The 57671-nt window shown below is 72.2% G+C and carries 43 protein-coding genes (1 of these 43 only partly in view); 29 read left to right on the forward strand and 14 right to left on the reverse strand.

The window, feature by feature from the left end; translation table 11 throughout:
* Together IH09_RS17350 and IH09_RS17355 are read left to right on the forward strand one after the other, a co-directional pair.
* Window positions 1-376 carry the final stretch of an alpha/beta fold hydrolase gene (locus tag IH09_RS17350; RefSeq protein ID WP_110952375.1) on the forward strand. Its footprint begins 482 nt before the window's first position, so 376 of the gene's 858 nt are visible here — the last part of the coding sequence; its start codon lies beyond the left edge, outside the window; its stop codon occupies window positions 374-376.
* Between the two features lie 378 nt (window positions 377-754).
* Complete coding sequence (locus IH09_RS17355; RefSeq protein ID WP_052857193.1) at window positions 755-1939, forward strand: Gfo/Idh/MocA family protein; 1185 nt, start codon at window positions 755-757, stop codon at window positions 1937-1939.
* A 22-nt stretch (window positions 1940-1961) separates the two neighbouring features.
* Here IH09_RS17355 and IH09_RS17360 read toward each other — a convergent pair whose 3' ends face one another.
* Window positions 1962-3155 (reverse strand): cytochrome P450, encoded by a 1194-nt coding sequence (locus tag IH09_RS17360; protein WP_052857194.1) that lies wholly within the window; start codon window positions 3153-3155, stop codon window positions 1962-1964.
* 801 nt (window positions 3156-3956) lie between these two features.
* Here IH09_RS17360 and IH09_RS17365 point away from each other — a divergent pair.
* From IH09_RS17365 to IH09_RS17375, 3 genes are all read left to right on the forward strand, one after another.
* The gene (locus tag IH09_RS17365) at window positions 3957-4682 is read left to right on the forward strand and encodes a DUF4232 domain-containing protein (protein WP_052857195.1); all 726 of its coding nucleotides are present in this window, start codon (window positions 3957-3959) and stop codon (window positions 4680-4682) included.
* A gap of 947 nt (window positions 4683-5629) precedes the next feature.
* On the forward strand, window positions 5630-6835 hold the full coding sequence (locus tag IH09_RS17370) for a cytochrome P450 (RefSeq protein ID WP_318279478.1): 1206 nt from the start codon (window positions 5630-5632) through the stop codon (window positions 6833-6835).
* Between the two features lie 52 nt (window positions 6836-6887).
* Window positions 6888-8054 carry a type III polyketide synthase gene (locus IH09_RS17375; protein WP_094790851.1) on the forward strand — a complete coding sequence of 389 codons (1167 nt, stop codon included), beginning with the start codon at window positions 6888-6890 and terminating at the stop codon, window positions 8052-8054.
* 113 nt (window positions 8055-8167) lie between these two features.
* Here IH09_RS17375 and IH09_RS17380 read toward each other — a convergent pair whose 3' ends face one another.
* Complete coding sequence (locus IH09_RS17380; protein ID WP_094790850.1) at window positions 8168-9430, reverse strand: Dyp-type peroxidase; 1263 nt, start codon at window positions 9428-9430, stop codon at window positions 8168-8170.
* A gap of 352 nt (window positions 9431-9782) precedes the next feature.
* On the opposite strand from IH09_RS17380, the gene IH09_RS17385 reads away from it, so the two are divergent.
* Entirely contained in the window at window positions 9783-9980 is a 198-nt protein-coding gene (locus IH09_RS17385) for an acyl-CoA carboxylase subunit epsilon (RefSeq protein ID WP_052857198.1), read from the forward strand.
* Between the two features lie 423 nt (window positions 9981-10403).
* Here the strand turns inward: IH09_RS17385 and IH09_RS17390 are convergent, their stop codons facing one another.
* Complete coding sequence (locus IH09_RS17390; RefSeq protein WP_052857199.1) at window positions 10404-11414, reverse strand: amidohydrolase family protein; 1011 nt, start codon at window positions 11412-11414, stop codon at window positions 10404-10406.
* Between the two features lie 205 nt (window positions 11415-11619).
* Between IH09_RS17390 and IH09_RS17395 the strand changes: the two genes are divergently transcribed.
* The 4 genes from IH09_RS17395 to IH09_RS17410 all read left to right on the forward strand — a co-directional run bounded on the left by IH09_RS17395 (window position 11620) and on the right by IH09_RS17410 (window position 16908).
* Complete coding sequence (locus IH09_RS17395) at window positions 11620-12429, forward strand: FadR/GntR family transcriptional regulator (protein WP_240150836.1); 810 nt, start codon at window positions 11620-11622, stop codon at window positions 12427-12429.
* A 547-nt stretch (window positions 12430-12976) separates the two neighbouring features.
* Window positions 12977-14545 (forward strand): APC family permease, encoded by a 1569-nt coding sequence (locus tag IH09_RS17400; protein WP_110952376.1) that lies wholly within the window; start codon window positions 12977-12979, stop codon window positions 14543-14545.
* Window positions 14546-15021: 476 nt separating this feature from the next.
* Window positions 15022-15855, forward strand: a complete 834-nt coding sequence (locus tag IH09_RS17405) for a PP2C family protein-serine/threonine phosphatase (RefSeq protein ID WP_052857201.1) — start codon at window positions 15022-15024, stop codon at window positions 15853-15855.
* Between the two features lie 63 nt (window positions 15856-15918).
* Window positions 15919-16908 (forward strand): MASE1 domain-containing protein, encoded by a 990-nt coding sequence (locus IH09_RS17410; protein ID WP_052857202.1) that lies wholly within the window; start codon window positions 15919-15921, stop codon window positions 16906-16908.
* Window positions 16909-16992: 84 nt separating this feature from the next.
* Here the strand turns inward: IH09_RS17410 and IH09_RS17415 are convergent, their stop codons facing one another.
* On the reverse strand, window positions 16993-18054 hold the full coding sequence (locus IH09_RS17415; RefSeq protein WP_052857203.1) for an ATP-dependent DNA ligase: 1062 nt from the start codon (window positions 18052-18054) through the stop codon (window positions 16993-16995).
* A 121-nt stretch (window positions 18055-18175) separates the two neighbouring features.
* On the opposite strand from IH09_RS17415, the gene ligD reads away from it, so the two are divergent.
* From ligD to IH09_RS17440, 5 genes are all read left to right on the forward strand, one after another.
* Entirely contained in the window at window positions 18176-19222 is a 1047-nt protein-coding gene (gene ligD, locus IH09_RS17420) for a non-homologous end-joining DNA ligase (protein WP_052857204.1), read from the forward strand.
* Between the two features lie 200 nt (window positions 19223-19422).
* Window positions 19423-20283 carry a hypothetical protein gene (locus IH09_RS17425; RefSeq protein ID WP_240150837.1) on the forward strand — a complete coding sequence of 287 codons (861 nt, stop codon included), beginning with the start codon at window positions 19423-19425 and terminating at the stop codon, window positions 20281-20283.
* A gap of 112 nt (window positions 20284-20395) precedes the next feature.
* Window positions 20396-21286, forward strand: coding sequence for a class I SAM-dependent methyltransferase (locus IH09_RS17430; protein WP_052857205.1), 891 nt, complete (start codon window positions 20396-20398; stop codon window positions 21284-21286).
* A gap of 269 nt (window positions 21287-21555) precedes the next feature.
* Window positions 21556-23331 carry an FG-GAP-like repeat-containing protein gene (locus IH09_RS17435; protein WP_052857206.1) on the forward strand — a complete coding sequence of 592 codons (1776 nt, stop codon included), beginning with the start codon at window positions 21556-21558 and terminating at the stop codon, window positions 23329-23331.
* A gap of 290 nt (window positions 23332-23621) precedes the next feature.
* On the forward strand, window positions 23622-23951 hold the full coding sequence (locus tag IH09_RS17440; protein WP_052857207.1) for a putative quinol monooxygenase: 330 nt from the start codon (window positions 23622-23624) through the stop codon (window positions 23949-23951).
* 96 nt (window positions 23952-24047) lie between these two features.
* Here IH09_RS17440 and IH09_RS17445 read toward each other — a convergent pair whose 3' ends face one another.
* Window positions 24048-24545, reverse strand: coding sequence for a MarR family winged helix-turn-helix transcriptional regulator (locus tag IH09_RS17445; RefSeq protein WP_052857208.1), 498 nt, complete (start codon window positions 24543-24545; stop codon window positions 24048-24050).
* A 403-nt stretch (window positions 24546-24948) separates the two neighbouring features.
* On the opposite strand from IH09_RS17445, the gene IH09_RS17450 reads away from it, so the two are divergent.
* The 3 genes from IH09_RS17450 to IH09_RS17460 all read left to right on the forward strand — a co-directional run bounded on the left by IH09_RS17450 (window position 24949) and on the right by IH09_RS17460 (window position 30821).
* Window positions 24949-26295, forward strand: coding sequence for an amidohydrolase family protein (locus IH09_RS17450; RefSeq protein ID WP_052857209.1), 1347 nt, complete (start codon window positions 24949-24951; stop codon window positions 26293-26295).
* A complete protein-coding gene (locus tag IH09_RS17455) occupies window positions 26292-27809 on the forward strand; it encodes a DHA2 family efflux MFS transporter permease subunit (protein ID WP_110952379.1) in 1518 nt (505 codons plus the stop codon). Before IH09_RS17450 ends, IH09_RS17455 begins: the two co-directional genes overlap by 4 nt.
* A 96-nt stretch (window positions 27810-27905) precedes the next feature.
* The gene (locus IH09_RS17460) at window positions 27906-30821 is read left to right on the forward strand and encodes an ATP-binding protein (RefSeq protein WP_052857211.1); all 2916 of its coding nucleotides are present in this window, start codon (window positions 27906-27908) and stop codon (window positions 30819-30821) included.
* Window positions 30822-30847: 26 nt separating this feature from the next.
* On the opposite strand, the gene IH09_RS17465 is transcribed toward IH09_RS17460, so the two are convergent.
* From IH09_RS17465 to IH09_RS17480, 4 genes are read right to left on the reverse strand one after another with little or no spacing between them, the layout of a single operon-like run.
* Window positions 30848-32164: a cytochrome P450 gene (locus IH09_RS17465; protein ID WP_052857212.1), complete on the reverse strand. Its 1317-nt coding sequence runs from the start codon at window positions 32162-32164 to the stop codon at window positions 30848-30850.
* A gap of 44 nt (window positions 32165-32208) precedes the next feature.
* Entirely contained in the window at window positions 32209-33831 is a 1623-nt protein-coding gene (locus tag IH09_RS17470) for an FAD-dependent monooxygenase (protein WP_052857213.1), read from the reverse strand.
* A 43-nt stretch (window positions 33832-33874) separates the two neighbouring features.
* Window positions 33875-37102 carry a ferritin-like domain-containing protein gene (locus tag IH09_RS17475; protein ID WP_052857214.1) on the reverse strand — a complete coding sequence of 1076 codons (3228 nt, stop codon included), beginning with the start codon at window positions 37100-37102 and terminating at the stop codon, window positions 33875-33877.
* The gene (locus IH09_RS17480) at window positions 37099-38616 is read right to left on the reverse strand and encodes a flavin monoamine oxidase family protein (protein ID WP_052857250.1); all 1518 of its coding nucleotides are present in this window, start codon (window positions 38614-38616) and stop codon (window positions 37099-37101) included. Before IH09_RS17480 ends, IH09_RS17475 begins: the two co-directional genes overlap by 4 nt.
* Window positions 38617-38941: 325 nt before the next feature.
* Here IH09_RS17480 and IH09_RS17485 point away from each other — a divergent pair, with 325 nt between their 5' ends.
* From IH09_RS17485 to IH09_RS17515, 7 genes are all read left to right on the forward strand, one after another.
* Entirely contained in the window at window positions 38942-40054 is a 1113-nt protein-coding gene (locus tag IH09_RS17485; protein WP_318279479.1) for a methyltransferase, read from the forward strand.
* Window positions 40055-40057: 3 nt separating this feature from the next.
* Complete coding sequence (locus IH09_RS17490) at window positions 40058-41221, forward strand: tryptophan 2,3-dioxygenase family protein (protein WP_052857215.1); 1164 nt, start codon at window positions 40058-40060, stop codon at window positions 41219-41221.
* Window positions 41222-41280: 59 nt separating this feature from the next.
* Window positions 41281-41694, forward strand: coding sequence for a GlcG/HbpS family heme-binding protein (locus IH09_RS39110; protein ID WP_052857216.1), 414 nt, complete (start codon window positions 41281-41283; stop codon window positions 41692-41694).
* A gap of 253 nt (window positions 41695-41947) precedes the next feature.
* Entirely contained in the window at window positions 41948-42370 is a 423-nt protein-coding gene (locus IH09_RS17500; protein ID WP_052857217.1) for a hypothetical protein, read from the forward strand.
* Between the two features lie 488 nt (window positions 42371-42858).
* The gene (locus IH09_RS17505) at window positions 42859-44262 is read left to right on the forward strand and encodes a cytochrome P450 (RefSeq protein ID WP_052857218.1); all 1404 of its coding nucleotides are present in this window, start codon (window positions 42859-42861) and stop codon (window positions 44260-44262) included.
* 399 nt (window positions 44263-44661) lie between these two features.
* Window positions 44662-45786 (forward strand): selina-4(15),7(11)-diene synthase, encoded by a 1125-nt coding sequence (locus IH09_RS17510; RefSeq protein ID WP_242640847.1) that lies wholly within the window; start codon window positions 44662-44664, stop codon window positions 45784-45786.
* 15 nt (window positions 45787-45801) lie between these two features.
* Window positions 45802-47145, forward strand: a complete 1344-nt coding sequence (locus IH09_RS17515; protein WP_242640846.1) for a cytochrome P450 — start codon at window positions 45802-45804, stop codon at window positions 47143-47145.
* A 91-nt stretch (window positions 47146-47236) separates the two neighbouring features.
* On the opposite strand, the gene IH09_RS17520 is transcribed toward IH09_RS17515, so the two are convergent.
* Window positions 47237-48181, reverse strand: coding sequence for a LysR family transcriptional regulator (locus IH09_RS17520; protein WP_052857219.1), 945 nt, complete (start codon window positions 48179-48181; stop codon window positions 47237-47239).
* Window positions 48182-48281: 100 nt separating this feature from the next.
* On the opposite strand from IH09_RS17520, the gene IH09_RS17525 reads away from it, so the two are divergent.
* From IH09_RS17525 to IH09_RS17535, 3 genes are all read left to right on the forward strand, one after another.
* Window positions 48282-49397 carry a diaminopropionate ammonia-lyase gene (locus IH09_RS17525; RefSeq protein ID WP_052857220.1) on the forward strand — a complete coding sequence of 372 codons (1116 nt, stop codon included), beginning with the start codon at window positions 48282-48284 and terminating at the stop codon, window positions 49395-49397.
* Window positions 49398-49557: 160 nt separating this feature from the next.
* Window positions 49558-51069: an APC family permease gene (locus tag IH09_RS17530; protein ID WP_110952382.1), complete on the forward strand. Its 1512-nt coding sequence runs from the start codon at window positions 49558-49560 to the stop codon at window positions 51067-51069.
* On the forward strand, window positions 51066-52088 hold the full coding sequence (locus IH09_RS17535; protein WP_052857221.1) for an acetamidase/formamidase family protein: 1023 nt from the start codon (window positions 51066-51068) through the stop codon (window positions 52086-52088). Before IH09_RS17530 ends, IH09_RS17535 begins: the two co-directional genes overlap by 4 nt.
* Before the next feature lie 62 nt (window positions 52089-52150).
* Here IH09_RS17535 and IH09_RS17540 read toward each other — a convergent pair whose 3' ends face one another.
* From IH09_RS17540 to IH09_RS17555, 4 genes are all read right to left on the reverse strand, one after another.
* On the reverse strand, window positions 52151-52723 hold the full coding sequence (locus IH09_RS17540) for a phosphatase PAP2 family protein (protein WP_052857222.1): 573 nt from the start codon (window positions 52721-52723) through the stop codon (window positions 52151-52153).
* A complete protein-coding gene (locus IH09_RS17545; protein ID WP_052857223.1) occupies window positions 52720-53967 on the reverse strand; it encodes an MAB_1171c family putative transporter in 1248 nt (415 codons plus the stop codon). Before IH09_RS17545 ends, IH09_RS17540 begins: the two co-directional genes overlap by 4 nt.
* Before the next feature lie 29 nt (window positions 53968-53996).
* Window positions 53997-54623, reverse strand: a complete 627-nt coding sequence (locus tag IH09_RS17550; RefSeq protein WP_052857224.1) for a hypothetical protein — start codon at window positions 54621-54623, stop codon at window positions 53997-53999.
* 77 nt (window positions 54624-54700) lie between these two features.
* Window positions 54701-55147: a helix-turn-helix domain-containing protein gene (locus IH09_RS17555; protein ID WP_052857225.1), complete on the reverse strand. Its 447-nt coding sequence runs from the start codon at window positions 55145-55147 to the stop codon at window positions 54701-54703.
* Between the two features lie 753 nt (window positions 55148-55900).
* Between IH09_RS17555 and IH09_RS17560 the strand changes: the two genes are divergently transcribed.
* Window positions 55901-57367, forward strand: a complete 1467-nt coding sequence (locus tag IH09_RS17560) for a prealbumin-like fold domain-containing protein (protein ID WP_190233324.1) — start codon at window positions 55901-55903, stop codon at window positions 57365-57367.
* Window positions 57368-57671 lie beyond the last annotated feature (304 nt).

Genomic DNA, 57671 nt, shown 5'->3' on the forward strand with positions numbered 1-57671 from the left:
TGCCCCGAGCATCCCGGACGGCGTCACGCCGGAGCAGTATCTGCGTGCGTCCACCGAGGGGTTGGGCATGGCTGTGCCCGAGCCCACGTCGCGCCGGCTCCGTGCCGTTGCCACCTCCATGAGGGAGCGGCCCATCTGGGAGGCGGAGATCCCGTTGGAGGTGGTCCGGGGCGCCGCCCTGCCGACTCTGGTGATCTGCGGAACCTGGGAGCGCGCGCCGGCCGCGTACCGCGAGCACGTGGGGCTCCCCCTCATGGCCGTGGCCGAGTCCCTCACGGACTCCCTCGGGGGCCTCCTCCTGCGGGTGCCCGGTTACTACCCGCACACCCAGGAGCCCGCCGCCGTCAACGCCGCCCTGCGGGAGTTCTGGGACTGACCCGGTTCCGCATCGGCTGCCAGTCCCGCGCGGCCCACCCTTGCCTGGCGATCCCGTGGCGCGAACCGGGCCGGGCGGACCTGTCACCGGCTCTGCTCGACGACAGACCGGAGGAGTATCTCCGCGAACTCCATTGTTGCTACGGGTGAGTTGAGTGGCTACGGGTGGGGCCCATCGCCCTGCCACAGGTGCCCCCCCGCCACCGCGCCGGCCGATGTGGCCACTCCGCCCGCCTCCTGGGTAGGTAGGAGCCACCGGAACACACGGGCGGTACCCCGACGGCACATCAGCAGCACGTCGTCGCTATGTCGTCGGTACGTCACCACTACGCCGGGGACGTACCGGCACCATGTGAGCAGCGGGAGAGGCGGTTACCTCATGGGAGAAGAAGACCTCAGCATCGGTGTCATCGGGCTGGGGCTGCGCCGCAACCTGGCGGCCGCGGCGCACCGGCCCGGCCGTGGCTCCCGGGTCGGGGCGGTGGCCGATCTCGACCCAGGGGTACGCCACCGGGAAGCCGAGCGGTTCGGCGCCCGGCTCGCCACCGGCATCTACCAGGAGCTGCTCGACGACGACACCGTCGACGCGGTCATCATCGCCACCCCCGACGACACCCACGAACGGATCGCCTGTGATGCCCTGAGCGCGGGCAAGCCCGTCTACCTCGAAAAGCCCCTCGGGATCACGGCCGAGAGCTGCGACACCATCCTGCGCACCGCCCACCGGACCGGCACACGCCTCTACGTAGGCCACAACATGCGGCACATGGGCGTTGTCCGGCTGATGCACGACATCATCGTCCGCGGTGACATCGGCGAGCCCAAAACGGTGTGGACCCGGCACTTCGTCTCGTACGGAGGCGACTACTACTTCAAGGACTGGCACGCGGACCGCCGCCGCACCACCGGTCTGCTCCTTCAGAAGGCCGCGCACGACCTCGATGTGATCCACCTGCTGGCCGGCGGCTACGCCCGGCGGGTCAACGCGTTCGGCGACCTCCTTGTCTACGGTGATCTGCCCCGCCGCGGCCCCGGCACCCCCCGCCCGGACGGCTGGCTGCGCGAGTTCGACTGGCCGCCGACCGCCCGCCGCGATCTGCACGACGTGGTGGACGTCGAGGACGTGTCCGTGCTGAACATGCAGCTCGACAACGGCGTCATCGCCGCGTACCAGCAATGCCACTTCACCCCCGACTACTGGCGCAACTACACCGTGATCGGCACCGAAGGGCGGCTGGAGAACTTCGGTGACGGCCCCGGCGACACCGTCCGGGTGTGGAACACCGGCCCGTCCGGCTACCGCCCCGACGGTGATGCGCACCACCAAGTGCCGGAAGCGGACGGCTCGCACGGTGGTGCCGACGCCCGGATCATCGAGGAATTCGTCCGGTTCGTACGCGAGGGCGGTGCCACCGACACCTCCCCGGTCTCGGCCCGGATGAGCGTGGCCGCGGGCGAGGCCGCCACCCGCTCGCTGCGCGCCGGCGGCCGGCCGTACGACGTACCACCGCTGGACGACGAGCTGCGGGCGTATTTCGAGCGGGGGCAGCGGCCGGGGGAGTAGCCCGGGGAGCGGCCGGCGGGTGTCATCCCGTCCGGAGCGGCAGTGCGCCGAGGCCGGTCAGGTCCGGCGACGGCAGGAAGACCGGCGGATCGTCGGGGTGCGTGCGCAGCTCGGGAAAGCGGTCCAGCAGGATGTTCAGCGCGATCCGGCCCTCCAGCCGGGCCAGCGGTGCGCCCAGGCAGAAGTGGATGCCGCGGCCGAACGCGAGGTGCGGATTGGGGTTCCGGGCCGGGTCGAACACCTCGGGGCGGGCGAACTGGCGCCCGTCCCGGTTCGCCGCCGCGGCCCATACCGCGAGCATGCGGTCCGCGGGGATCCGCTGTCCGGCGATCTCCACCTCGGTGGTGGTGGCCCGGTGGGTCAGCGCGAACGGGGTGAAGAACCGCAGCGACTCCTCGATCGCGGTCGGCACCATCGAACGGTCGGCGCGCACCCGAGCCGCCTCGTCGGGGTGGAGGTCCAGGCAGAGCACCGTGTTGCCGAGCAGCATGGTGGTGGTGATGTGCCCGGCGAGCAGCAGGAGGCTCGCGAAGTTCACCGCCTCGATGTCGGTGAGCCGTTCGCCGTCGACCTCCGCCTCGACGAGCTGGGTCAGCAGGTCCTGCCGCGGCTTCCGCCTGCGTTCGGCGGTGTGCTCACGGAGGTATGCGAGCAGGACTCCGGTCTGATCCATCTGGGCCTGGAAGTCGCGTTCCTGTTCTTCGCTGTGGTCGGTCAGCGAGAACTGGTTCGTGCTCTCGAAGAATGTGGTCGCCCATTCCTTGAACAGATCGCGGTCACTGCTCGGTACACCCAGCAGTTCGGCGATGACGATCACCGGCAGCGGATACGCGAGATCGGCGACCAGCTCGATGCGGTCCCGGTCCGCCACCGCATCGAGCAGTTCGTGGGTGAGCCTGCTGATCCGCGGCGCGAGGTCGGCGACGGTCTTCGGGGTGAACGCGTGGCTGACGAGCTTGCGCAGTTTGCCGTGCTGCGGCGGATCCATCTGCACCAGATTGCCCTCGAAGACCGACTGGTCGATCTCGACGGGGAACAGCCGTGCGGTCTCGGACGAGAAGGTCTTCGGATCGCTGAGGACCGCGAGCGCCTCCGGATAACCGTAGACGTGCCACATGCCCAGTTTCTCGTCGAAATGTATGGGCTGTTCCGGCCGGCGCCCGCGCAGCCAGAAGTGTTGCGGATGGATGCCCCACTGGTCAGCGAGGATGGTCATCGAACTTCCCCTTCCGTACGGGTGATGCGGTGACGCCACTATGGCGCCGATGTGGCACCATTGCAACCCTGATGGCTCGGCGAGTGTGGCATCCGCGGGTGAGGTGAGATGGGGTGACGGGTCGTCAGGCCGCCGGATTCAGTGGCGGTGCTCGATCGTCGGAAGGCCGGTTTGGCTCGTCGGCATCGCGGATCGCCGCATGCTCAAGTCGCCCTGAACGGCTGGTGGGAGGGCGCGGGCGGGCCTTGGTCGCACGAGGTGCCGGACGTGATGTCGTCTGGTGCGCCCGATGGTGGCGGTGTGTCCGACGGTGCTCCTGGTTGTGCGGTCGCCGGTGGCGCCGGTCCGGAGGTGATGCCCGGTGTGCGCCTGGCGGGGCGATGAGGATGCTGAGAGTCCGTATCGATCCTTGAGTGCGCCACGCCGATGCCGCGTAGGTGTCACGTAGGCGCCATCTCGGCGCTTCATGGTGTCGCTTGGGTATCGCGCCGTGGCCAGGGTGGCTGCATCGGCTTGGTGCCGGGCCCGGTCGGCATAGGCTTGCGTGCGTGTTCGCCCCGGCTTCGCCGACTTCGGTGTGGCGCCGCCGCGTGCCGCCCCGGCCATCCGGAACGGTGGCGGAGAGAGCGGCGCCCAGGCCCCGCCGAGCGGCGCGGAGGCCGGGCCGGGGCGCTTCGTTAGTGGTGCGTTAGCGCCTCGTTAGCGGACCGGCAGTACTCGGGGTCACTCTGGAAGAGCGGCGGTAAGACCGTCCGCACCCACAGCACGAGGGTAAGCACTCACCTGACGAGGGGGAGACCCATGTCGCTCACGTTCAAGACCTTCGGCCACGGCCGTCGTGTCGCCGCTGGATCGCTGATCGCCGTCGCCGCGCTCACGCTGACCGCCTGCCAGGACGGGACGGGCAGCGCGTCCGGCCCCTCGTCGGCCGCCACGCACGTCACGACCGGAGCGGGAGACACCGGCAACGGCTCGCAGTCGACCGGCGGCACGGCGCAATCTCCAGCCGCATCGGGCACTTCCGGCACCTCCGACGGCAAGGCGCGGCCCGCCAACGGTGCGCCCGGTGGAAAGGCCGTGAGCGCCGGACAGGCGAACACCTCGCCGATGTCGGCGTCGGACCGCTGTACCGCCGCCAACATGTCGCTGCGCCTCGGCGCTTCCGACATCGGCGCGGGCAACATCCACTACCCCCTCGTGTTCACCAACAAGGGGAAGACGGCGTGTTCGCTGCGCGGCTACCCCGGCGTCTCGCTGATGTTGCGTGACGGCTCGACCATAGGGGTGCCCGCCTCCCGGGAGGGCGCCGCCGGCCAGGTCGTGCGGCTGAAGCCGGGGCAGAGCGCGCACGTCCTGCTGCACACGCTCAACGAGGGTGTCACCGACACTCCGTGCTGGTCCGGCTCGCAGCTCGTCTACGTCTACCCGCCCGGCTCGAAGGAGTCGATGACCACGCAGAGCGGCGGACTGCGGGTGTGCGGCGGCCGGTTCACGGTGACCACGGTGGAGGCGGGCTCGCTGGGCTGACATCGCCGTCGAAACGGGCCGGTTGGGCCGGCCGACCGCCCTCAAGGTGGTGACGGTGCGGTGCGCGCAACTGCCGTGTGGATGGGACGAGTTGGGGTACGTGAGCGTTCGTGGTCCGTAGCTGTACGGCCGCAGTCTGCCGGGCCCGGCGAGGGACGACGTACGAGTCCGGCACCTGAGGGCACACACCACCGGACTCACCTCCTGGAAACACGATCTGACGGCCGATAACCGTCTACGACCGGGAGACGACCCCCGTGGCTGGCGCCGCCCAGCCGCGTGGCGGAAGCCCGGCATGGAGCGGCTGCGGCTCCGTCGCATCCGGTCTCCTCGTCGGCGTGGTCGTACGGCGTGGACGCAACGGCGAGGCCGCACGCCGTAGCACCGGCCAGTCGCTCGGCACCCCCTTCCGTTCCCTCTTCATCCGTACGGTTTCTTCCGTACGGAGCTGGCCGGGCCCCTCGGCGCCGACTTCCCCTGGCCCTTCCCCGAGGGCGCCGGACGCCTGTCCCGGTACGGCGCCGAGCTCGCGCATACGGGGGCCTGAAGACCGGCGGGACCACCAGCGAAACCCGCGGCCGGCGACTCGCCACCGCCGCGTACGAGGATCTCGCCACGCGGTGAGTTCCCTGGTGAGGGCTCCTTCGCCGAGGCGTCCCGGCCGGCGTCACGGGCGGTGCCGGAGGCGGCGGAAGGCGCACCCGTGGACCGCTCCGCCCGTCTCCCGCACCGCGGGGACAGCGGCGCGCCGGACCCGTGTGCGCCCCCCTGCAGGGACTCCGGAAACGTTCACACGGCCTCAGAAATACCTCCTCGGATTCCGCACGTGGAACTGACCCGTGTGGGGCGGATGCTTACGCCATTCGGGCGATCTTGCGGCGCGCCGGGCATGCGACCCCTGCCATGGGGTCTACATCTCCATGTCCCCATGAGCTTGGAGTATTCCCGTGAGTCCCGACACCAAGGTCTGGCACTGCCCCTTCGCCCACACCAACGGCCTGGAATTCGACCCGCTGCTGGCGCAGCTGCTGAACGAGGCGCCGATCGCCCGTATCCGCATGCCGCACGGTGAGGGCGAGGCATGGCTGGTGACCAGATACGAAGACGTCCGCTTCGTCACCACCGACCGCCGGTTCAGCCGAGCCGCGGGCATCGGGCGTGATCTGCCCCGTATGACACCCGCCCCGATCGCCCAGGTGGAGGCGATCAACCTCATGGATCCGCCGGAACACAACCGACTGCGGCGCCTGGTGGCCATGGGCTTCACCAATCGCCAGGTCGAACGGCAGCGATCCACCACGCGGCGCGTCGTGGACGGGTTCCTCGACGAGATGACGGAGCACGGCGCCCCCGCCGACCTCGTCCAGTTCCTCTCCTCGCGGCTGCCCCTCAGGACCATCAGCGAACTGCTGGACATCCCCGCGGACGACCGCGCCCAACTGCGCAGCTGGGCCATCGCCATGATGGCCGTCGGCGTCCCCGACCGGGACGCGGCCAACGCGGCCAAGAAGGGGCTGCGCGAATATTTCAGCGAGCTCACCGCCCAGCGGCGGCGCGATCCAGGCGACGACCTGCTCAGCGGTCTGGCCACCGCGCGAGACGGCGATGAACTCCTCGACGAGAAGGAACTGGCCGTCCTCGGCATGGTGCTCCTCGTCACCGGACACGACACCACCACCTACCAGCTCAGCAACATCACCCACACGCTGCTGACCCACCCGGAACAGCTCGCGAAGCTCCGCAACGAGCCCGACCTGCTCCCGCGCGCCCTCGAAGAGCTGCTGCGCTTCATCCCCTTCCGCCAGGGAGTGGGCATCGCCCGCGTGGCCACCGAGGACGTCGACATCGACGGGGTGCCCATCCGGGCCGGCGACGTGGTCCATGTGTCCTACCTCGCCGCCAACCGCGACCCCCAGATGTACGAGCGGCCCAACGAACTGGACCTCGAACGCGGCACCCCCAACCACATGGCATTCGGCTACGGCACGCACCACTGCCTCGGCTCGCACCTGGCGCGGATGGAACTCCAGGTCGCCATCGGAACGCTCCTCAACCGCTTCCCGGATCTGCGGCTGGCGGTTCCCGAGGACGAGATCGACTGGAACACCGGGTCGATCTGGCGTTATCCGACGGCCCTGCCGGTCGCATGGTGACCCCGGCCCATCCGACGACGTACACCGACTGGATCCTTGGAGGGAGCCAGCCATGACCACGTTGTGCAGACCGGCCATCGCCGTGCCCGAACACATCATCACGCTCGACGAGACCCTGGAGCTCGCCCGTACGCTGCACGCCGACCACGAGCAGCTCGGCCTGGTGCTGCGGCTGATCGAGAACACCGGGGTGAAGACCCGCCATCTCGTCCAGCCCATCGACGAGACACTGCGCCACCCGGGCTTCGAAAAGCGCAATGACCTGTACACCCTGGAGGCCAAGGAGCGGGTACCCGAAGTGGTCCGACGGGCCCTGGAGCACGCCGAGGTCACGGCCCAGGAGATCGATCTGCTGATCTACGTCTCCTGTACGGGTTTCATGATGCCGTCGATGACGGCATGGATGATCAACTCGCTGGGATTCCGCACCGACACCCGGCAGCTGCCGATCGCGCAGCTCGGTTGCGCCGCCGGCGGTGCGGCGATCAACCGGGCGCACGACTTCTGCCGGGCCTACCCGGAGGCCAACGCCCTCATCGTGGCGTGCGAGTTCTGCTCCCTGCTGTACCAGCCGACCGACCTGGGAGTGGGGTCACTGCTCTCCAACGGCCTGTTCGGCGACGCCATCGCCGCCGCCGTCGTACGCGGCAAGGGCGGTACGGGCATGGAGCTGGAGCGCAACGGCTCGCACCTGGTGCCGGACACGGAGGACTGGATCTCCTACAGCGTGCGGGACACCGGCTTCCACTTCCTGCTGGACAAGCGGGTGCCCGGCACGATGGCCATGCTGGCACCCGCGCTCCGCACGCTGGCCGAAGAACACCGCTGGGACGTCACCGACCTGGACTTCTACATCGTGCACGCCGGCGGTCCACGGATCCTGGACGACCTCTCCCGGTACCTGTCCCTCCCACCGGAGACCTTCAGGTTCAGCCGGGCGACCCTGACCGAACGCGGCAATATCGCCAGTGCCGTGGTGTTCGACGCACTGGCCCGGCTCTTCGAGGAGGGCCAGGTGCCCGCTCCCGGTACCGGTCTGATCGCGGGATTCGGTCCGGGGATCACCGCGGAGATGGTGCTGGGCCGCTGGACGGGGGCGCCGCCGTCGCACGACAGGGCGCGCGAGTCCGTCGGGTTCGCCCCCGCCGGCCTGTCGTCCTCCGGTGCCCCGGACGCCGGCCGGCCCACCGCCGAACCGGCGGCCGCACCGGCCGGGTGAGGCCCGGCCGCGGCGCCGCCCTCGGATGACGGCGCCGGGTGCAGCTCCGGCCGGTGGCGTGTGGCTCTGCTACACGCCACCGGCCGCCGCCGTGGTGCGGCGGGCGAGAGGGATCAGTACCGGCGGTACAGCAGCCCGGAACCCAGCCAGTCGGAGCTGTCCCGCACCCCGGGCAGCACGAAGAAGTAGCCCCCGCCGACCGGCGTGACGTAATCGGACAGCGGCTCGTCCACCAGTCTCCACTGCACGGCGGCGAACTGCCGATGCACGTCCTGCTGGTAGGCGCAGAAGAGCAGCCCGACGTCCAGCGTGCCGTCCGGGTTGAACCCGCCGTCGTAGTTGTAACTCCGGCGCAGGAAATGGGAGTCCGCCGTCTCCGGGGTCTGCGGGTTGGCGAGCCGGATGTGGGCGCCGAGCGGGATCTTCTTGCCGTCCGGGTCGGCGTCGTAGTCCGGCTTGTCCAGTTCGTTCTTGCCGTCCAGGGGCGCTCCGGTGCCCTTGCGGCGGCCGAAGATCTTTTCCTGGTCGGCGGTGTCCACCTGGTCCCAGGAGTCGAGGTCGAAGAGGATGAGGCGCACCACCTGATAGCAGCCGCCCACCGCCCAGTCGGGCTCATCGCACTCCGGTGTGACCCACATCAGCCGGTTCATCACGTCGGCGGACTTGATGTTGGGATTGCTGATGCCGTCCTTGAAACCGACGAAGGTGCGCGGCGCACCCGTGGGCCGCGACGGGTTGAGGAACCCGTCCATGCGCCAGCGCGGTCGCAGCATGCCGTCGGTGTGCTGGGCCAGGTCGTGCAGGACGTGCACGATGACGTCGTGGTGCTGCGAGCCGATCTGGAGTGACAGATCGCCGTGACAGCGCTCCGGATCCAGGTCGTCGTTGGGGAACGACGGCATCTCGCGCAGGTGTCTGGGCAGCCGCGGGGCGAGGCCGTACCGGTCGTCGAAGAGCGATGCCCCGACGCCCAGTGTGAGGGTGAGCGAGTTGGCCGTGGCCGGCAGCGCGGCGACCGTCTTGTCCTTCGGCGTCAGCCCGTGGACGAGCACGCGGGCCCGCTCGGTGATTGTTCTGAACAGATCGATGAGTTCTCTGCGGTCATCCGCCAGTACGTCGAAGGAGACGATCCCGGCGCGGACCTGCTGCTCGGTCACGATGCCGGACTGATGGCGGCCGTGGAACGGGATGTGGTCCGGCGGGATCGCTCTGCCCCCGGGGTTCGAGCCGCCGGTCAGCGCCGGCCCTGCCGCGTACGCCGGTGTCTGTCCGGCGACGCCTCCGGCGGCCGCGACCCCGGCCAGCCCCGCCGCGCACTTGAGAAACCCGCGGCGTCCGCCCTCCGACCGGCCGTCGCCGGTTCGATCACTTGTCATTCGTCCTGCCATCCTTAGCGTTCGTGTCGTCCGGCACCCGTCTGCCTGTGCATGGCTGTGCGATGGTCTCCGGCGGGGGCGCGATGGCCGGGATCAACACGGTCCGGCGCCCGACTATCACGCGTGGGCGCGTCAACCGCTCGCCCGATCGGCCCCTTGACGTGATGCGCCGGGCGCACGACGGGGCGCACACCGGGCCTGGTCACGGATGGCCCAATGGGACGGGCTTCCGGCGCGACACCGCCGTACCGCGCGACTAGCTTGATGTGGTGAACGGCCCGAGCGCGCCGCAGTGCGGTGCTCGGGCGCCCGCCACACACGGTGGCGGGCCGTCAAGCACCTGGAATCCCAAATGAGCACCCCCGGTGACGTCCAACTGCGCGTCGAAAAGGGCCATGCCGAGCCCGAGGAACTCGCCGCGATCACGGTCATCCTCTGCGCCCACTTCGCCCCCGCCCCTGAGGTGGCCCCTCACCACACCGCCAACCGGGGCCGGATCCGCCACGTCGCCCGCTGCGCCTGCTGGTCGGGCTGCTGGTCCTGCCGCTGACGCCGCCACCGGACCGGCCGGTGCGACGCCGCCTTGTGCGTCCGGGGCGCGGCCGTCTACGGGGGCATTGGCAGGGACACCTGACGGCTGCCGGGTACGGTCGCGTCGCCGGTCTCTGGTATCCGGCCCCGGCCGATAAGTGGCAGGCGGCTCCGGTGCGGCGCGCGGGGACGGATCGTGGCGCGCGTACGGCTTGCACGGCGATGCACGGGCCTGCCGTGGGACGCCGGCGGCCGCGTGTCACCCCGGGAAGCGGCCGGGCGACATCAGTTGCCCGCCGCTGACGCCGCCGCCGGCCTGGTCGACACCGCCGGCCTCGTCAGCGCCTCCGGCAGGGATGTCCTTCGGGGGTGTTCCCCGTCCGACAGGCCCTTCGTCGACGGCGTGCCCCGGTCCCGCTCTCCTGCGTCCCGCCGTCGCCGCTCACTCCGTATCCGGGGCGTTGCCGCCTCCCGCGCGGAGCCGGGGGAGCAGCCGGCCGGCGTTGCGCGTGGTCAGGGCGCGCCAGGTGTCGCCGATGGGCTGTTCGGCGGCGTCCACGGAGGCGACCTGCGCGGTGGCCGCGGCGGCCGGGGTCCAGCAGTAGTCGCTGCCGTACAGCAGCCTCCCGGTGTCGAACGCCCGGTCCAGAGCCGGGATTTGACGGGGGAACGGAGTCCCGGCCATGTCGAACCAGAGCCGGCTCAGCTGCTCGGGGACCGTCGGGCTCGCGGGATCTTCGCCGAAGAGGGGATCGCGGAACAGTTCCATGCGATCGGCGAGCAGGGGGAGGGCGCCGCCGCCGTGGGTGAAGATCCATTCGATTCCGGGGAAGCGCGTCAGCATCCCGGAGAAGACCAGGTCGCCGGCGGCGCGGGCGGAATCGAAGATGAACTCCAGCATGGGCCGCGGCCGGCCGAGCGAGACGGCTTCGTAGCACGGTGGTGAGGTGGGGTGGACGAAGACGACGGTGCGGCGGCGGTCGAGTTCGGCGTAGAGCGGTGCGAAGCGCTCGTCGCCGAGGTAGACGCCGCCGGCGTTGGTCTCGATCGCCGCGCCGTCGCTGCCGAGATCGTCCAGCGCGTACGCGAGCTCCTGGAGCGAACCGTCGACGTCGGGCAGCGGTAGGGCGGCGAAATGACCGAACCTGCCGGGGTGCGCCCGTACCACCTCCGCGGCCGCCTCGTTGACGCGTCTGCTCAGGTGCCGCGCGGCCGCGTCGTCGCCGAAGTGCGTACCGGGGGAGGAGACCGAGAGGAAGGAGGTGGCCACACCCCAGCGGTCCATCAGCTCCAAGTGGGCGGCGGCGCTCCAGGTGGGCCAAGCGGCCATACCGTCCGGCTGTCGGTGCCCGGCGGCCCGTGCCGTGTCGACGTAGTCGGGCGTCACGAAATGCGCGTGCACATCGACCAGTGGTGCCGATGGGGCAGCGGTGGTGGTGCTGTTGCTGGTCATCTGCGGTTCCCTAGGTGGTTCTCGGATTCCCGGGCGATCGCGCGGCGGTACGGCTCGTCCGGTGCGGGCGGCAGCGGAGTGCCGGGATCGGCCGCGCTCTCGAACCATCATGATGATTATGGTGATGTCGCTTCCTCGTCCGCCGCGCCGTCAAGAAGCTCTCGCTGATATCATCATGATGAATTCACGGAGATCGGAGCGCGCATTGGCCACCGCACAGGGCGACGGAACCGCACCGCGGCAGGCGGGGATCCGTGAGGGCCGTGCCGCGTCCGCGATCCGGCGCGCGCGAGTCCCGGCCGATGCCGAGCGGTCCACCGCTCCCCGCCGCGCAGAAGCGGCGGCCGACCGGATCGCCGCCCTGGCCGGCGCGGCCGAGGCCGGCGCCCGCCTCGGCACCAAGGACGAGCTGCGGACCATGTGCCAGGTCTCGGTCGGTACGTTCAACGAGGCGCTGCGCCTGCTCCAGTCCCGCGGCGTGGTGACCGTCCGGCCCGGACCGGGCGGCGGCCTCTTCGCCGCCGAGCAGTCCCCGATGGTCCGGCTCGGCAACTCCGTCCTCGCACTCGACGCCCGGCAGACCGACGTCGCCGACGCGGTCCGTATCCGCGACGCCATCGACCCCCTGCTGATCGAGGACGCCCTGTGGCACGCCTCGCCCGCGGACATCGCCGACCTCCGCCGGCAACTGGGCGTCATGCGGGCGGCGGCCGATGCGGCGGATCCCGACGCCTTCGTGCGCGCCAACTGGGGACTGCACGCCCGCATAGCCGCGATCAGCCCCAACCCCCTGCTGCGCTCGCTCTATGACAGCCTGCTGGAGATCATCGAGTCCCACACCCTGTCGGTCCTGCCCATCAGCGGACTGTCCCTGCCGGACTACATCCATGAGCGCCACGCACTGCACGTCTCCCTCGTGGACGCGCTCGACGCCCGGGACCGCGGCCGAGCGATCGAGCTCACCCGCGCGCACAACACCAGCGTGAACCGGCAGAGCGAGCACCCGACTTCGTGAACTGACGGGGTGCCGGGCGGCGCCGGGCGCCCGCCGTACCGCCGATTGTCAGTGGTGCCCCGTAGCCTGCTGCGTATGAGTGGGGGATGCGGGATCAGCCATCGTCGCCGGAGCGGGCGGCCGGGTGCGGAGAGTTCGCGCGGCGGAGTGCCGCGACCGGCCTCGCGCGTGCCGCCCTGCGGACCGGCCCGCGGAACGGCGCCATGACCACCGGGCCGGGCGCCGGGGACACGAGGCCGCTGCGTGGCCTCCCCGCCCCGGTGCGCCGGGAGTCGGGGACCGGGGAGCGAAGTGCCGGTCCGCGGGTCTCCGCGGCCCGCTGTCCGGGCCGGTTCCGCCCTCCGGGGTGTGCGCGCCGTCCGCGGCCGCGCGGTGGCGTGCCGATTCCCGGTGGCGGAACGGCAGAATCCGGAGCAGGGCTCGCGGCGGCGGTGGCTGCGCCGGGCCGGCGCAATGAACCGAGGAGGCCGTGCTCGTGACGGAGCATCAGAGGGCAGCTGAGGCGGACGGGGCCGGTGCATCCGGAGTGCGGGTGCAGGAGAGCCGGTTGCGCCGGGACCTGGGGTTCTGGGGGCTGACGGCGATCGGCTTCTCCAACATCGTCGGTTCCGGCTGGCTGTTCGCCGCCATATACGCCGCGCAGACTGCGGGCCCCGCCGCGCTGCTGTCCTGGGTCGGCGCCGGGCTGCTGTGCGGACTCGTCGCGCTGGTCATGATCGAGCTCGGCGCATCGCGCCCGGAGGGCGGCGGCACGGTCCGCTGGCCGCTCTTCGCCAGCGGACGCCTCGTCGGCACCCTCATCGGCTGGTCGGTGCTGCTGTCGGTCGGCGGCACCGCGGCCGAGATCAGCGCGATCATGCAGTACGCCGCCCACTACCTCCCCGGCATCTACAACGGCCACACCCTCACCGCTGCCGGGCTGGCCGTCGCGGTGGGGCTCAGCGTCCTGCTGACGGCGCTGAACTGGTTCGCGGTGCGGATGTTCGCCCAACTGAACAACCTGGTCTCGGTGTTCAAGATCGCCGTACCGGTGATCACCGTGATCGCGCTCATCGCCTCCGGCTGGCACTCCGGGCGGCTGACGGACCACGGGGGATTCGCGCCGTACGGTTACGCCGCCTGCCTGACCGCGCTCGCCGGCGGCGGGGTCGTCTACTCGGTCAACGGCTTCCAGGCCCCGCTGGACTTCTCGGGCGAGACCCGCAACCCCCGCCGGACCATCCCGGCGGCGGTCCTCACCGGCATCGCCCTGGCTGTCGCCATGTACCTGGCCCTGCAACTGGCCTTCCTCTTCACCGTCCCCGAAAACCTCCTCGGCGGCGGCTGGCGCGGTGTCTCCTTCGACTCGCCGTTCGGGCAGCTCGCGCTGATCCTCAACCTCCACTGGCTCGCCAGCCTGCTCTACGCGGACGCGGCGATCTCACCGGGCGGTTCGGCGTACGTGGGCGTGGCGATCGACGCGCGGCACACCTACGCGCTGGCCAAGAACGGCACGATCCCCCGGTACTTCATGAAGGTCGACGAGCGGTCCGGCGTGCCGCGCCGGGCACTGGCCGTCAACCTCGCAGTGATCGTGATCTTTCTGCTGCCCTTCGGCGGCTGGCAGGACATCGTCAGCGTCATGGGCGATATGTACCTGCTGATCTACGCGGCCTCGGCGGTCGCCGTCGCCGTGTTCCGCGCCGCACCGGGCGGCGGCACGGCCGGATGGGTGCCCGGACTGCGCTGGATCGCACCGCTCAGCTTCGCCGTCGCGAGCGAATTCGTGTACTGGTCGGGCTGGCACAATCTGCGCCTCGCCCTGCCGCTCGTGCTCGCCGGACTCCTGATCTTCCTGGTCATGCGCCGCCCGGGAGCGGGCGGCGGGCGGGCGGCCGAGGAGCACGACGGCACCGAAAGCCGCCCGCTCGTCGCCGAACTGCGCACCGGCGCCTGGCTGGTGGTTTACCTCGCCACGCTGACCGTGCTGTCCTGGCTCGGCACCTTCAAGGGCTCCGGCCGGCTGCCCGCCCCGTACGACTCGGTCGCCGTGGCCGTCGCCGCTCTGGCGATCTTCTGCTGGGCGGTGCGGTCGGGCGTCGGCCAGCTGACGGCATCCCGTACCGCCGCCGTGTGACGGCTCGGCCATGACGTGCCGCTCGCACCGAGCCGGGCCCGCGCGGCGACGTGCGGATGCGCGCATCGGTGCGAGGGCGCGTACCACCGCGGACGGTGTCGACCGCGGCGGAGCGGTCGCCCCGAGCGGCCCGCCCCGGTGGGCGCGGGCCCCGTCCGGACGTCCGGCTACGGAAGGCGGGAGGCCGGCGGGGTCCCGACACGAGGGGGCCGGGGGACGCGACGGGCAGACGTCCGCCCCGTCCGGCGCCGCCCGCCGCCGTCAAGCGGAAGTCAAACCGCAGAAATATGATGAATGCGGGGCTCTTGCCGGAGCCCCGCTCGGAGCAGTCCCGTCAGCTTCGGCCAACCGGCCGGTGCGGGCCGGTCCGGCCCGCAGCCGGGCCAGGACCCGGCCAGGTCAGGAGGGCGGAACGGACCTGCCGCGCGGCGCACGGCCCGCAGTGGCCCATGACCCGACGCACCCTGGAGCGGTCCATGTCCCGGCGTCGTCCCTGGAGATCGGCGAGCGCCGATGACCTGCTGACCACGCTCGGGCGGCTCACCGCCCAGGCGCGGCGAGGGGCCGAGCTCCAGCAGGCCCGGGTGGAGCTGGCCGAAGTGCTCCAGCGCGAGATGCTGCCCGCCGCGCTGCCGGAAGTGCCGGGGCTGCGGACCGCGGCCACGTACGCGCCCGCCCGCCACGGCCTGGACATCGGCGGCGACTGGTTCGACGGCTTCCCCCTGGCCGACGGCGCACTGGCCTTCTCCGTCGGCGACGTACAGGGCCACGACGTCGAGGCGGCCGCCTTCATGGGGCAGATCCGCATCGGCCTGCGCGCGGTGGCCACCGGTGCCGGCGACCCGGGGGAGGTGCTGAGCCGGGCCAACGACCTGCTGCTCTCCGTCGACTCCGGACTCTTCGCGACCTGCACCTTCCTCCGCTTCGACCCGGACACCTGGGAACTCGCCAGCGCCCGCGCCGGTCACATACCCGGGATCTGGGCCACGACCGACGGCCGGTGCGGCCTCGCCGAGGACGAGGGCGGGCTGCCGCTCGGCGTCCTGCCGGGGGAGGTGTACCCGGTCACCCGGCGCCGGCTCACCACCGCGGGAGCGTTCGTCCTGCTCACCGACGGTGTGGTCGAGGGGCCGTCCTTCCCGATCGAGGCGGGGCTGGCCCAGGTGACCCGGCTGGTGAGCGCCCGAGCGGGCGACGATCCGGCCGAGGTGGCCGCCGAGGTGATGACCGTGGCCGAACGCACCGGACACGCGGACGACGCCGCGGTCATGGTCCTGCGCTTCGACGCGGCGCGGGACGGCGGCGGGTGAAGCACGGACCGGGCACGCGTGTCGCGGCGGGTGCGCGGCCGGGGGCGTTGTCTGATGACTGCTGTGGTGCGCACCGAGCAGTTCCGGCGATCGGCCACCCCAGTCCTGGAGATCCTCGCCCTGGGCGGCGTCTACTACGCGTCCGCGTGGTGCGGTCTGCTGGAGGAAGTGCGGATCGCGGGCGCGGTGGTGACTCCGCTCTGGCCGCCCACCGGTGTCGCGCTGAGCTGCCTGCTCTTCTTCGGTATCCGTATCTGGCCGGGTATCGCACTCGGCACGTTCCTCGTCGTCGTGACGCTCAGCCCGCTGCACGCCGCCGACTTCGGCATCATCGTGGGGAACACCCTCGCCCCGGTGTGCGCCTATCTGATGCTCCGCCGGGTGGGCTTCCGCGTCGAACTGGACCGGCTGCGCGACGGGGTGCTGCTGGTGGCCCTCGGTGCCCTGGGCGGGATGCTGGTCAGCGCGACCCTGGGCAGCGGCAGCCTGTGGGCGACCGGTTCCCTGCCGTCGAGCGGATTCTGGCCGACCTGGGCCGCGTGGTGGGCGGGTGACGCGATGGGCGTACTCGTGGTGGCCCCGGTCCTGCTGGCCTTCCGCTCGCCCCGGGTGCTCCGGGACATCCGGCACTACCGGTGGGCCGAGGCGGCGGCGCTGCTGGCCGCCTCCGTCGCCGTCTCGGTCCTGGCGACCAGGAGCTCCCTGGCGCTGCTGTTCCTCGTCTTCCCGCTGATCGTGTGGGCGGCGCTGCGCTTCCAGCTGGCGGGGGCGGCGCCCTGCGTACTGCTCGTGTCCGTACAGGCGATCATCGCGGCGACCGGCGGCCTCGGACCGTTCGCCCACCAGAGCCTGTTGCAGTCCATGGTCAATCTCCAGGCCCTGAACGGGTCCGCGGCGCTCACCGCGCTGCTGCTGGCGGCGGTCGTCACCGAGCAGAACGGCATCCGGCGCAGGATCGAGCAGGCGTGCCGGGAACTGGCCGAAGTGGTGGACCGCCTGGCACCGGGCGAGAGCGGCCGCCAGTGGCCGCCACCGGACGGCGAGGACGGATGAGATGACGGTGTCCGGGGCGCCTGGGCCGGGACCGCACCCCTGGACCACGGGCAGTCGGCCCGGCCGCCCGGCCGTCTTCGCGGCTCAGCCGCCCAGCAGCGTCCGCAGGTCGTAGCCGACCGGCTCCTCCAGTTGGGCGTAGGTGCAGCTCTCCGGTGTGCGGTCGGGGCGCCAGCGGCGGAACTGGGCCGTATGCCGGAATCTGCTGCCCTCCATATGGTCGTACGCGACCTCGCATACCCGCTCCGGGCTGAGCGGCACCCAGGACAGGTCCTTGCCGCCGCTCCACCGGCTGGGCCCGCCGGGCATCCGTGCGGAGGCGTGCGCCGCTTCGTCGGCCCAGTCCGCCCAGGGATGTCCTGTGGCATCGGCCATCCGCAGCGGCGCCAGCTCCTCGATCAGTTCGCGCCGCCTGGCCATGGGGAACGAGGCGCACACCCCGATGTGCTGCAGCCGCCCGGCGCCGTCGTACAGGCCCAGCAGCAGGGAGCCGACCACCGGCCCGCTCTTGTGCAGCCGGTAGCCCGCGACGACACAGTCGGCGGTGCGCGCGTGCTTCACCTTGAACATCACGCGTTCGCCCGGCCGGTACGGCAGCCCCGGCGGTTTGGCGATCACCCCGTCCAGGCCCGCCCCTTCGAACTGCGTGAACCAGGTACGCGCCAGCTCCCGGTCCGTGGTGGCGGGCGCGGTGTGCACCGGTGGCCGGGCCGGCCGCAGGGCCTCCACCAGCGCCTCCCGCCGGGCCGTCTGCGGGGCGTCCAGCAGGGATGCGGTCCCGAGGGCCAGCAGATCGAAGGCGATGAGCGAAGCGGGCGTCCGGCCGGCGAGCGTACGGACCCGCGAGTCCGCCGGGTGGATGCGTTCCAGCAACTCCTCGAAGTGCAGCTGCCCGTCGTGCGCGATGACGATCTCGCCATCGACGACACAGCGTGGCGGCAGCTCGGCCCGTACGGCGGCGCTCACCTCGGGGAAGTACCGGGTCAGCGACTTCGTCGTACGGCTGGCGATCTCGATGTCGTCGCCGTCGCGGAAGACGATGACGCGGAATCCGTCCCATTTGGCCTCGTACTGCATGCCGTCCGGGATGTCGGCCACCGGCTTGGCGAGCATGGGGGAGACCGGGGGCATGACGGGCAGGTCCATGTCCCGATCCTGCGGGCCGCACGGCCTTCCCGCGCGCCGGGGAGCGGGCACCCGACCCGACCGGCACCGCGCCCGCCGCCTCCGGCGCGCGGTCCGGCCGTCCGGAATCTAGCGTGGAGGCATGGCCGGAGCTGTTGAGCTGGAGGTCGCCGGGCGCACGGTGCGGGTGTCGCATCCCGACAAGACGTACTACCCGGAGCGCGGCTTCACCAAGCTGGACGTCGCGCAGTACTACCTGGCGGTCGTGGACGGTGTGCTGCGCGGACTGCGCGACCGGCCCACCACCATGCAGCGCTTTCCCGACGGGGTGGCGGGCGAGTTCTTCTACCAGAAGCGGGCCCCCAAGGGGCTGCCGGAGTGGCTGCCCACCGCCCGCATCACCTTCCCCAGCGGGCGGTTCGCCGACGAGATGTGCCCCACCGAGCCCGCCGCCGTGCTCTGGGCGGCCAACCTCGGCTGCCTGACGTTCCACCCCTGGCCGGTCCGCCGCGGTGACACCGAGCACCCCGACGAACTGCGGATCGACCTCGATCCGCAGCCCGGCACGGACTTCGCGGACGCCGTTCGGGTCGCCCACGAACTGCGCGCGCTGCTGGCGGAGCACGGGCTGCGCGGCTGGCCGAAGACCTCCGGTGGCCGCGGGGCGCACGTCTACGTCCCGATCCGCCCCCACTGGACGTTCACCGAGGTCAGACGGGCCGCGATCGCGCTGGCACGGGCACTGGAGCGCCGGATGCCCGGCCTGGTGACCTCGGCGTGGTGGAAGGAGGAACGCGGCGCGAAGGTCTTCGTGGACTACAACCAGATGGCCCGGGACCGGACCATCGCCTCCGCGTACTCCCTGCGCTCCCGACCCCGGGCGACGGTCTCCACCCCGCTGCGCTGGTCGGAACTCTCCGAGGCCGATCCCGAGGACTTCGATCTGCGCACCGTTCCGCCGCGCTTCGCGGAACTCGGCGACCTCCACGCGGACATGGACGGGCACGCATTCGGTCTGGAATCCGTCCTGGAACTCGCCGACCGGCAGGAGAAGGACGGAGGGCTGGGTGATATGCCCTATCCGCCCGACCATCCGAAGATGCCGGGGGAGCCGTCCCGGGTCCAGCCGAGCCGGGCCCGGAAGAGCGGTACGACCGGATCCGGCGGCCCGCCCGAGGGGGCCGGCTGAGAGAGCGGCTAAGTGTCCCCCCACCTGAGGCGCCGCCCTGATGGCAGGGCGGGCAGTGGTTCTCGTGGCCGCCCTGCCATATGCCTCCGACGCGTTCAATGAGATGGTGTAGTTATTCTAATTTCGCTATCTGATGCGCGCTTTGGGGGAATTCATGGCGTCGGGGCGATTCGTCTGTGACGTCGGCGCGTTGACCGTGCATGGAGCCTAGAGAGCTGTGGGACCGGAACGCGGTACTGGCCGAAGCGTTCTGCCGGGGAGACGAGCGGGTCAAGGAGGCGCAGGCCAGACTCGACGAGGCGCAGGCCGACCGGTCCCGGGTACTGGCCGCGTTCGCGGTGACCGTGGGCAGTGCGGGGGCGGTGGCCGGTCTCTTCGGGCTGAACGAGCGGGAAGTGCGCATCGCCCGGCGCACGGTGGGCAAGGCCGACGCCCGCGCCGTCGCCGACGAACTGCTCGCCGCCGCCCCCGCGACCCCGCCCCAGGAACCGGACCTCACCAACACGGCTTCCGACACCCCTCCCGGCGCGGCCTCCGCCGCCTACCCCGCCGCGGCCGGAACCGGCCCCGCCGGACCGCCTCGCGACACATCGGGCACACCACAGGAGCCGGGCTGGTCGGCGGCGGTGGACGCCGTGCTCATCGGCAGCTGGCAGACCGGCGTGGACCTGCGGGAACTCGCCGCCGAGCTGGGGCTCGACCTCACCCGCCTGGTCGCCCGCGCACAACAGCTGTCGGCCCAGGGCCGGTTCCACGGCACCCCCGCACCGGGCGGGGAGAGCTACGGCGGACGCCACCGCCGGGGCCACGGCGAGGCACCCGAATCCGAGTACACGATCCCCGTGCAGCAGACGGTGGCGTGGAACGCCCAGCCGCCCGCGTACGCGGTGCCGTCCACCTGGCATGTCGCCACCGGGCCGGTGGGGGAGGCCGTCCCGGACGTGACCCACTTCGTCCCCGAGTGGGACGCCACGCTCGCCCCCTGGGGCAACTTCGGCCCCCCGCACGAGGAGCCCCTCCCGTCCCAGCAGCCCTGGGCCCAATACCACCTCAGCTCCTGATCGTTACCGCCTCGGCGGCGTTCCGCTCCGGAGTGCCTGTCGTGGCCGATCGGCCACGTTACGTTCGCGGCCGGTCGGTGCCGCGACGACGACACGGGCGGAGGTACGCCGTATGCCCGCCTACCGCGCGGTGGAGGAACTGGTGCGAGGCCAAGACCAACCGAGGCCGGATCTCACGGGAATTCCGGAGACGGCCCTGTGGACCGTGTACCACCGGGCGGCGGAGGCCGCCCGCCCGGACACGGTGCTGCCCGATCCCCGGGCGGTGCGGCTGGTGCAGGAGCTGGACTTTCCCTTCCGCGCCCGGCTCGGCGCCGCCCGGCCGTGGGTCGCGCAGGCCATCGCGCTCCGGGCGCTCGGATTCGACGGCGTGGTACGGGAGTTCCTCGCCGCGCACCCGGACGGCACCGTGATCGCTCTCGGGGAAGGCATGGAGACGCAGTTCTGGCGGGTGGACAACGGTCGGGTGCGATGGGTCACGGTCGACCTGGCCGATCCGCTGGAACTGCGCCTGCGCGTACTGCCGCACGGTGCGCGGCAGCGTACGGTCGCCTGCGACATCCGCGACCGCCGGTGGCTGGACGGGATCGACGCCTCGCGCGGTGTCCTGGTGACCGCCCAGGGGCTGCTGATGTATCTGCAACCGGCGCAGGTCCACCAGCTGATCGCCGACTGCGCGGAGAACTTCCCCGGCGGCACGATGGTGTTCGACACGGTGTCGCGCAGGTTCAGCGCCCGCACCCGGGCCGGCGGGCAGGGGCCGGGTGGCCACCGCCTTCCCCCGATGCCCTGGGGAGTGGACCCGGCCGAACGGGAGGCCCTGCGAACCGTCCACCCGGCCGTCACCGAACTGCGCGACATTCCGCTGCCGGCCGGCCGCGGCCTCCTCGGCTACGCCGCTTCGCACGCCGCGGCGCTGCCCTTCCTGCGGAAGAACCGCCCCCTGATCACCCGGCTGCGGTTCGCCGCGGCACCGGCCGGCCACCGCGCCGGCGGCGCGTGAGCGCACCCGCACCGGTCCGGTCGCCGTCGCGGCCGGGCCCGCTCGCGACACGGTGAGCGCCTCAACACGCCTGCCGGAAGCGGCTCGTGGGAGACCACCGCTCCGCACTCCCCACCGTGATCGAAAACCTCTTCGTTTTCGGCGCCCCAGTTGTACACTCCTTTCCCTCGGGCACTATTCGCCCTCCATGTGCGCCCTTTGGGCCCATGTGTGAGTCGTGCGCATCCGTAATTCGCCCAGCCCTGTTCACTCTTCCCCTGGGGGGGACCATGTCTTCCAAGGCACCCGGCCGTCTCGGCGGGGCACGCTCCCGTCGTGCCCGGCGCATAGCGACCTGCACCGCGCTCGTGCTCTCCGTCGGCGCGCTGATATCCGTACCGGCAGCGGCCGAAGGACGGCCGCCCGCGCCGAACGGGCAGCTCAAGCGCATCACCCCCGACATCCGGCAGCCCACCCTGACGCTCCCGCCGCGGGCCGCCAAGCGGTCGACGGCGGCCGGGAAGGGGCTCGCCGCGGCGGCCCGCACCAAGGCCAAGCCACGCTTCGACCTCAACGGGGACGGGCTCGGCGACCTCCTCTACCGAGGTCAGAACGGCGCGTACTACCTCGCGCCGTCCGACGGGTCGGCGGTCCGGGGGTACGACATACCCGGCGACGGCGATGAGATGTTCAAGGACGTCGTGCCCCTCGGCGACCAGGACGGCAGCGGCAAGACGGCGATCCTGACCCTGTCGTCGACGGGTACGCTCGGCATCCGCCAGAGCGGTATGAGCGGCGCGGGTTCCCCGATCTGGTCGGGCAAGGGATGGCAGGAGTACAACAAGCTCATCGCGACCGGTGACCTGACCGGCAACGGCAGGAACGATCTGCTGGCCCGTACGCCCTCCGGCGAGCTCTACCTCTACGCCTCCAACGGCCGGCTGGTGTCCCCGTTCGCCTCGCGCGTCAAGATCGGCGGCGGCTGGCAGGTCTACGACCAGATCGTCGGCGTCAACGACGCCAACGGCGACGGCTACGGGGACCTCTACGCCCGTACCCCGGCCGGTGACCTCTACTTCTACGCGGGTACCGGCAACGCCGCCGCCCCGTTCAAGCCCCGGGTGAAGGTCGGTTACGGCTACGGGATCTACAACCAGCTGCTGAGCATCGACGACGCCGACGGCGACGGATTCGGCGATCTTCTCGCCCGTACCCCGGACGGTCAGCTGTTCTATTACAGCTCCGACGGTACCGGGCAGCTGCGCGGCCGGGTCCCGGGCGGCTCGGGGTGGAACGTGGCCTCGCTCTTCGCCGGGGCGGGCGGCAACCCCTACCTGGGCAAGTCCGAAGTGCTGGGCCTGGACACCCACGGCACGCTCTATTACTACTACGCGGAGAACAACGGGAAGCTGAGCGCCCGCCAGCAGGCGAGCGACGACGGCGGGTGGCTGGGGTCGAAGCCCGTCTTCGCGTCCTCGCTGGACCACGACGGCCGCGGCGATCTGCTGGACATCTTCCAGGGCACCCTCTACAACTACAGCCGCGCCACCGACTCCGGCCCGTACTCCCTCGGCTCCGGCTGGGGCATCTACACCATGGTGATCGGCCCCGGTGACCTCGACAACGACGGCAAGGGCGACCTGCTGGCCCGCGACGGCGCCGGCAACCTGTACCTCTACCGCGGCGACGGCGCCGGCTACGGGGTCGCGAGCCGGATCAAGGTCGGTGCCGGCTGGAACGCCTACGACAAGATCGTCGGCGCCGGAGACCTCACCGGCGACGGCCTGACGGACATCGTCGCCCGCACCCCCGACGGCACGCTCTATCTGTACGAGGGCACCGGCGTGGCCACCGCCCCCTTCAAGCCGCGGGTGAGCCTCGGCGGCGGCTGGAACCAGTACAAGCAGCTGGCCGCCCCGGGCGACCTCGACGGAGACGGCCGCGCGGACCTGCTGGCCACCGACTCGCACGGCGATCTGTACAGCTACCTCGCCGACGGCACCGGCAAGTTCAAGCCCCGGCAGAAGATCGGCAACGGCTGGAACACCTACACCAGCCTGCACTGATCACCCCCGCGCCGGCGGCCACCGTCTCCGGGTGGCCGCCGGCGCGGTGCTCTCTTGGCAGCCGGTTTTTCCGGCAGGGCCGGAATCGGCCCGGCCGCAGCGCGGGGTACGGCCCGGTGACGTGCAGGATGGTGCAGGTCCCGCCGGAGCGGACGCCGGTGCCCTGTGGCCTCGGCACCGTGCGATGTGCGCAGACGGCTGCTGCCGGGCGGGACGGACGTGACCGCCGCACCGGCACGCATCCCTGGAATTCCCCCAGCGATGCGGCTGCCGGAAAACAGGAGAGTTCCATGATCTTCATTGTCGTCAAATTCACCGTGCGCCCCGACCGCAGCGCGGACTGGCTCTCGCTGGTCGACGAATTCACCCGGGCCACCCGACGGGAGCCGGGCAATGTCTTCTTCGAATGGTCCACCAGCGTGGACAACCCCGACCAGTTCGTCCTGGTCGAGGCATTCGCCTCGGCCGAGGCCGGTGAGCTGCATGTGAACTCCGACCATTTCCGGACCGCCATGGCGTGGATGCCCGAGGTGATCGCCGGTACGCCGGAGATCATCAACACCGAGGTGCCGGGCACCGGCTGGGGAGAGATGGCGGAGCTCGCACCGCGCGACGCGTGAGCCCCGGCGGCGCCTGGCGGAAACCGGCCGTCGACGGGCATCGGCCGCCCGTCGGCGGCCGCGGCGTGCCCGCGCCGGACCTGCCCCGAAACGCGGTCAGGGTTCCTTCTTGTCCCGCGAATTGAGCGTCGACACAAAGGAGTTGAGGTCGTCGAGCACGCGGGTCAGGCCCTCCCGGCCGAGCGGCCGGGTGAGCTCCCGCTCCACCTCGTGGGCTATGGCGTCGCCCTCTCCCATGCGATGGCGCCCGTGTTCGGTGAGGAACGCGCCCACGATGCGGCCTCGCGGCTGCGACTGCCGTTCCACCAGCCCCGCCGACTGGAGCCGGTCGAGCATCGTCGTGACGGCCGCCGGGCTCACATCGGACCTGCGGGCGATCTCGGCGCCCGCGATCCCCGGCTGCTCGTCGATCAGGCGCAGGACGGCCCACTGGGAGGCGCTGAGACCGATCGGCGCGAACGCCGCGTTGACCGCGGCGTCCACCGCGCGGCCCGTTTGGTAGAGGGCGGTCATCAGCGGGGGCTTGACCGCCGAGGGGTGCGCCCCGCCCGCGGAAGCCCCGGACTTCGGAGGGAGTGTGGGGTCCTGCGCCATGGCCTGTCGCCACCTTCCCTGCTGCCGGTCCGCCCCGCCGCATCGGGCGGGCCTGTCCGACTCCATATCGACTAGCACAATCACTCGATCGAAGTCTGTACCAACGGCCCCCGCGATGCCAGTGGCCCGGCAGCGGCGGTCCGGTGGTGAGCGGGTGCCGCGGGGTGCGAAAAATCCCCACAATTTCACCTTGACGACCCCTATGTTAACACATTAACATCATGATGAGCGATCTTGGATCTGTGTTCTTTCCGCATGCTCCGCGTGCGGAGATCGGTATTTCTCGAAATTCCCTCCGCAGCACACCACTGACACCGCCATGAGGCGCGCGAATGCCGCCCGGTACCGCGTGCTCGGTGTATGTATCCGACGGTGCAGGTATCCGATCGACGGGAGAGCTTCGATGAGTCACACAGCGGACGCGTCCGCGGACGATTTCGTGAATCCGGTGAGCCCGATCGGCCCGGACTCACCACCAGCAGGCGGCCCCGGTGCGCTCGCCCTCGTCGGCTGCACCGTCGTCGACGGCGCGGGCTCGCCGCCGCTGCGCCAGGGCGTCATCGTCGTCGAAGCGGGCCGCATCACGGCTCTCGGGCCGGCCGGGAGCGTACGCATCCCGGACGCCGCCCGGATCCTGCGGTGTGACGGGCAGACCGCCCTGCCGGGCCTCATCGACTCGCACACGCACATCGACCGGGACGTCCCGGCGGTCCTGGGGGTACTCCTCAAGGACGGGGTGACCAGCGTGGGCAACACCGGCTGCGGGCCGGACATGGTGCCGCAGCTCCACCGGGCCGGAGCGCACCCCGCCGCCGCCCGCGTGTTCACCTCCGGGCCCGCGCTCACCGCCCCGGGCGGCTATCCGGGCACCCGCGGCGACGGCACCGTCGCCCGCGGCGTCACCTCCGCCACCGAGGCCGAGGCGGCCGTCGACGAACTGGTCGCGCTCGGTGCGGACTTCATCAAGCTGGCCCAGGAGCCGTTCGATTTCAACTTCCGCTCCCCGGGCCACCTCCCGGTCCTCGGCCCCGGACCGGTCGCCGCCGCCGCCCGCCGTGCGAAGGCACACGGCCTGCCCGTCCGCTCCCACGTCCACAACGTCACCCAGCTGGACATCGCCCTCGACGCCGGTGTCACCAGCGTCGAGCACATGCTCTTTCCGCTGCCGCCCGAGGCGGACTACCACGAGCTCTACCGCGACGGCGCCCTCGGCACGGCCGCGCTCCCCGACCTGTGCCGGCGACTGCACCGCATGGTGGAGAGCGGCGTCTACCTCGTCCCCACCATCGGCAACGAGCTCATCAACATCCGCGACGGCCTGCCGGACTTCCCCGAGGACGGCCTCCGGGCCATCGAGGAGCTCATGGTCACCGTCCTGTCGCAGTATCTCGAAGCGGGCGGACGGGTCGCCCTGGGCAGCGACTGGGTGGGCCGGCCCGGCGTCCCGGCGGGAATGCCGCGCCAGGAGCTGCGGTACCTCCTCGCCGCCGGTATGACCCCGCTCCAGGTCGTCGAGGCGAGCACCCGCAACGCGGCCCTGCTCTGCGGTCAGGGACGGACGCTGGGCGTACTGGAACCCGGCCGGTGCGCCGACCTGATCGTGGTCGACGGAGACCCGCTGCGGCCCGACGCCGCACTGGACGGCATCCGCGCCCGCACCGTCGTCAAGGACGGACAGCTCGTCTCCCTCACCGATGCCGGCAGCCCCGCCCCGCTGCGGCATCCCGTCCCCGCGGACCCTCCGCGATGAAACGCGACGCCCCTCCGGTGGCCGGGGGCGCACCGCCCGCCACGCGCGGCGGGCCGTCACCCTGGAAGACGCTGCTCGCGGTATCCGTCGGCTCCTTCATGACGATCCTGGACGTCACGGTCGTCAACGTCGCCATCCACTCCCTCCAGCAGGAGTACGCGGCATCCACCGCCGCTGTGCAGTGGGTGGTCAGCGCGTACGCGCTGGCGCTGGGCATCGCCACCCCGCTGGCCGGTGCGCTCGGCGAGCGGTTCGGTACGAAACGGGTCTATCTGATCTCCCTGGGCTGCTTCGCCGCCGCCTCGCTGCTGTGCGGCCTCGCGCCGACCCTCCCGCTGCTCATCGTGGCGCGCGCCCTCCAGGGCATCGCCGGCGGCTTCGCGCTGCCGCTGGGCTCCGCCCGGCTGTTCACCACCTTCCCTGCGGAGAAACGCGGCCTCGCCTTCGGCGTCTTCGGCGTCGTCCTGGTCTTCGCGCCGACCGTCGGGCCGCTGGTGGGCGGCGCCTTCGTGGACGCCGGACTGCTGCGCTGGATCTTCTTCATCAATGTGCCGATCGGTGCGCTCGGCGTCCTCCTGGGGAGCCGGTTCATCCTGCCCGACGGACCCCGGCAGGCGGCCGCCCGCCGGATCGGCCTGCCCAGCGTCGGCCTGGTCTGCGTGGGCTTCGGCGGACTGCTCCTGGGCGCGTCCCTGCTCGGCTCCCGTACCGCCTCGTCCGGCGGCGCCGCGGTGCCCGCCGCGTTCGCCGTCGGCGCCCTCGCGCTCGCCGTACTCGTCGCCGTCCAGCTCCGTTCGGCCGCGCCCCTGCTCCATCTGCGGCTCTACCGCATCCGCACCTACGCCATCGGCAGCGTCATCAACGCCCTCGGCCAGATCCCCTTCTTCGGGACGCAGTTCCTGCTGCCGCTGTCCATGCAGGTGGTCCGGGGCGTCTCCGCGCTGGACGCGGGGCTGGCCCTGCTGCCGCTGGCCCTCGCCTCCGGCGTCGCCGGCGTCCTCGCGGGCCGGGTGCGGGACCGTTGGGGGCCCCGGCTGCCGCTCACCGCGGGCTTCCTGCTGCTCGCCGGAGGCATCGCGCTGCTGCGCGCACGGGCCTCGGACCCCGACCCGCTCGGCCTGGTGGGGCCCTTGCTGCTGGCCGGCGCGGGCGCGGGCGCGATCCCGCCGACCACCCAGGTCACCGCCCTCAGCGACGTGCCCCGGGAAGCGGTCGGCAACGGGACCGCGCTGCTCCAGGCGACCCAGCGCGTCTGCCAGGCGCTCGGCGTCGCGGTCCTGGCCACGCTCGTCGCGCGCGATGTGACGGCACCGGCCGGCAGCCCGGTGTTCCGCACGGAGTACGTCGCCGGGCTCTCCACCGCCTACACCGTCGCCATGTACGCGGCGCTCGTCTGCGCCGCGCTCGCCGTGCTGCTGCCCGGCTGGCCGGCGCCCCACCCCAAACCCCTCCCCACGACGGCCCCCGGCAAGGACCTGGCGTCCGGACCGGAGACCCCGTCGGAAGCCCCCTAGGAACAGCGCGACCCCATGCGGCAGGACCTGCCGCGACCCGCGCGCGGTGCGGACGAGCCCGCCGCCTCCCGTCCGCGAAAGGTGCAAGTCCCCGCCATGGGAAAGGTGACCACCCGGTACGACGGCGAGCGCGAGCCGGGATCCGAGGCCCGCGCCGACCGGTCCCGTCCGGCCGTACGGCCCCTGCGCGGGCGTGAGGAGGAACTGCGCCTGCTCTGCCGGGCCCTCGACCGGGCACAGAACTCACGGCGTGGCACGGAAGGATGGCTCAACGGCCCGGCCGGCATCGGCCGGACCCGCCTGCTGCGCGAGGCCGAACGCGCGGCGTCCGCACGGGGCTTCACGGTGATCCGGCTCAAGGGCGAGGAGTTCTCGCCGTCCGTGGCGCTGGGCTCGCTGGTCCACGCCCTCACCGGGCCGCCGGACGCCGAGCGCACCCCGAGCGCGCCCGGCGTGACCCGCGAGACGCCCGACGACCGGCATCTCCCGGCCGCCTCGCTGACGCTGCTGGACGCCCGCCTCAAGCGGTCCCCGCTGCTGATCACCTGCGACGAGGGCCCCGCCCCGTCCCTGACCCCGGCGCTGCGCCCCCTCATGGCCCGGCTCCGGAACTCCCCGCTGGTGTGGCTGACGGCCCGGCGCACCGAGCGGGAACCGGCGGAGACGGCCGCGCGCACCCTGGCCCGGCCGCCGCGGGATCCGCCGGGAACCCTGCGGATCACCCTCGGACCGCTCTCCGACGACGCCGTCTCGCAACTGTTCGCCGACCGGCTGGGCGGTCCGCCCGACGCCGAACTGCGCACCCTGCTCGGCCTCGCCCAGGGCAACCCCCGGCTGCTCGCCGCGGTCTGCCGGCAGCTCCTGGAACACGGCGGTGTCCGGGTGGAGAGCGGCACGGCCCGGCTGGCCACCGAGGACGGCGACGCCACGGCGGAGGTACGGACCCCGGCCACACCCCGCCCGGTACCCCGCTGGTTCGACGCGCTGATGGACGAGCGGCTGGCGACGGTGTCCCCGCAGACCCGTCTGCTCATGGAGGTCGCGACCGTACTGGGCCCAGCCTGCCTCCCGGAGGACATCGCGGAGATGCTCGGCGAACCGGTGGGGGCACTGGTACCGCGGTTCCGGGAAGCGGTCGCGGCGGGCATGCTGCAACGCGGCAGCGACACCGTGACGTTCCGCCACGACCTGATGCGGCAGGCGCTCGTGGCGGACCTGCCCGCGGTGGTCCGCGGCGCCATGCACCGGCAGGCGCTGGGCATCCTCATGGCGCGCGGGAGTTCCGCGGCGGCGGTGGCCACCCACCTCATCCACGGCGCGCACCGCGGGGACCCGGCCATGGCGGGACTGCTCCGCCGGGCCGCCGAGGAGTCGGTGACCACCACCCCCCGGACCGCCGCGGACCTGGCGCTGCGCGGCCTCGAACTGGTCGGGCCCGTCGTCGACGAGGCACACGAACCGCTCACGGTGATCGCCGTGGAGGCATGCGTACGCGCCGGTTCGCTCCCGACCGCCGTCACCCTGGCCCGCGACGCCCTCATCCGCCCCCTCGATCCGGAGACCGCGGCGCGGCTGCGCTACTGGCTGTCGACGGCACTGCTGCTGCTCGGCCGGACCGCCGACTGCCTGGATGTCGCCGAGGAACTCCTCGCGCATCCCGGCGCCCCCGCCCACCTGCGGCAACGGGCCGTACTCAACCAGCTCGCCGCCTGGTCGGCGCAGGACGAGGCGCGGGGTGTGCAGCACGCCGAACGGGTGCTGCGGGAGGCCGGCGACCTCGACATCCAGGCGGGCGTCACCACCACGCTCGCCGTGATGCGGTGGCGCGCGGGACGGCTCAACGAGGCGCTGTCGCTCTGCCAGGAGGCCGCCGAACTCGCCGACGGCGGGGCCGCCATCGAGTGGCACACCCATCCGCGGCTGATGTCCGCCATGATGCTTGCCCACACCGGCCGGTTCGCCGAGGCCGAAGCCGCGCTCGGGAAGGCACCGCGCACCGTCGAATTCGTCTCGGCGGGGGTGCCCAGGCTGGTGCGCGCGCGGCTGCGGCTCGCCCGGGGCGAGCTCGACGAGGCCGCGCGCGAGGCGGCCGCCGGACTCGCCGTCGTTGAGCAGGCCGGGGCCGGTGTGCTGATGCCGCTGGCCTGGCTGGTCCTCGCGACGGTGGCCTCGTACCGGGGTGAGCTGGCCGAGGCGGGCGAGTACGCGCGCCGCCTGAGGGACGCGCTGCCGGACGACCGCGGGCGGGTGTGCGCGGCGGCCGCCGCCTGGATCGAGGCGCAGATCGCCCTGGCGAGCGGCGGTGACCAGGCGCTGGAGACCGCTGTCGAGGAGCTCTGGACGAACGAGTGCGGCCGCCGGGCGTTGCTGATCGAGGAGCCCGCGTTCGCACCGTGGCTGGTCCGCCTCCTGCTGGCCGGCGGCCGGCGGACCCGGGCGGCCGCCGTCAGCGCGGCGGCGGACCGGCTGGCGCGGACCAATCCCGGTATCACCGCGGTGCGCGCGGCCGCCGACCACGCCCGCGGCCTGGTCGAACGGGACGCCGCCGCCCTGGAGTCGGCCGCCGCGCACCACCGCGACGCCTGGGTACGCGCCTCGGCGGCCGAGGACCTGGGCGCCCTGCTGACCGACACCTCCCGGGCACTTGCCGCGCAGCACCTGGAGAGCGCCCTCGCCCGGTACGGACAGCTGGGGGCGGCGGGTGACACCGCCCGGGTGCGCCGCCGGCTGCGGGCGATCGGTGTCCGCCGCCGCCACTGGACCCGCTCCGACCAGCCGAAGACCGGCTGGCAGAGCCTGACGCGCACCGAACACACCGTGGCCGAGCACGTACTCCAGGGGATGACCAACCGTCAGGTCGCCGTCCGCATGTTCCTCTCGCAGCACACGGTCGCCTTCCATCTGCGCCAGATCTTCCGCAAACTCGGTGTCCACTCCCGGCTGGAACTGGCGCGCTACCGGCAGAGCACCGGGCACGACGGCACGCCCCGCGCCGGGTGCGCCGACCGGTGAGCGCGACCGGCGTCCCGCCGGCCGGTTCAGCCGGGCGGCCGGTCCGGTCCGGTCCGGAGCGGCCCCGCGCGGCCGCTCCGCCCACCGGTGCGCAACCACAGCTGCGCCGGGCCGTGGAACACCAGATCGTCCGCGTACGGCACCGGCCGGCCGGCCAGCCGGGCGTCGGGCAGGAACTCCAGCATCGCCGCGAGGCCGATCTCGACCTCGGCCCGCGCCAGCGCGGCCCCCAGGCAGTAGTGGATGCCCAGGCCGAAACCGAGATGCCGGTCGGGGGGCCGGTGGATGTCGAGGACATCGGGCCGGGCGAAGTGCCGGGGGTCCCGGTTGGCTGACCCCAGCAGCAGCATCACCTTCGAGCCGCGGCGGATGCAGTGCCTGCCGAGGGTCACGTCCTGGTAGGCCCACCGGCTCACGGCCTGCACCGGTGAGTCGAACCGGACGAGTTCGTGGACGGCCCCCGGCAGCAGCGACGGCGACGCGCACAGCTCGGCGAGCGTGCCGGGCCGGTCGAGCAGGGCCAGTACCGACTTGGCGAGGGTGTGCGTCGTGGTCTCGTGGCCGGCGGTGAGCAGATGGACGCAGGTCGCGGCGATCTCGTCGTCCGACAGCGGCCCACCGGGTCCGGACGCGCGGTCCGGGAGCGGGCCGGGCTCCCGTACCAGCAGCGATATGAGGCCCGCCGTCGGCCCGTCGCGCCGCTGCCGGATCTGGTCCCCGAAGAAGTCACGGAGTTCCCGGGCGGCGGTGCCGGCGCGGGCGTACCCGTCCGGACCGGCACCGGCCCGCGAGGTGCTCGCCTCTTGGAGGCGCACGGAGCGTTCCCGCAGCCAGCCGCGGTGCTCCCCGGGTATGCCGAGCAGTTCGCAGATGACCAGGACGGGAAAGGGCGCGGCGAACTCCGCCACCAGATCGGCGACGTCCTTGCGCCGCAGATTCGCGAGGAGTTCCCCGGCGATGTCCCGGATCCGGGCCCGCAGGCCGAGGACCACCTTGGGGGTGAACTCCGCGCTGAGCCGGGACCGCAGGGCGGTGTGCCGGGGCGGATCCAGGAACACCAGCCAGTTCGCGATCATGGTGTGCAGGGCCTGGTGACGGCCGGCCGGCCGGGGCGCCGCGACGCCCGCGGCGGCGGCCGCGCTGCGCCCGAACCGCTGACTGGAGAGCGCCTCGGCGACCTGGTCGTAGCCGAAGACGTAGTGGGTACCCGGTTCGTCCGGCGGCCCCGGCACGTAGTGCACGGGGGACTTCTCCCGGTAGCGCAGATAGACGGGGTAGGGATCGGCGAGGGCCGCGGCGGGCCAGCCCCGCAGGCCGAACGGTGGCAGATCGTCGGTCGGCATGGTGCCTCCTCCTCGCGGGAGTGGTGGACGCGCGCTCGCGCGGTTCAGCGGGCGCCGCGCACGGTGTCCGCGAGCCGGCCGGGGTCGGCGGGCAGCTCCTGCCCCCGCCAGGCCACATGGCCGTCGGGCCGGACCAGGACGAACGGGCGCCGGTAGACGGCGGCGATCTCGGCGTCGTGGCACACGGTGATACCGAAGGGCATGTGCCGGTCGGCGAAGGCCCGTTCGTATCCGTCGTGCCGCAGCTGTCCGGGCGCCCCGTCCGGCCCGGCGAAGCACAGCAGCCGGAAGCCGTCACCGAACAGGTCGAGGGTGGAGAGCCCCGGCTTGAGCCAGGCGTGCGGGGCGCGGGATCCGGGTTTGCTGTTGGGGTGCTCCGCGCTCTCGTCGGCGGGGGGCGGGCAGTGGTCGGGGACGATGACCGGTGAGGTGTAGCGGTAGCCCATGTGAATCATGGGGGCGTTGAACTCGCGGCTGATGCCGCTGCGCGCCAGCTGTCCGGCCATCGCGGCCCGCGCGCGCTCGCCCGCCGGGCTGTCCTCGTGCAGGCCGTCGGGGAGGGTACGGCTCATCGTGCGGACGAGGTTGCGGTTCGCCTCCTCCACGGCCTCCTCCGCGACGGGCCGCCGCTCGGTGCGGTAGGTGTCCAGGAGCAGCGGCCCCGCCCAGCCGGCCAGTTCGGCGGCGAGCTTCCAGCCCAGGTCGGCGGCGCCGGCGATCCCGGTGTTCATCCCGAACCCGCCGGAGGGGGACAGGGTGTGGGCGGCGTCGCCGGCGAGGAAGACCCGGCCGCAGCGGAAATCCTCCGCCACCCGGTGCGTCAGATGCCACGGATGGTCGGAGAGGACCTCGACCGGGGTGTCGACGGCCAGTGCCCGGCGCAGCAGCGCCGGCGCGGGCTGGGCCGCCTCCCGGCCGCCGTCCACGCGGACCGACAGCCGGAACAGGTCGCGGCCGTCCATCGCCCGCATCGGGAAGCGCAGGGAGTCCGAGAGCAGCAGGAAGTAGAAGAGCGCCTTGTTCGCCCCGAGGCGGTCGCCGAGTTCCGGGGCGCGGAAGAGGATATTGCGGAAGACCTGGGTGGGGTGACGGGCCGGTGCGTCGATACCGCAGGCTTTGCGGATCGGCGAGGAGGCGCCGTCGCAGGCCACCAGATAGCGGGCCTCGATGGCGCCGACCGCTCCGGTCGTCCGGTCGATGACGGTGGCGGTGACCCCGTCGTCGTCCTGGCGGAAGGTGTCCAGCCGGCAGTTCAGCCGCAGCGGGCCCGCGGGGTGGCGGCCCACCTCGTCGGCGAGCAGCGGGGCCAGCCAGTGCTGCGGGCAGATCTCGTCGGGCTCCGGGGTGTGGGCGAAGGGCCGCCGGGTCAGACTGGTGCCGACGGAGAGCCGGTACACCTCATGTGCCCCGACGCGGGTGACCCAGACGCTGTCCAGGGTGTGGTCCCGCGGCCACCCCGCCGCGCGGATCCGGTCCGCGACGCCCCAGCGGCGGAAGAACTCCATGGACCGCGGGCCGATGTTGCTGACTTTGGGGTGGGACACCGTACCGTCGCTCGCTTCGATGACGGTGTGGCTCACCCCGCGCGATCTGAGATCCAGGGCCAACGCCATACCGACCGGGCCGCCGCCGACGATGAGTACGTCGGTCTGGTGCACAGAGACCATCTGTCTCGCCTTCCTGACGTGGAGGGGAACGGGGCCGGACAGGTCACGACGCACGGAAACGGGCGGCCAGGAAGGCCAGCGTCTCCGGCACCCGGTCCGGGATGACGGGGTACTTCCGCGCGGTCTGCGCGAGGTCGCCGAAGCGCTGTGCGAAGGCGCGCCGGGCGACGTCCGGGCGGGCGAGGGGCTCCGGCGCCCTGCCGAGCGCGAACGGTGCGCCGGTCGTCCGGCCCGGCACCCCCGACGGCAGCACCGCCAGCAGCTCGGCCAGGGGCTGCAGCACACCGTTCATGACCTCGATGGAGCAGTTCATGAGGTCCGACCGCCGCAGGCTCGCGTCCGGGCACTCGCCGAAGTGCTGGACCATGAGCTGGGCCATCATGAAGTAGGAGCCGTTGCAGAGCCCGGCGACCTGACGGGCCGTCGGCTCGGTGATGACCTGCCGGGCGGTGCCGCCCGCGGTCAGGGTCGGGTTGCGCAGCACCGGATAGGCGAAGTCCGGTGCCGGGTGGTGGCCCGGCGGCCGGTTCAGGCGCATGGCCATCAGCAGATCGGAGATCCGCAGAAAGGCGTCGAAATGCGATTCCTCGTCCGGCGGTGCCGCCCCCGGGGAGAGGACCTGGCCCTCGCCCTGTTCGGTGATGAAGTCGACCGCGAAGAGCGCGCTGGCCAGGTCGTCGACCTCCAGCTGGTAGTCGGGGTGCACGGAGTTGACCGACTTCCGCAGGAACACATGGTGCTCCCCGCCGCCCCGTCCCCGGTCCACCAGGAACAGGCCGGGGACGCGCCGGAGCCCCTCCCGTACGTCGGCGTACAGCTCGCTCAGTGAGGTGTACACGGCCCGGCCGGGGGCCTCACCGCAGGACGGAGTGCCCAGCCCGCCGTAGCCGACGTCACCGACGATGCGGTGCGGCTGCTCGATGGCGATGAACCGCTGCATACTGCCGACGTCCAGGGCTTCCAGCGAGAAGTCGAGCGGGACGAGCAGTTCGTTGTTGACGGTGCCGAAATCGATCGCGGGAAAGTGGAACGGCTCACCGAGCGCCATGAGGATGTTGTTGGCGACGAGGAAGTGGACCATCTCCTCCCGGGCCACCCGCAGCAGGGTGCTGCGGACCCCGTCGTCGAGGGTCTCCCCGCCGTCGCCGCAGACCGCCCGCAGTTGTTCGGCCGTCCACTTCCGCCGGCGCACATACTCCAGCCCGGCGCCGTGCAGCGGCAGCGAATAGGCCGCGTAGAGGTACTGGAGGGTGACCGCGAGCTCGATCATGACGGCGTGCCGCACCGTCGCCACCAGGTGGTCGCGGGTGCGGATGCCCGGGGCCGGGCGCGGGGCGGCCCGGCGGGTGGTGAGGACCGTGCCGGGGGTGTCGCGCAGCCGCAGATAGGCCAGCAGCAGCCGGGCCTTGGGCTCCGACAGATCGCGGCTGGGCGGCATGTAGTACGTCTTCGCCTTGTTCTTCGGGTCGGACATCTGCCAGATCAGCCGGGCGTAGGTCTCCACCCGGAACCGGTCCGCCAGGCTGAAGACCTTCTCCTTCATGAAGGAGAACAGCAGTTCGTAGAAGGCGAAGACCTCGGTGTGGACCAGGCCGAAGGTCACCTCGTCCGGCGGTACGGCGGCCAGCCGCCAGTCGTCGGGCAGCACCCGCACCGACAGGTGGCCGGCGCCCGACCAGTAGCCGAGCCGGTCGTCGTTGTCGTATGCCACGGCGGCGGAGCCGGGCCGGGACGGCGCGGCGGGCAGGTCCTCGTCCGCCGCCGACAGCAGGATTCTGGCGCAGCCGGGCCGCGCGCCCCGCAGCACGAAGGACCCGCGCCCCTCGTCGTCGGTGCTGATGGTGCACCCGTCCGCCCAGCCGGAGTCGCCCTCGGCGTGGCCGGGGCGCAGCCGCACGATGCCGATATCGGTGGCGCGCGCCCGGGGCGAGCGGGCCGCCGGGTCCCGGGGGAGGGCGCGGGGGTTGAAGAACTGCCGGACGTGGACGGCGCCGAGCGGGCCGGGCCGCCCCCGGACCAGGGACCGGACCGCGACCCGGACGTCGTAGGAGTCGTCGTGCTCGCCGTCCGGGTGGTCCACGATGAGGCACGCGTCGTCCGCCTGGAGGTTGACCTCCCGCTCGGCCAGTACCGGGATCCGGTCACCGGCGCCGCCGCGCACGACCAGGCGCAGCGCCTCGTGCCCGGCCGCGGCCGCCCCCGGCCGGCGGGGTACGGTCACCACGCCGCTGGTCAGGTCCCGGTCCAACGGCCAGGCACCGGCGGGCAGTTCGGCCACCAGGCGGTCGCTGCGCGCCGTCCGCAGTTCCCAGCCGCCGCCGTCGGCGTCCCGGCGGGCCGCCGACGACGGCGGGCCGGCGATCAGGTTGAAGGTGACCTGCTCCGGTCCCACCTCGACGGTGAGCTGGCGCGGTACCGGGTACGGGTGGCCGCCCGGCGGTCCCTGCGCGGTGAGCAGCCGTCCCGCGGGGTACGAGCGCAGCTCGTCGGCCCGCCATGGCGCGATCGTGCCGTGGATCCGCCAGGGGGTGGGGTGCCCGGGGACGGTCGGTGCCGCGCCGCCGCGGAGGGCGAACTGCACGACGAGACCGTCGCTGCCGCCGGACTCCACCTCGGCGCGCAGGTCCGCCACGACGGGGGACTGCGCCGACCGGGTTGACTGCTCGGGCCAGTGCAGCGCGCCGGCACCGGCGACCACGAACTGGTACACCGCCGACAGCGGCAGCCGGGAGGCCGCCGGTCCTTCGGTGCCGACGGGCGGGGCGAAGACCTGCCAGCGCGGCGGCTGGAACCCCTCGACATCACCGGTGCAGAGATAGCCGACGTCCAGCGACCGCCCCTGCCGGCCGAAGCCGAGCTGGCCGATCATGAGGGTGGTGGTCCAGTTGGAGGACGGATCGACGTCGAACACCCGGGCCCGGTTGGCCGTGGTGGCGAAGTACTCGTTGTAGTGGCCCCACAGATCGACGCTGCGGCCGACCACCGGATCGTCGGTGCGCACCGCTCCGGCGGCGCGTTCCGTGCCGACGATCCGGGCCTCGACGGCGAAGTGGCCGCTGCCGCCGAACTGCGGACCCGCACCGGAATCCGGCCCCATGCCGTACAGCACGTCGTGGTACTCACCGGCCGGCCGGTCCACCGGGAACGGCCGGCCGTCGGGGGTCAGCGCGGTGTTCGTCGCGAGGTCCACCAGTCCGCTGCGCGGCCCGGTGGGCAGCTGTGTGGTGGCGGTGCCGGCGAAGTGCAGCCGCGGGAGGTCGAAGACGCTCATGCCGGTTCCTCCGACACCGCGCAGCCGCCGGTGACGACCGCCGTGCTCCCGCCGGTCTCGTGGAACTCGATCTCCCGTACGGCGTTGTCCGCCGATTCGATGGCGCCCTCGATCCAGGCCGGATACGTGGAGCAGTGCTCGCCGGCGAAGAACAGCCGCCCCTGCGGGCGGGCCGCCGAGCGCCGTTCCGCCTCGCAGGTCGCGATGTCCTTGCCCCAGCGGACGGCCGCCGCCCCTCTGCTCGACGGAGCCGTGCCCCACACCTGGTCCGCCACCCCGAGGATCATGCCGGGTATCTTCAACTGCGGGTGTATGGCGGTCAGTTCGTCCAGTATCAGGGCGATGCGGTCGGGCCGGCGGAGGCGGCCGAGCACATCCGCGTCGTCCCCGATCGTGTAACTGGCGAGCAGGGCCGCGCCGAGCGCCGGGTCGTCCGCGGCCGGCGGGTAGTAGGTCTGCCGGATCAGCCCGCCGGTGAAGGAACCGCCGCCGGTGATGCCCTCCGCCTCCCAGAACGCCTCGCGGCAGTGAAAGGCGACCTTGGTGGCGGACCAGTACTTCATATCGTGCACGATCGCCCGCTTCTCGTCGTCGAACCCGACCAGATCCATGGTCCGCAGTACGGAGAAGGGGACGGTGCACAGCACGTAGTCGCAGTTCCTGGTGACCGTGCCGAAGCCGCGCCGCATACGGAGCACGACGTCGCGGTCGCGCACCTCTATCCCCACCACTTCCTGGCCCCGGCCGATCGGCCCGCGGACCCGGTCCCGCAGCCGGTGCGCGATCTGGTCCATACCGCCGTGCAACCGTATGAGGCGGGAACTGGTCTCGTTGACGATGTCCTCGACGAACCGGTACAGCCGCCCGGTGCAGCCCGCCTGGATCTGCGGATGGCCGGCGAACAGGGCGTGCAGATCGATCCGGTCCCTGCCGCGGCCGTACACATACGGCCTGAGGTCGATTCCCTCGACCAGCCCGAGGATCTCGCGGTCCAGCCCGTCGTGGATGCTCTCGCGGAACCTGCGGGGTGCGATGGCGTTCACCCGCACGGCCAGCCAGGCGCCGAAGAGCACCGTCGCATCGTCGTAGTCGTGGCTGCCCAGGCGCCGCCGCAGTTCCGCCACGAGCGTCTGCGAGGCGTCCTGTATGCGCTGATGTCCGGAAGGCGTTTCCAGATAGGCGGCGTCGTCCTGGAAGAGGGTCCGGAACTCCCTGACCCGGTCCGCGAGGCCGAGTTCCCGGATGTAGTGCATGGTGCGGCGGTGGGTGGCCGGGACGCGCATGGCCCCGAGTTCGACCGAGGGACCCGGCCGGCCGGGCAGAAAGCGGTGGGTGCGCACCCGGCCGCCGACGTCCAGGCGCCCCTCCAGTATTTCGACACGGTGGCCGCGCCGTTCGAGTTCGTACGCCGCCACGAGGCCGGATATCCCGGCACCGATGATGGTGATCTTTTTCTTCGGTCTGCCGGGGGAGGGGAGGGGCTGCTCGGTGGTCTGCGGAGAAACGGTCGGCATGCGCATCAACTTCCTCGCTCAATTTCGTCGCCATTGTTGGGTCCGGCGGACGCCCGCCACATCCCCGGTCCGGGCGGGAACGCGGGTGGTTGACGCGCGGTCCGCCACGAGCGGCACGGCGGTGGTACGACCGGCACCCCGCACGAACGGACGGTCTGCCGGCCGCCGCACCGGCCGGGCCCCGGATCAGGGCGATCCTGGGCTCCCCGGTTCTCCGCCGGCGACGCGCACCCCGACCGGGTGTCCGGCCACGGGGTGAGCGGCCGTCACCACGGGCTCACCGGGGTTCCAGCGGTCCGGCGCGAGCCGGCGGGAGGGGGCAGTGGTGGAGCAGCGCACACTCGACGACCGGAGCGGTGGGGACGCACCCCGCACGGCACCGTCCGACCCCGGCGACGCGACCGGGCCACCACCGGGCGACGGGGCCATGCCCGAACCGCTGGAGCGGGCGGTGTTCGGTATCCACGCCACGCACGCCGTCCAGCTGGCGGACCGGCACGGGGTGTTCGCCTTCCTGATCGCGCACGGCGCGAGCCGTACCGGGAACATCGCCGCCGCCACCGGGACCGACGAGGAGACGCTGCGCCGGCTGCTCATCGCGCTCCAGGCGTTCGGCGTGCTGACCGGGGACGACCGCGACGGATACCGGGTGCCCCCGGAATCCGCCCCCTATCTGGACCCGGACAGCCCCCGCTACACCGGCGCGTTCCTCCAGCACCTCGTCACCAGCACCTCCGGGCGGCTGCCCCAGCTGGCCGACTATGTCGCGCGGGGCAAGGCGCGGGTGGACGCGGACCTGCCCGCCCCCTTCGACGCGATGTACGCCGACGAGGGATCGACGGCGACCTTCCTGCGCGCCATGTGGCAGCTGAGCTTCGAGGTCTCCGACGAACTGGTGGCGCTCGCCGGACTGGGCGCGGCCCGGCACCTGGTGGACGTCGGCGGGGCCAACGGCCCCTTCTCGGTCTCCGCGCTGCTCCGTACGCCGGCGCTCCGCGCGACCGTCTTCGACCTGCCGCACGTGGCACCCCACCTCGCCCGCTCCCGGGACGCGTACGGCCTCGGTGAGCGGCTCCGCTTCGCCCCCGGCGACTTCTTCCGCGACGAACTGCCCGAGGGTGACCAGCTCGCCTTCGGCTACGTCCTGTCGGACTGGGACGACGACACCTGCGCGACGCTGCTGCGCAAGGCGCGGCGGGCCTGCGCCCCCGGCGGGCGGGTGCTGGTCATGGACCGGCTCTTCGACGACGACGGCCACCGTCCGCTGGCCACCGCGGTGATGAACCTCTCCATGCATGTCGAGACCCGGGGCCGGCACCGGACCGCGGGCGAATACCTGGGCCTGCTGCGTGACGCGGGGTTCACCGACTGCGAAGTGCGCCGCTCCAGCCGCGAGAAGCACCTCGTCATCGGCCACTCGGCACCCGACGGAGGCTGACGGATGCGAGGCATACCGCCCGAGGTGAGCCTGCCGGGCGCGGCGGAGGACATCGTCCGGATGCAGGGCGCCCATGGCAGGGCCGGACTGACCGGGGCGGACCGCGCACGGCTGGCCGGCTGGCACGAGAGCGCCGCGGCCGGCGGCGGCGCGGAGCAGGAGATCGTACGGCTGCTGACCCGGCCGTTCAGCCGCCGCGAACAGATCCCCGAGTACTACCGCTACACCAGCCTGCACGTCTACGACTGGTTCCTGGCCCCGTACGCGGACGAACCGGTCGCCGCGGGAATCAGCGGGCTGCGGGCGACTCTCGCCGATCTCGCCGCCCGGGAAGGGGCCCGCGCGGATCTGGTCTCCGGCGCGGCCCCCTATCTGCCGGAGCGACTGGCCCGATTGCGGGAATTGATCGAACAGGTGGACGCGGTGGCCATCGCCCCCGAAGGGCCGGTGCGGGGCGCCGGCGGCATGGGGCGGGTGGACCACGACGACGTGCTGAGCTGGCGGCTTTCCGTACTCACCCGGTGCACGGCGTTTCCCCAGTCCGATGACGACAATGAGCATCTGTTTCTGCGGGCCGTGCATTCCTGCGAACTCGCGTTCTATCTGGCACGGTGGACCGCCTGCCGGGCGATCACCGCGATAGCCGCGGACGACCCGACGGCGGCGGCTTTCCGTATCGGCCAGGTAGCGGAATTCGCCCAACTGCTCAACGGAATCTTCCATGTCCTCAAAACGCTCTCACCGCAGCAGTTCATGAACTTCCGCGAGGCCACCGGGGCGGCCAGCGCCGTACAGTCGCTCAACTTCCACCTCATGGAGCTTGCGCTGTTCGGCTACGATCCCCGGAAATCCGAGGTGTTCTGCGGGATCCGCCACCTCAGAATGCTGAACGATCCGCCGTATCGTGACCACTGGCCGCTGCGTGACGCCGTTATCGCCTCCGGGAAGCCGGAGTTGAGGACGGCATTCGACGCGGTGGAACGGTCGATGCTGACCTGGCGGGGACGGCATTACGGATTCGGCCGGCTCTATCTGCCCCGTCAGCTCAAGGGGTCCGGTGGCACCGAAGGAGCCGGATACCTCAAGAGATTCGTGAACAAAGACAGTTGCCTTCCCGGAACCCCGGGACCGGTCGACGAGGCGATGTTCAAGTTCGCCCTGCAGTGACCGACCGGCTCTCCCGCTCGTTTTCCGGGGCGCCACCAGACCACAACAGGAGCCCCTCAGTGACCATCATTCCGATTCTGTCCGCCGACGCCGCCCGTCGCGTTCTGGACGCCGCCCTGGCCAAGGCGGCACAGCTGAACGTCGCCGTCGCGGTCGCCGTCGTGGACAGCGGCGGCAACCTCCAGACCCTCGCCCGGATGGACACCGCCACGTTCTGGTCCACCACCATCGCCACGCACAAGGCGGTCACCGCGGCCGGACTCGGCGTACCCACCGTGGCGTTCGGCAAATTCGCCGCACAGGACCCGATCCTGCTGGCCACCATGGCCACCCAGCCGGGTTCCGCGCTGCTGCCCGGCGGCATCCCGATCGTCGTCGACGGCGCGATCGCCGGGGCCATCGGGGTGGCCGGCGGGACCAAGGGCGAGGACGAGCCCATCGCCGAGACGGGCGTGACCGCCGCGGCGGGCTGACCCGCGGCCGTCTTGTGGCCGGACCGGTGCGCCGGCCACGAGACGGCATCCGGCGGAGCACGGCCGCGTCACCGGAGCCGGGCGGGGGAGCCGCGACGCCGGCGACGGGAACCACACCTTCTCCTGCGTACCGGGCTACCGGAACGGCGCGAAGCCACACGGCGGATTCAGCGTCATCCAACTCCTGGTCCTCTCGAAGTGGGTCGCCGGCGCGGCCCCCTCCACCGTCGCCGCGGCCGGATACGACGCCGCCATGGCGGTCGCCCACCCCGCATCCGACGGGCGGACCGTGACGAACGTGGTGGGCAGTCGGCGGGCCGCGTTCACCCAGCCCCGGAAGGGGCAGTTCACCGACGCGTTCGGCTATCCGCACGCCAACTTCGGAACGCCCTTCAAGGGGGCCCGCACGGTGCACTGCGCCGGGCCCGTCCGGTCCGGGCCGGAGACCCCGCTGCTGCGGGGCACGCGGTGCGATAGGGCACACGGCGCGAGTGGCGGCCGGCACTTCGCCGGATGCGACCCGGCGACCGGATCCGACCCGGCGACCGGAACCGGCACGCTGACCGGCGTCACCACGGCCGGCAAGGACCTGCCCGGCGGCGAGAGCGCGTACGCGTACGCCACCTGGCCGGGCACCGGCGCCGAGCGGCTGTACCGGCGGGCGCAGGCCGACTGACGGAGCGGCAGCCGGACCGGCGGCATCGGCGGCCCGGCGTCCCGGCACCGCCGAACCGTCTCCCCCGAGGGCCGCACTGCCATGGAGGCCGTCGTGCCCGGTCGGCGACGGCCGGCAACCGCGGCCGGTGGCCGTCGCCCGCCCGGTTGGTCCGGCGCCGTCCGGAACCGCGGATCGAACGTTTGTCAGGCGGAAACGGACCAGAGCTATGCTGTGCGCGGCTCATGATCTTGTAGGTGTCCATGCGGCGGGATCTGGGCTGTTGTCGTGACATCCTTGCGCGGGCGGCCACCGGGCAGGGCTGTGGCTCGGCAACCGGTAATCCCCCTGCGTATGGCTCGATGGCCCGGCCGCCGCACATCCCGGACCGGGGCAGCGGCAGCCGGCCCCCGGTCCGGCGCCGACGCGATGTCCGTGCGCGGGGAGTCGGCCGCGGCCCGTCGTGATCGCGTGCGCAGCCGACCGTCCTCACCACCTTCGGAGGCCCCGTGACCACCCCGCGCCCAGCTCACCACAGCGACGGCTCCGGACCCGTGCCGCCCCCGGGCTGCCCTGCGCACGGTGCGGGCACCGAGGGGCTGCAACGGCTGTACGGGCCCGAGGCGGAGGGGGACGCGCAGGCGCTGTACGAGGTGCTCCGCCAGAAGTACGGCTCCGTGGCACCGGTGCTGCTGCACGGCGACCTGCCCGCCTGGCTGGTGCTGGGACACCGGGAAAACCTTGAGGTGATGCGCAACCCCTCCCGGTTCTCCCGCGATTCCCGCAACTGGCGGATGTTCCGGGAGGGCCGGGTCACCGCGGACTCCCCGCTGCGCCCGATGATCGAGTGGCAGCCGATCTGCGTGTTCGCCGACGGCGCGGACCACGTACGGCTGCGCGGAGCCGTCACCGACAGCCTGGCCCGGTTCGACCGCCGGGGGATCCGCCGCTACGTGGTCCGGTACACCAACCAGCTGATCGACGCGTTCGCCGCGACCGGCGAGGCCGACCTGATCTCGCAGTACGCCGAGAAACTCCCGATGCTGGTGATGACCCAGCTCCTCGGGATGCCCGAGGGATACGGGCCGCGCCTGGTGGACGCCGCGCAGGACCTGATGCGGGGCAGCGAGACCGCCATGACCAGCAATGAGTTCGTGGTCGAGACGCTGCGGACGCTGGCCGAGCGCAAACGGTCCGAACCGGGACATGACTTCGCCTCCTGGCTGATAGGCCACGAGTCGAACCTCACCGAGAACGAGGTGATGGAGCATCTGCGGCTCGTGCTCGTCGCCGCGAACGAGACCACGGTCAACCTGATCGGCAACACCCTGCGCATGGTGCTGACCGACCGCCGCTTCCGCCTCAACCTGACCGGCGGTCAGATGACGCTGCCCGACGCCCTGGAGCAGGTCCTGTGGGACGCGCCGCCGCTGTCGGCGATCCCGGGCCGCTGGGCCATCGGCGACACCGAACTGGGCGGCCGCCGCATCGCGGCCGGCGACATGCTGCTCCTCGGACTGGCGGCCGGCAACGCCGATCCGGAGATCCGGCCCGATCTGTCCGCCCCGGTCCACGGCAACCGCTCCCACCTCGCCTTCAGCAGCGGCCCGCACGAGTGCCCCGGCCGGGAGATCGGCCGGGCCATCGCGGACACCGGCATCGACACGCTGCTCGCGCGGCTGCGTGATCTGCGGCTCGCGGTGCACGAGGGCGAGCTCCAGACGCACCCCGCGTGGCTGTCGGAGCGCCTGGACAGCCTGCCCGTGCAATTCAAGCCGGAGCAGGGGCGGGCAGCCGCACCCCCGCGCCTCGGGGCGGCGCCGCCCGCCGCCGCGGGCCGGACACCGGCGCCGCAGGAGACCCGCCCCGCCCGCACGCCTTGGTGGCGGTCGCTCTTCCGGGCACGCTCCTAGGGCGTGTCGTCACAGTGGCGCCTGCCCCGCGGCGCCTGGCACGGCATCTCGCGGCGTTGTCGGGATCACCCCGATACACCCAGTATCGGGGCGACCCTCCGCCTTGCGATGCACCGCACCAGACACCGCGGGACCCGCCCTCCGGGCGAACGACGCCACTGTGACGACACGCCCTAGCCCGCACCCGGCCGGCCCGCCACAGGGCCGGCCGGGCACCGGCGGCCCGCCCCGCGTCCACGAAGACCTGGTGACGCCGCTATTGGATCAGACGTACGTGATGCGTACGATGCGCCGTAGTTGATCATTCACGGAGTGCCGGTGGCACATCCGGTAGGCCGGTCGCGCGGCATTCGCGTACCCGGCCGAGAGTGCCGCACGACAGCTGAGAGGTGGTCAGAAGTGGGACCCGAGCTGATAGTTCCGCCGACCTACTCGCCCATTCCGCCGGCCATCCACCCCCGCCACGAGGCGATCGAGATCCGGACGACGGCTTGGGCGGAACGTTTCGCCATAGGGTCCGACGAACTGCGGGAGCGGCTCGTCACCCACGGCATCGGGGCGTTCTCCGCCCGGATACTGCCCGAGGGCCAGGAGGAGGTGGTGTCCCTTCTGGCGGACTTCGTGCTGTGGCTCTTCGGCGTCGACGACGGGTACTGCGAGGAGGGCGACCTGGGCTGCAGTCCGGGCGGCCTGACGGCGGTGCTGCACCGGCTGCTGCGGGTGGCGCAGAACCCGGAGGCCCAGCTCCTGCGGGCGGACCCGCTCGCGGAGGGGCTGCGCGACCTGCGGTCGAGGGTCTCCCGGTACGGCACCGAGGGGCAGACGGCCCGCTGGCTGGACGCCCTGCGGGAGTACTTCTTCTCCGTGGTCTGGGAGGCGTCCCACCGCAGCGAGGGCACCGTCCCGAGCCTGTCCGACTACACCCTGATGCGCCTGTACGACGGCGCGACCTCGGTCGTGCTGCCGATCCTGGAGATGGGGCACGGCTACGAACTCCAGCCGTACGAACGGGACCGGACCGCCGTGCGCGCCGCGGCCGAGATGGCCTCGTTCGTCATCACCTGGGACAACGACATCTTCTCGCACCACAAGGAGAGCCGGAGCGAGGGCTACTACCTCAACGTCCTGCGGGTGCTGCAGCACGAGCACGGCATCGGCCCGGACCAGGCCCTGACCACGGCCATCGCCCAGCGGGACCGGGTGATGACGCTGTTCATGCGGCTGTCCGCGCAGCTGCGTCACGAGGCCAGCCCGCAGCTGCGGCAGTACCTGAGCGGCCTGGCCTCCTTCATCCGCGGATCACAGGACTGGGGCATCACCTCCCTCCGCTACACCACCCCCGACGACCCGGCCGGGCTCCCCACGACGCTGCGCGAGACGCCCACCGACGACAGTCGCGAGCCCCTGGACATCCCCGTCATCTCCTGGTGGTGGGACCTGCTGCCCGCCGGCGGCGGCACCCCGCCGCGGTACGGGAACGGGGACGCGTCCGCAGCTGAGTGGGCGGCGCGGAAGCCGGCCTAGAGGAAGGACTCTTCGGTGACAGTTGGGATAACGGAGGTGCCCCGCGCACCGGGCGCCCTGCCCCTGATCGGGCACGCCGTGAAACTGGGGCGCGAGCCACTCGGGTTCCTGCGGTCGCTGCGGCAGACCGGTGATCTGGTCCGCGTCGATCTGGGCACGCTGCCGGTGTACTTCGCCACCAGCGCCGAACTGGTCCACGCCGTGACCGTCACCCACGCGCGGAGCTTCGAGAAGGGCCGGCTGTACGACCGGGTGCGGCCGCTGGTCGGCAACGGCCTCGCCAACGCCACCGGCCCGGTCCACCGCCGCAACCGCCGTCTGGTGCAGCCCGTGTTCCACCACGAGCGCATCGCGGGTTACGCGCGGACGATGAGCGACCGGGCCCGTGCTCTGACCGGATCGTGGACTTCGGGGCAGCGCATCGACGTCGAGCAGGTCATGGGGGAGTACGCCATCGAGACGCTGGCGGAGACAATGTTCTCCGCCGATATCGGGCGTCCCGCCGTGGAGTCGGTCCGCCGGAACCTTCCGGTGATCCTGAAGAACATGCTGCTGCGCGCCGCCTCTCCCAAGCTGCTGGACCGGCTGCCGATCCGCCCCAACCGCGAGTTCGACGCCGCGGCCCGGAGCATGCGGCAGGTCATCGACGAGGTGATCGCGAGCACCCGCCGGTCCGGGCGGAGCGGCCAGGCCGATCTGCTGTCCCTGCTGCTGGACGCGCGCGACGGCGACACCGGCGAGGCACTGACCGACGAGGAGGTCCGGGACGAACTCGTCACCATCCTCTTCGCCGGCTCGGAGACCACGGCCTCCACCCTCAGCTGGGCCTTCCACGAGATCGCCCGTGCCCCCGAGGTCGAGCGGCAACTGCTGGCCGAGGTCGACGAAGTCGTCGGCACCCGCCCCGTGACCGTCGAGGACATTCCCCGTCTCGTCACCATCCGGCGGGTGCTCGACGAGGTGATCCGGCTGCACGGGGTGACGCTGCTGATGCGCCGCACCACCGAGCCGGTGGAGCTCGGCGGCTTCCGCCTCCCCGCCGGGGTGGAGGTCGGCTTCAGCCTCTACGCCCTGCACCGGGATCCGCGGCTCTACACCGAACCGGACCGTTTCGACCCCGACCGGTGGCTGCCGGAGCGGCGCGCCGATATTCCGCGCGAGGGCTTCGTCCCCTTCGGCGCGGGCAACCGCAAATGCATCGGGGACGCCTTCAGCTGGACCGAGGCCACGATCGTCCTGGCGACGGTCCTCTCCCGGTTCACGCTCCGCGCCATTCCCGGGCACACCACCCGCGAAGCGGCCTCGGCGATGGCCCATCCCGACCACGTCCCCATGGAAATCATCGCCCGGGACGCCTGACGCACTCCTCGGGCCACCGGGCGGGCGGTGCGCAACGGCCGCACCGGCGGCGCGAGCCCGAGGCGGCGGCGCGCTCCGGTACCCGCCGCTGCTACGGCGCGACGGCCGGCGAATCCTCCGCGGCGTGGCCGGGCGGCGTACACGCCTGGCGGAGGGCCTGCCGACAGGCGTCCACGGCGGGGTGCGCGCCGCGGCCGCGGCGGACCGCCGTGAAGATGCGGCGCGCCCGGTGGCCGCGCGGCAGCGGATGCAGGGGAACGGTCGGCGGCCGGCCGTACCACACGAAGTCGGGCAGCAGCGCGGCGGCGTGACCCTGCTCCACGAGCCGCAGATGCAGCAGCAGATCACTGCTCTCGAACCGTACGTCGGGTTCGAAACCCGCGTCGCGGCACACCGTCAGCGCCCACTGCCGGGCCGCCGTGCCCTCGGGTTCCATGACCCACGGATGATCGGCCAGTGCCCGCAGCGCCGCCCGCGGCCCGGACGGGCGCGGGCCCTGCCCGTCGCGCGGCCGGGCCAGCCGCAAGGGATCGGCGCACAGGTCCGCCCGCTCGATCCCGGCCGGCCGGGGGTGCGGACCGCCCGGGTACTCCTCGGCGATCACCAGGTCGAAGTCGCGGGCGAGCAGCGCCGGCAGCGCCACCTCGGGCTCCGCCTGCGTGACGTGCACCCGCAGACCGGGGTGGTCCGCGCGCAGCAGCGTCAGCGCGGCCGGCACCAGGGCGAGGGCCGCGGTCTGGAAGGCGGCGATGCGAAGGGTGCCGGTGAGGCGGGTGAGGGAAGCGGCGATTTCCGCCTCGGCGCACTCCAGGCGTGCCAGCACCGCTTCGGCGTGGACGACGAGGATCTCCGCCTGCGGGGTGAGCCGGACCCGCCGCCCCACCGGCTCCAGCAGCGGGACACCCACCTCCGACTCCAGCAGCGTCAGCTGCTGGGAGACGGACGAGGGGCTGTACGAGAGGGCGGCGGCGACCGCCGCGAGCGTGCCGCGGTGCTTGAGCTCGCGCAGCAGCCGGAGCCGGTGCAGATCGAACATCGGCAACCCTCCGCCACTACGGGAACCATCGGCATTACCGATGAATATACGTGGGAAACATTCGCTGGACCGATGGATGGGCGCGCCGCACGATGGAGGCATGCCTGAGAACTCGCCCCACCCGCTGCCGTGGTTCGCCCGTCCCGCCGCCCGGAACTGGACCTGCGCACCGGCCCCCGCCGAGGCCCGCCACTACCACGCCGCGCTGCCCGGCTACGCCCCCACCCCGCTGACCGGACTCCCCGCCCTCGCCGCCGAGCTGGGGGTCGGCCAGGTCTTCGTCAAGGACGAATCGTCCCGCCTGGGACTGCCCGCGTTCAAGGTGCTCGGCGCCTCCTGGGCCATCCACCGGACCCTCGCCGAGCGGGCGCGAGGCGGGTCGCCGGCCGGCCCCGTCACGTTCGTCACCGCCACGGACGGCAACCACGGCCGCGCGGTGGCCCGTACCGCCCGTCTGCTCGGGCAGCGCGCCCACGTCTTCGTATCGGAGGGCGTGCACTCCGGCGCCGCGGCCGCCATCGCCGCCGAGGAGGCGCGCGTCACCCGCGTGGCCGGGTCCTACGACGACGCCGTACGCCGGGCGGCCGACGCGGCGACCGCGCCGGACGCGGTCCTCCTCCAGGACACCGCCTGGCCCGGCTATGAGCAGATCCCCGGCTGGATCGCCGAGGGCTACGGCACGCTGTTCGCCGAGATCGACGCCCAACTGACCGCCATGGGAGCGGAGTTGCCCGATCTCGTCGCCGTCCCGGTCGGGGTGGGCTCGCTCGCCCAGGCGGCCGTCACCCACTACCGCAGCCGCCCCACGGGTCACGCGCCCGCCCTGCTGTCCGTCGAACCCGACACCGCGGCCTGCGCCCTGGCCTGCCTCACCGAGCGGCGGCTGCACAGCGTGGCCACCGGCACCACGACCATGGCGGGGCTGAACTGCGGTACGCCCTCCAGCACCGCCTGGCCCTATCTGCGCGACGGCCTGGATGCCGCCGTCGCCGTCACCGACGCGGACAGCGCCGAGGCCGCCCGCGACCTCGCCGCCCTCGGGATCTCCGCCGGCCCGTGCGGCGCAGCCTCCCTCGCGGGCGTCCGCGCCGCCCTCACCGGCGCCGGTGCGGCCGGCCGCCGCACCGCCCTGGACCTCGGACCGGACGCCACCGTCGTGCTGCTGAGCACCGAGGGCGCCGCCGCCAACCCGCACGGCCTGGCGGACCGGCCGTGAGGAGCCCCGCCGACGCCCCGGTGCAGGTGTGCACGTGCCCGGGGCCGAGCGGGGCACCTGACGGCTGCTGACGGCGGGTCAACCAGGATCGCCCTTCCGCACCCCGCCCCGCCCGTACACCGTCTTCCGCCCCGGCCTCCCCGTCCCTACCCTCGGGACCATGGGGGACGGGAATGCCCGGCAGCGAAAGCGGCGAGGACGGCCGAGGGGCCGGCACGCCCGGCAGGGCCTGCCCGAGGTGAGTCTGCGGCGCGATGCCGTGGGGCTGCGGGACGTGCTCTTCCAGAGCGTGACGTCCATGGCGCCCGGCGCCGCCATCGCCGTCTCCATCCCGGCCGGTGCCGCCTTCGCGGGCGGCGCCCTGCCGCTGTCCGTCCTGATCGCCCTGGTGGCCTGCCTGTTCACGGCCTCGTCCGTGGCCGAGCTCGCCCGGCACCTGCCGTCCGCGGGGTCGGTGGCCGCCTACAGCTCCCGGGGCCTGCACCCCGTCGTCGGGTACGTGGTGGCCTGGGTCTACCTCCTCGTCGAAGCGCTCGTCCCGGCGCTGCTGCTGGTGCAGTTGGGCTTCACGGTCGCGGGCACCGCACACCAGGAGTGGCCCGGCTATCCGCAGAACCTGTGGTGGCCCTGGGTGCTCGCGGGCGCGGCGGTGATAGCCGTGACCGGCTACTACGGCATACGGGCCGCCGCCCGGCTGGGCACCGTCCTGGGCGCCTTCGAGGTCCTGGTCTTCGTCGTCTTCGCGGGCCTGCTGATCGCCCACGCGGGCCGCCACAACACCCTGACCGTCTTCGGCACCGCGCACACCCCGGCGGCCCACGAAGGCGTCGGCGGCGTCATCGCGGGATCGGTCTACACGGTGCTGGCCTTCGCGGGATTCGAGGCGGCGGCGCCGCTGGCGGAGGAGACCCGCGATCCGCGCCGCACCCTGCGCCGCGCGGTGCTGGGCTCGGCCCTGGCCATCGGCCTGCTCTTCATCCTGACCACCTACGCCATGACGGTCTTCTACGGCCCGGACGCCTTCGCCACCTTCGGCGCGTCCGGTGCCGCCTCCTGGGACGGGGTGGCCCGCGCCTCCTTCGGCGCGTTCTGGGTCCTGGTCTTCCTGGCGGTGGTCAACTCCACCATCGCCAACGCCAACGCCGCCGCGAACGCCTCGACCCGCACGGCCTTCGCGCTGGGCCGCGTCGGCGTCTTCCCCCGCTCCTTCGCCCGGCTCCACCCCGTGCACCGCTCGCCCGTCGTCGGCCTGCTCGTCCAGTGCCTGGCCGCGCCGGCCGTGGCGCTGGGCCTGGGCTTCGCGTACGGCCCCGACACCGCGTTCCTGCTGCTGGCCACCGTCGTGGTGACCGCGATCATCTCCGTCTACCTGCTCACCAACCTCGCCTGCGCCGGCTACTTCCTGCGGCGGCGCCGCGCGGAGTTCCGCCCGGTGCGCCACCTCCTCTTCCCGGTCCTGGGCATCGCGGCCTTCACCCCCGCGCTGCTCACCGCCGCGGGGCTGCCGGTGTTCTCCTTCGTCACCGAACTGACGGCTCCGGTCTCCTTTGCCGGTGCCGTGGTGGCGCTGTGGAGCGCGGCCGGACTCGTCATCGCCGTCGTACTGTGGCGGCGGCATCCGGACCGGCTGGCGGCCACCGGCCTCGTCCACCTCGATCAGGAGTCGCCATGACCGATCCCGCTGCGGACCCGCACATCCTCACCATCCGGCCCGGCGAGGGGGACTACGCCTGGACGTTCGGCGGGGCCCCGCCTGTGGCCCGCATCGCCCCGGGCACGGTTCTGGACGTCTTCACCGAGGACTGCTTCGGTGGCCGGGTGCGGACCACGGAGGATCTGGTGTCGCAGGTCTGCGAGTTCCCGTTCGTCAATCCGCAGACCGGGCCGTTCTACGTCGAGGGCGCGGAGCCCGGCGACACGCTCGCCGTGCACTTCGTGTCCATCGAACCCCGCCGGGACTGGGCGGCCTCCACGACCGTGCCGCTCTTCGGGGCGCTGACCGCCACCCATGCCACCGCCGCGCTGCACCCACCGCTCCCCGAGGCCGTCTGGATCTGGCAGCTGGACCGCGCGCGGCGCCTGTGCCACTTCAGCGCCCGGGACAGCGAGTGGGAGCTGACGCTGCCGATGGACCCGATGCACGGCACGGTCGGGGTGGCGCCCGCCAACCTGGAGGTGCGCTCCGCGCTCGTCCCGGACGCGCACGGCGGCAACATGGACACGCCCGAGATGCGGGCGGGCGTCACCTGCTATCTCGGGGTCAACGTCGACGGCGCGCTGTTCAGCCTCGGCGACGGGCACGCCCGCCAGGGCGAGGGGGAGACCTGCGGGGTCGCGGTCGAGACGGCGATGCACACCGTCGTGATCGTGGAGCTGCTCAAACACGTCGCCACTCCCTGGCCGCGCCTGGAGTCGGACACCCACCTCGTCTCGACGGGCTCGGCCCGCCCGCTGGAGGACGCCTTCCGCATCTCCCAGCTGGACCTGATCCAGTGGCTCGCGCGTGACTACGGGGTGAGCGAACTGGACGCCTACCAGGTCGTGACGCAGGCGGTCGAATCCCCGCTCGCCAACGTCTGCGACAGCAACTACACCTGCGTGGCCAAGCTCCGCAAGGAGTGGCTGCCGCCCGGCCGGACGCACGGCGGACTGCACGACGAGCTGCGCGCGCGGGCGGCCGCCCTGCGCTGATCCGCACCGGCCGGGCGGCGTGGCCGTCCGGCCGGTCCGCGGCGCCCCGCGGTGACGGGGGATCAGGTCAGCAGGAACGCCGCCGAGGTGGCCGCGCCGAGGGACGCGCCGGCGACGGTCTGCGCGACCGTGTGGAAGCGCAGCGCGACCCGGGACCAGCACACGGCGACGGTCATCGCGTAGCCGAGCAGCCACCAGGGGGAGTGCACCACGGCGAGCTGCGCCACCACGGCCGAGGCGACCGCGGAGTCCACCGAGATCTTCCAGACGGTGTTGACGGCCAGGAGGAGGACGGTCATCGCCCAGAGGGCGAGCATCGTGACCAGGATGCCGACGGGGGCGCGGCCGAGCACCATGATGAGGGAACCGGCGCCGATGGAGCCGAGGATGACGAAGAAGATCGGCGCCCGCTTGGTCCGGTCGACGACATGCCGGTCGCCCCAGGTGCCCCGCTTGCGTTCCCATTCGATGTAGCCGGCGGGCACGATCCCGGCGCACAGGGCGCCGAGCAGGCCCCACAGGAGACCGGTCCACTCGCCCGCGGCGGCCAGGCCGATACCGAGCATGCCGGTCAGCAGGACGTTGCGGGGCTGGAAGACGTCGGTGACGGTGCGGGCCGTCGTACGGGTACTCATGCGGTGCTCTCCACGGACTCCAGGACGTCCCGGGTCCGGTCGTCGGTGACCGTCCGGTAGGCGGCCGCCACGCGCACCAGCCAGGCCACCTCGTCGTCCTGGTCGGTGGCGTGCTGGGACTCGACGGCCGCGGCCGGGCCGGCGGGCGCACCGCCGGCCTTGGCGGCGAGGGCCGCCTTGATCCAGTAGGCGTCGGCCAGCGCGGCGGCCTCGCCGGGCTCCGGGGCGTCGTGTGCGGCGGCCCGCTTGGCGGCCGGGAGCAGACCGTCCGGCACGTAGTGGCGCAGCTTCTCCACCGCGTCCGCGATATCGGCGGCCCACCGGTCGACCCGCAGGTCCGCGGGGGTGTCGAACCGGGTCAGTTCGCGGGGCAGCGAGGTCGGGGGTGCGAAGGGCTGGTCGGGGAAGGCCGTCATCAACTCGCGCCACAGGGGGTGCAGCCGGGTCTGGGCCCGCCACAGTTTCGCGCGGTGCCAGCCTTTGCCGAAGGCGGGGATGGAGGCACCCACCGCGAAGAAGGCGAACAGGACGAGCTGCGCGGACTCGGTGATCTCGTCGAAGCGCAGCGCGAACGCCTTACCGGGCCGGTCGATGACGCTGACCCACAGGAACAGCGTCCGGCTGAGCGTGTAGCCGACGCCGATGAACATGGCGAAGGTCATCATGCCGAGGCCCACCCGGAGATGGCGGAGCGTGCTGTGGGCGGTGGCCAGCGCCCACTGGTAGGCGCAGACGGCGGACGCGGCACCCAGATAGACGTAGAAGACGCTCATGTAGAGCGTGGCGCCCCACTGGCCGGCGTGGTCGGAGACGAAACGGTCCGAGGGGACGGAACGGTCGACCACGGTGAAGAAGAGGGCGGTCAGCAGGACGAGGGTGGCGACCGACGCCTTGGCCGCCACCTGCTGGATCATCCGGGCGAACCGGACATGCCGGGGGATGTCCCCGCCGTCGGGGTAGCGCCCGTAGATGGCGACGATGTAGCTGAGGATGGCGAGGATCGCGATGGTCGCCGTGTAGTGCTTGATGAGGACCGCGAGATCGGTGACGGAGCTGTTGTTGAGCCCTATTCGAATGATCTTGGTCTTGGTCCACAGGGCGATGGCGAACCCCGCGTAGCAGCCCCACAGGGCCCGGCGGCGCTTGTCTTCTTCATCGCCCCACAGCGCGGCGGGCATGCGCCACAGCGCGACAGCGGTCATCAGGCCGGCTATGAGATACCCGGCAAGGTCGAGCGAGGTCACGACGGTTTTCCTCGGGGGGTGGTGGGGGGTTACGGACGGCGGAAGAAGCCGCGGCGCCGGTGCGCGACGGGGCGGGAGAGGGAGTTGGTCAGGCGGCCGACCATGTCGTCGCTCGTCACGTCCCTGGCCATGCGGGGGATCAGCGAGGCACCGAATTCGGCCACCCGCTCGTCGTGGGTGTCGTACTGCGCGCGGGCCTGCATCGGGCCGCCGGCCCGGATCGCGTCGGTGACCGCCGGGGGGAAGCACGGCGTCTCGTCCGGGGCGGCGGGCCCGGCGGCCGGGTCCTCGTCGGCGGTGAGCACCCGGGTGATCAGCGAGGTGTCGAAGACGGGCAGCAGCTGCCGGAGCTGGTCCGCGTCGAGCGTGGTGCCGTGGTCGAACCATTCGTGGCACAGCTCGTGCAAGATGACGTGCTGGGTCTGGTACGCGGTGGGGCGCCGCCGGTAGAGCACGAAGCTGGTGTCGCCGCACTTGAGACGCAGACCGCAGGCGGCGTTGACCCGGGCCAGCTGATCGGGGAGTTCGTGCAGCGCGATGGTGCGGCCGCGGGCCGCCTCCATGTTCGCCACCAGTCCGGGGATGCTGAACGGCACGGGGAGAGGCAGATCGGCCAGACCGTCTTCGCACTCTCTGCGCAGCTCGCGCATGGACATGGGGACCTCTTGATCGTCGTCACGCGTGCTGTGACATGCGCTCGACAGAGTTTAACAACGCTTTCCGGCCACCACGGTCACGGCTCCGGCTCCGCGTCGTCCGCGCCCTTCTTGGCCTTGGCGTCCTCCAGAAGGGAGAGCGCGAACTTCAGCAGTTCCGGGGGGAGGCCGTTGTCGTCGAGGCCGCGGCCGGCCAGGCCGCTGATCTCTCCCGTGCGCCGCTTGGCGAGGAACTGGAGCCCGGCCACGACCTCGTCGACGACCTCGGACTCCTCCTTGAAGAAGCGCCAGTCCACCCCGAAACCCGTACCGAGGGCCCGGAGGATGTCCTCCGACGGGTGGGTGACCTTCCCGGCGAGAATGTTGGAGAAGTAGCTGTGCGAGAGGGCGCCGCCCCGCTCCCTGACTCGTTCCGCGAAGACCCGGCCCGAGATCTTCTGGCCCGGGAAGGTCTTCTCCACCATGTACGCGACCTTCTGCTGCAACGTCTTCAGCTCTGGCGTGCGCTGTTCGTCACTGTCCATCAGGCCCCCACGATCACGCCCGCCGCGCGTGCGCCCATCCGACGCTGTGCGGTGTTCGAATTCGGTCAACGGGCTCGTACTGTAACCGACCCTGACAGGTCGCCCGCAGTGCGACGGCGAAGCGGAGCGTCTTGCTCCGTGGCCGGGGCGACCGGGCTTGCGTAAACAGTCTACGCCGCTGTTAACTCGAAAAAACACGGGCAGGGGGCCACGAGGGGAGTCCCCTGCCCGTGCCTCGCCCTGCCGTGCCCGGCCACCGGTACGCCCATGGCCGAGAGTGGCCCGCGCCGCCACGACGGGCGGCTCGGGCGGCACGGGCGGACGGGAAATTCACTGATTCCGGTGAACGCCTCCGCTCCGCGGACGAGGTCGCCACCGCGCGACGAGGGCCGGCCGCACGCCGCCTCCAGGAAGTCCGGGAGGGGCCACAGCCCGGGAAACGCGCAACTTCCCCTGGTGACAGGCCCGGTGGTGCCGCACCGGAACACCTCCACCGCATATCGGCGGCAACCGCAGTCCAGATGATGAGGCCCATCTCGCCTGCCCGGTACGGGGCTTGAATTTGTGCAGTTCCTTTGACATTGCCGTGATCGTCGTACTTCTCTGTGTCCGTCTGCGATGCAGACGGACAGGGAGGGGCCGTTCGTCCTGCGTGTCCCCGCGCTGTCCGCGCTGCCTGACCGTGGACGGGGCCTGAGCTCGTACTGGGCAGCCCAAGTGACGAGGGGACAGAGGTACATGCGAATTGCTCGGATGAAGAGACTTTCAGCCATCGGCGCGACGGCCGTGGTCGTGGGGGTCGTCGGCGCGACCGTGCTGCCGGCCACGGCGGCCTCCGCGGAGGACCGGGAGGGGCACAAGGGCAGGGCCGTCGGCTGGCACCTCCGTACCGGCAAGCACACCGCGATGTGGACCGGCACGCACGTCCTGGACAACGGAAGCCCCGCGCTCTGCCTGGACCTTGCGTGGTACGGGCCGGACGGCACCGACAACGGATACAAGAAGACCGGTGCGCCGTCGGAGCTCACCAAGGACACCCAGGCCAGGCTGGCGGCGCTGGCCGCGAAGTACGGCAAGCTGCCGGACGATGTGAAGGGCCGCAACACCACGGCCGCCGCGTCCCTGCTGACCTGGGCGCTGGCCGCCCACGACGGCATCGACGAGAACGGGTACAACGGCGAGAAGATCCCGTGGCAGACCTGGCTGACCAAGGGAATGCCGAAGGGCGCCATCGCCGGCTACGGCGCCGACGCGAAGGTCGACACGGCGCCCATCGTGGCCGAGTTCAACCAGTTGCGCACCGAGATCCAGAAGGTCGACGACGCTCCGTACACGCTGAGCGTCGAGGGCTCGGGGAAGACCTTCCCCTATGAGCGGACCCCGGAGGAGAAGGCGCTCACCCTCAAGGTCGCGCAGGGCGACAAACCGGCCGCCGACGTCCATGTCAAGACCACGGGCCTCACCAACGTCGCCGAACCGAAGACCCCGGGCGAGGTGGGCACCACCGACGCCAAGGGCGAGGCCACGTTCCGCTTCACCCCCGACAAGCCGGGTACGAAGACGGGCGCGAAGTTCGGGGCCGAAGTCTCGGTGAACACGCCAACTTTCTGGCACACCGACCGGACGGTGCACGGTAAGCCCATGCAGCGGCTGATCTACTTCGTGGCCGAGCAGAAGCCGCTCACCGCCGCCGGCGAGATCGCGTTCCAGCCGCCCGCCATCGTGATCACGGAGAAGAAGGACCGCGCCACCGGCAAGGCCGTCTCCACACCCGCCACCTACGAGATCCACGCGGACGACAAGGGAGCGCCGGGCAAGGTGATCACCACGGTCACCACCGGGAAGGACGGCAAGTCCCAGCCCGTCGACCTGCCCGCCGGAACCTACTGGCTCGTCGAAACCAAGGCCCCGGAGGGCTATCAGATCGACAAGGAACCCAAGCGCATCGAGGCCAAGTCCGGTGAGCAGCAGGTGATCACGGTATGGGACAACGTCGTGCCCACACCGACGCCGACACCGCCCAGCACACCGCCGGCCACCCCCGAACAACCGCAGCCCAAGCCGCCCGCCCCCGCCGGGGTCGTGCCCAGCGGCGGCCAGCTGGCGCGTACCGGTACCAACTCCACCCCCTATCTCGCCGCGGGCGCCGCCGCACTGGTCCTGACCGGTGGGGGCGCCCTGGCACTGGCCCGACGCCGTAAGGCCGCGGACCGCCCGTAAGCCGGCCGGCCACGCGCCACGGCCTGCCCCGCCCCACCTTTTCCACCTTTTCTGCCCGTTCCATCCCTTCCACCCTGATCCGCTGACGGCGCGGGCCTCCACCGCACGCCGCGGACGTCACGGCAGTGGCGGTGCCCCTGGTCCCGTACCGGGGGCACTGTCATGTCCCGGACGGGCGGTGCGCGACGGCGCCGCCGGGACGGCCACCGAGCCGCCGCCTGCCCGGCACCGCCGTACGGCGCGCCGCCCCCGTCGGAACGACCGATCAGCCCCGAACGCCCTCTACCATCCCCTCAGCCGATAT

The sequence above is a fragment of the Streptomyces celluloflavus genome, from assembly GCA_000720995.1.
Classification (GTDB): domain Bacteria; phylum Actinomycetota; class Actinomycetes; order Streptomycetales; family Streptomycetaceae; genus Streptomyces; species Streptomyces celluloflavus.

Excerpts from the sequence above, each read along its gene's own strand:
- IH09_RS17375 (WP_094790851.1), top strand. The coding sequence starts at position 6,888 with ATGACCACGTTGTGCAGACCGGCCATCGCCGTGCCCGAACACATCATC.
- IH09_RS17460 (WP_052857211.1), top strand. The coding sequence starts at position 27,906 with ATGGGAAAGGTGACCACCCGGTACGACGGCGAGCGCGAGCCGGGATCC.
- IH09_RS17475 (WP_052857214.1), bottom strand. The coding sequence starts at position 37,102 with ATGAGCGTCTTCGACCTCCCGCGGCTGCACTTCGCCGGCACCGCCACC.
- IH09_RS17415 (WP_052857203.1), bottom strand. The coding sequence starts at position 18,054 with ATGGACCTGCCCGTCATGCCCCCGGTCTCCCCCATGCTCGCCAAGCCG.
- IH09_RS17440 (WP_052857207.1), top strand. The coding sequence starts at position 23,622 with ATGATCTTCATTGTCGTCAAATTCACCGTGCGCCCCGACCGCAGCGCG.
- IH09_RS17425 (WP_240150837.1), top strand. The coding sequence starts at position 19,423 with ATGGAGCCTAGAGAGCTGTGGGACCGGAACGCGGTACTGGCCGAAGCG.
- IH09_RS17500 (WP_052857217.1), top strand. The coding sequence starts at position 41,948 with ATGGCGGTCGCCCACCCCGCATCCGACGGGCGGACCGTGACGAACGTG.
- IH09_RS17430 (WP_052857205.1), top strand. The coding sequence starts at position 20,396 with ATGCCCGCCTACCGCGCGGTGGAGGAACTGGTGCGAGGCCAAGACCAA.
- ligD (WP_052857204.1), top strand. The coding sequence starts at position 18,176 with ATGGCCGGAGCTGTTGAGCTGGAGGTCGCCGGGCGCACGGTGCGGGTG.
- IH09_RS17470 (WP_052857213.1), bottom strand. The coding sequence starts at position 33,831 with ATGGTCTCTGTGCACCAGACCGACGTACTCATCGTCGGCGGCGGCCCG.
- IH09_RS17540 (WP_052857222.1), bottom strand. The coding sequence starts at position 52,723 with ATGAGTACCCGTACGACGGCCCGCACCGTCACCGACGTCTTCCAGCCC.
- IH09_RS17455 (WP_110952379.1), top strand. The coding sequence starts at position 26,292 with ATGAAACGCGACGCCCCTCCGGTGGCCGGGGGCGCACCGCCCGCCACG.
- IH09_RS17555 (WP_052857225.1), bottom strand. The coding sequence starts at position 55,147 with ATGGACAGTGACGAACAGCGCACGCCAGAGCTGAAGACGTTGCAGCAG.
- IH09_RS17490 (WP_052857215.1), top strand. The coding sequence starts at position 40,058 with ATGCGAGGCATACCGCCCGAGGTGAGCCTGCCGGGCGCGGCGGAGGAC.
- IH09_RS17445 (WP_052857208.1), bottom strand. The coding sequence starts at position 24,545 with ATGGCGCAGGACCCCACACTCCCTCCGAAGTCCGGGGCTTCCGCGGGC.
- IH09_RS17360 (WP_052857194.1), bottom strand. The coding sequence starts at position 3,155 with ATGACCATCCTCGCTGACCAGTGGGGCATCCATCCGCAACACTTCTGG.
- IH09_RS17385 (WP_052857198.1), top strand. The coding sequence starts at position 9,783 with ATGAGCACCCCCGGTGACGTCCAACTGCGCGTCGAAAAGGGCCATGCC.
- IH09_RS17365 (WP_052857195.1), top strand. The coding sequence starts at position 3,957 with ATGTCGCTCACGTTCAAGACCTTCGGCCACGGCCGTCGTGTCGCCGCT.
- IH09_RS17530 (WP_110952382.1), top strand. The coding sequence starts at position 49,558 with ATGGGGGACGGGAATGCCCGGCAGCGAAAGCGGCGAGGACGGCCGAGG.
- IH09_RS17355 (WP_052857193.1), top strand. The coding sequence starts at position 755 with ATGGGAGAAGAAGACCTCAGCATCGGTGTCATCGGGCTGGGGCTGCGC.
- IH09_RS17405 (WP_052857201.1), top strand. The coding sequence starts at position 15,022 with ATGTCCCGGCGTCGTCCCTGGAGATCGGCGAGCGCCGATGACCTGCTG.
- IH09_RS17480 (WP_052857250.1), bottom strand. The coding sequence starts at position 38,616 with ATGCCGACCGTTTCTCCGCAGACCACCGAGCAGCCCCTCCCCTCCCCC.
- IH09_RS17450 (WP_052857209.1), top strand. The coding sequence starts at position 24,949 with ATGAGTCACACAGCGGACGCGTCCGCGGACGATTTCGTGAATCCGGTG.
- IH09_RS17435 (WP_052857206.1), top strand. The coding sequence starts at position 21,556 with ATGTCTTCCAAGGCACCCGGCCGTCTCGGCGGGGCACGCTCCCGTCGT.
- IH09_RS17535 (WP_052857221.1), top strand. The coding sequence starts at position 51,066 with ATGACCGATCCCGCTGCGGACCCGCACATCCTCACCATCCGGCCCGGC.
- IH09_RS17520 (WP_052857219.1), bottom strand. The coding sequence starts at position 48,181 with ATGTTCGATCTGCACCGGCTCCGGCTGCTGCGCGAGCTCAAGCACCGC.
- IH09_RS17390 (WP_052857199.1), bottom strand. The coding sequence starts at position 11,414 with ATGACCAGCAACAGCACCACCACCGCTGCCCCATCGGCACCACTGGTC.
- IH09_RS17380 (WP_094790850.1), bottom strand. The coding sequence starts at position 9,430 with ATGACAAGTGATCGAACCGGCGACGGCCGGTCGGAGGGCGGACGCCGC.
- IH09_RS17525 (WP_052857220.1), top strand. The coding sequence starts at position 48,282 with ATGCCTGAGAACTCGCCCCACCCGCTGCCGTGGTTCGCCCGTCCCGCC.
- IH09_RS17560 (WP_190233324.1), top strand. The coding sequence starts at position 55,901 with ATGAAGAGACTTTCAGCCATCGGCGCGACGGCCGTGGTCGTGGGGGTC.
- IH09_RS17465 (WP_052857212.1), bottom strand. The coding sequence starts at position 32,164 with ATGCCGACCGACGATCTGCCACCGTTCGGCCTGCGGGGCTGGCCCGCC.
- IH09_RS17550 (WP_052857224.1), bottom strand. The coding sequence starts at position 54,623 with ATGTCCATGCGCGAGCTGCGCAGAGAGTGCGAAGACGGTCTGGCCGAT.